This window comes from uncultured Eudoraea sp., assembly GCF_947260015.1.
Classification (GTDB): Bacteria; Bacteroidota; Bacteroidia; order Flavobacteriales; family Flavobacteriaceae; genus Eudoraea.
Genome location: NZ_CAMYOM010000004.1, coordinates 57,672 through 105,996 on the forward strand (window position 1 = coordinate 57,672; position 48,325 = coordinate 105,996).

The following is a 48,325-nucleotide window of genomic DNA, read 5'->3' on the forward strand; positions in this document are numbered from 1 at the left end:
GTAAGGATAAATTGGTAAATGTTGCAGACAATCCTCCTTATTGTGATTTTTATATGGGTGGTATTGTAACCAAAGGGAATGTCAAAATAGCTATTTCTACTAACGGTAAATCTCCTACAACCGCAAAGAGGTTGAGGCAATTTTTTGAAGATGTTATACCGGAAGATATTAGCAGGATGGTTCAGAATCTGAATGCATATCGAAAAACAATTAAAGGAAATTTTGAAGAGAAGGTTGATAAAATGAATGAAGTAACAGAGACCCTGGTTTCAAATAATGAAGAATAACTCAGTTTCCAATTTAATTTGCAGACCATCAGAATAAGGTTTCACTTGAAGTTCCAGATTGTAGCAATTATAAACAAGAATGTATTTCATTATGGTTTGGTAATGCATTCCAGTCAAGAGCACATGCGTGCCTAGCGAGGTAACAATAAACTGCTCAATAGGCCTTTAGGTATACGTGGATATAAGCCAAAAAAAGTACATTTTCCTTGTTTTTAAATGACACGTGGCGTTTCTTTGTGCCAGTTCATTAAAACATTGACATTGTTATCAAGAAAGGTGGAGGGACTAGACCCGTTGAAACCTTAGCAACCCTTTAACTATAAAGAAGGTGCTACATTCTACCACGAGGCTGCTTTTTTATGGCAACTTAGGCTAGATAACACAGAGGAAAGGCTTTATGTCTTTATCTATTTTTTCTTGATAATACTTTTGAATAGTCCGCCGAGTGCATGTAATATACAGATATTTATTGCGCTGTTTCTAGATGTCAATGGTTAGACGGGGCAAACATGCAAAATGAGGCGATGTAATTCCTAAAAAGGAAACATATGAAGAAGATACAGGATATACTAAAGCAACGGATTATGATACTGGATGGTGCAATGGGCACTATGCTTCAGCGGTATAAATTTACGGAGGAAGACTTTAGGGGAAACCGTTTTAAGGACTGGCCATTTCCACTACTGGGCAATAACGACTTATTGACTCTAACCCAGCCAGAAGCTATTGCCGAAGTTCATAGAAAATATTTTGAAGCTGGTGCAGATATTGTGGAAACTAATACATTCTCTGGCACTTCCATTGCAATGGCTGATTATCATATGGAAGATTTGGTCTATGAACTTAATTATGAGTCCGCCAAAATAGCAAAGCAGGTAGCCAAAGAGTTTACCAAAAGCGAGCCGAATAAACCGAGGTTTGTAGCAGGAAGTATAGGCCCAACCAATAAAACAGCAAGCATGTCCCCTGATGTAAATGACCCTGGTTTTAGGGCAGTTTCATTTGAGACACTACGATTGGCTTACAAACTGCAGGTGGAGGCCTTGTTGGATGGTGGAGTAGATATTCTGATGGTAGAAACAATTTTTGACACACTTAATGCAAAAGCAGCGCTTTTTGCCATTGAAGAGGTAAAACAGGCACGAAATATTCAAACACCGGTCATGGTTAGCGGCACCATTACAGATGCCTCAGGGCGAACTTTATCTGGCCAGACCGCTGAAGCATTTTTAATATCTATAGCTCATATTCCTCTATTGTCTGTTGGATTTAATTGCGCTTTGGGAGCAAAGCAGTTAGTACCGCATTTAGACGCCATTGCAGTTCGGACAGAAGCTGCTATTTCAGCACATCCTAATGCAGGTTTGCCCAATGCTTTTGGAACTTATGACCAAACACCTGATCAGATGGCTGAGCAAATCAAAGAATATTTTGATAAAGGTCTGGTTAATATAATTGGGGGATGCTGTGGATCTACACCTGAACATATTACGGCAATTGCTGAATTGGCAAAGGATTATAAACCTAGAAAATTTATTTTTTCTGAAACAGCAGGGGTTCAATTGTAAAAAATGAGTAATACAACCAACATACAATTGAATTCAGACAATGAACTGGAGGCTGGTATTGATTCCATATCACAACCAAGATTTCTTAAGCTGGCTGGTTTGGAACCACTGGTTATTACCCCGGACAGCAATTTTATTAATATAGGGGAAAGAACTAATGTAGCTGGTTCAAGAAGGTTTCTTCGATTAATTAAAGAAGAAAAATATGAGGAAGCCCTCGAAATAGCCAGGCACCAGGTGGAAGGTGGAGCCCAGATTATTGATATAAATATGGACGATGGCCTGATAGATGGAAAACAAGCCATGATCAGGTTTTTGAATTTGGTAATGGCCGAGCCAGACATTGCGCGCGTTCCTATAATGATAGATAGCTCCAAATGGGAGATTATTGAGGCCGGATTACAACTTGTTCAGGGAAAATGTATTGTCAATTCGATTAGTTTAAAGGAAGGAGAAAAAGAATTTATTAGGCAGGCAAAATTAATACGTCTTTATGGGGCTGCTGTAATAATCATGGCGTTTGACGAAAAAGGCCAGGCAGATAATTTTGAGAGACGGATTGAAATAGCGAAAAGATCTTATGATATATTAGTCAATAGTGTTCATTTCCCGCCGGAAGATATCATTTTTGATCTTAATATTTTTCCTGTAGCAACCGGAATGGATGAACACAAACAGAATTCGGTAGATTTTATTGAAGCTACGGCCTGGGTTCGAAAAAACCTACCTTATTGCAGTGTTAGCGGGGGGGTGAGTAACGTGTCTTTTTCATTTAGAGGCAATACACCCGTTCGTGAGGCAATGCATTCGGTTTTCTTGTACCATGCTATTCAGGCCGGAATGAATATGGGAATTGTTAATCCTGCCATACTTGAAGTCTACGACGATATTCCAAAAGATCTATTGGATAGGGTAGAAGATGTCATTTTAAACAGAAGGGATGACGCCACAGAACGTCTCCTCGATTTTGCTGAAACTGTGGTTGGTAAAGCAAGGGATAACAAAGCGGATGATTCATGGCGAAAAGATTCGCTTCAGGAAAGAATTACCCGGGCTTTGGTAAAGGGAATAGATCAATACATTGTATCAGATGTGGAAGAAGCAAGGTTGGCCGTCGTTAAGCCTATTGAGGTAATTGAAGGCCATTTAATGACAGGGATGAATGTGGTTGGGGATCTCTTCGGAAGTGGAAAAATGTTCCTGCCACAGGTAGTTAAGTCTGCAAGGGTAATGAAAAAGGCAGTTGCTTATTTATTGCCTTATATTGAAGAAGATAAAGACAATATATCACAGTTCGCAGGTAAAATCTTAATGGCTACAGTTAAGGGTGATGTACATGATATAGGCAAGAATATTGTAAGTGTGGTACTGGCTTGCAATAACTATGAAATTATTGATTTGGGCGTTATGGTTCCACCTGAAAAAATAATTCAAAAAGCTAAAGAAGAACAGGTAGATGTAATAGGATTAAGTGGACTTATTACCCCTTCTCTGGATGAAATGGTTCATCTGGCCCGCGAAATGGAACGTGAGGGTTTTAAAATACCGTTATTGATAGGAGGGGCAACAACCAGTAAGGCACATACTGCAGTAAAGATTGATCCGCAGTACAGCGCCTCTGTAGTCCATGTAAATGACGCCTCACGGGCCGTTACTGTTCTGGGTGACCTGTTAAAGAAAGATTCTGCAGATAATTATAAGGCATTGGTTAAAACTGACTATTCTTCCTTCAGGGAGAAATTTCTAAGTCGCGGAAAACAGAAGGAATACCTAAGTCTGGAAGATGCAAGAAACAATAAGTTTCATATAGACTGGGATGCTTCTGATATTGTAAAACCCAATAATTTAGGAATAGAAGTGATTAGGGATATGGACCTTCAGCTTTTAGAGGAATTTATAGATTGGACACCATTTTTCCGAAGTTGGGACTTACATGGAAAATACCCTGCAATATTGAGCGATGAAATTGTAGGTGAGCAGGCTTCTGAGTTATATGACGATGCTCGTTTAATGCTGAAAAAGATATTCGAGGAGAAGTTATTGACGGCAAAAGCGGTTTTCGGACTTTTTTGTGCTAATTCAATTAATGATGATGATATTGAGGTACTTGCTCATCCTGTAAATACAGATACGGCTGACAAAAAAGAGGCAAATACGCATCTTATTTTTAGGACTTTGCGCCAGCAATCCAAAAAAAGACGAGGTGTTCCGAATATAGCTCTGGCAGATTTCATTGCGCCCAAAGAAACTGCAATACAAGATTATATAGGCTGCTTTTGCGTTTCAGCTGGTTTTGGTACGAATGAACTTGCCGAAGAATATGAAAAAAACCTTGATGACTACAATGCTATTATGATCAAAGCATTGGCCGACAGACTAGCTGAGGCCTTTGCTGAGTATTTACATAAAGAAGTGCGAAAGAAAGCTTGGGGATATGCAGGAAAAGAACACCTCTCCAATGAAAATTTGATAAAAGAAGAATACAGGGGAATAAGGCCGGCACCGGGCTACCCGGCTTGTCCCGATCATACCGAAAAATTGACCATCTGGGAATTACTGGACGTAGACAATGCGATTGGAGTTAAATTGACAGATAATCTGGCTATGTTCCCTGCGGCCAGTGTAAGTGGATATTATTTTGCACATCCGGAGGCTCGATATTTTGGATTGGGTAAGATAACAGCAGACCAGATTGTTGATTATGCCGGGAGGAAAGAAATTGATTTGAGTAAAGCAAGGAAATGGCTTGCCCCAAATATGGCTGATGAATAAGTTAGAAATCCTGCAGGATTTAGTCAGCAACAATGAATTACCGGAATAAAATTAATATTCAAAAATATTTCGAACAAAAAATTTTGAAAAGCAGCAAGCATAAATGAAAGTCACCGAACATATTGAAAGTGCTAATGGGGATACATTATTCTCTTTTGAAATTATTCCTCCCGTTAAAGGCAGAAATATAAAAGAGTTATACGATAACATTGATCCTTTAATGGATTTCAACCCACCCTTTATAGATGTAACCACTTCAAGGGAAGAATATATATATATAGATAAAAATGGACTTTTAGATAAAAAGCTTACACGTATGAGGCCCGGTACGGTCGGGATATGTGCTTCAATAAAGCACAAATATGATGTAGATACAATTCCGCATGTACTATGTGGTGGATTTACAAAAGAAGAAACAGAATACTTACTTGTAGATTGTCATTACCTGGGGATAGACAATATTATGGCTCTTCGGGGAGATGCAATGAAAGAAGAAAAGTATTTTGAACCCTCTAAAGGGGGTCACCTCTACGCATCCGAACTGGTGGAGCAAATACATAATCTAAACTGTGGACAGTATTTGCATGAGGTTGTGGAGACCGATTATTGTGCAGATTTCTGTATTGGTATAGCGGGATATCCCGAAAAACACATGGAAGCACCTTCTTTACAAACCGATTTAAAATGGCTAAAGAAAAAAGTTGAGCTTGGAGCCAATTATGTAGTAACACAAATGTTTTTTGACAATAAAAAGTTTTTTGATTTTGTCAAAGCCGCAAGAGATTTAGGCATTACCGTACCCATAATTCCCGGATTAAAACCTATTGCAGTTAAAAGGCACCTACAATTATTACCTCAGGTATTTAGAATTGACCTTCCACAAGACTTGATTGATGCCGTGGAAAAGTGTAAAGACAATAAAGAAGTACGGCAGGTAGGGATTGAATGGGCCATTGAACAATCAAAAGAATTAAAGGAGGCAGGAGTACCTGTACTTCATTATTATTCCATGGGCAAATCAACTAATATTAAAGCTATTGCCAAAGCAGTATTTTAATTGAATGGGTCTTTTTATAATGCATTTTATTTTAAAAGAAGGGCTACTCTGCTAAGTTACCTCGGCAATAGCTATTACTTTGAGTATTAAGTACCTTCCAGAAATACCCTGATATGAACTCGAAACATACGGAGTAAACTACTCGTAATATTTGCTATTTTTACACCCAATGGACACCAAATTTTTTTACATCTGCCTACTTTCATGTATGTGGTGTTTTTCCCAAAAAGAAGAAACACCTACGTGGTTTACCATAGATGCTAACCCTTATTATGGTTCCGTAATCCTCCATAATCAAGATATATCACATTTAATTAATGCCCATCCTTCAGGAGTTATACTTGGTTTTAACAAGAAGAATTATGGATTAAAAGAATGGCATCAGGAATATAATTATCCCGATACAGGTATTTCCTTTGTTTATCAGGATATGAAGTACGAAACCCTTGGTTCAAATTATAGTTTGTACGCACATTATAATTTTTATTTCTTTAAACGGAACATGCAATTCAGAATTGGCCAGGGCCTAGCCTATAACACAAATCCCTACGATAAGAATCAAAATTTCAGAAATAACGCCTATGGGTCCCACATTATGAGCTCTACCTTATTAATGCTCAATTATCACAAGGAACAACTATTCAAAAACTTGGGAATTAAAGCAGGAATATCCATTATTCATTATTCTAATGCTAACGTGAAAGCACCCAATACTTCTACGAATACATTTGCTTTTAATGCGGGACTTGTTTACAATTTGAATGGAAATGAAGAGATTGTTTATATTAAGAATCCTAATAAAGAAAAAATTACCCAACCTGTTAAAGCTAATCTTGTATTTAGAGGCGGTATTAATGAGAGCGATGTGGTTAATTCGGGCCAGTTTCCGTTTTATATTTTATCAGCTTATGGGGACAAGCGCTTATCCCGAAAAAGTGGAATACAGTTGGGGGCAGAGGTGTTTTTTTCAAATTTTTTAAAAGAATTGATCCGTTATCAGTCCATATCCTTTCCTGAGATGGATGTTAATCCCGATACAGATTATAAACGAGTGGGTATGTTCCTGGGATATGAACTCTATATTTCTAAATTAAGCGCTATCGCTCAGCTGGGTTATTATATTTATTATCCTTTTGATTTTGAATCTAAAGTGTACAATAGAATTGGTTTAAAATATTATTTTGGAAAAAAGTTATTTGGTGCAGTTACTTTAAAATCACATGGTGCTGCAGCCGAGGCGGTAGAGTTTGGACTTGGAATACGTTTATAGAAGTTACCGGCAATAAATTTATTTAAGGCATGAAGCATTTAAAAAGTATATATTTAGTAACGGTCATGGTATATGGACTCATTTTTTTGATGAGTTGTAATGGAGATAGTGTACCCGATTGCTTCCAAAATGAAGGGGACATCATACGTGATGTTATCCCCGTAGAAAGCTTTACAAAAATAACGGTTAATGAAAATACCAAATTGGTCCTTAAAGAGGGGAGTACAACATTGGTAGAAGTTGAAACTGGGAAATTTTTACGTAACGAAGTGAAAGCTGAAGTTAAGGAGGGGAGACTCTTGCTAACGGACACTAATAATTGTAATTTATTCAGGCCATACGGTGTTACAACCTTTTATGTCACAGCGCCAAATATTACAGAAATCAGAAGCAATACAGGATTTTCTACAGTTAGTGATGGGGTATTAGCCTATCCTCAGATTGCTCTAATCTCTGAAAGCTTTAACGATCCCGACAACCTGACTACAGATGGTGAGTTTGACCTGGAATTGGCATCACAGAATGTAAATGTACTGGTTAACGGTATTGCATATTTTAAACTTAAGGGAAGTTCCGCTAATTTAAATGTTTTTATTGCGGCCGGAGATTCCAGAGTTGAAGCGGCATCACTATTAGTTCAAAATGCAACTTTTAATCATAGAGGAAGTAATGATATACTCATTAATCCACAGGAATCATTAAGAGGCACAATTCGGGGTACAGGGGATGTAAGGAGCTATAATCGTCCAGATATTGTAGAAGTGCAAGAAATCTACAAAGGGAAATTAATTTTTGATGACTAAAAGTGAGCCAATTTCTAAGGGCCATTAATGAATTATTTGTTTTGAGAAATAATTTGAAATATGATACTATGAATGTTGATTTGACTGTTGCAGATGAGTTATTAAATGCACTTGTAAGTCAACACAAGGTACCGGGCTTGTCTATTACTGTAATGAAAAACAGGAAGGTTCTATTGCAAAAAGGTTATGGTTATGCAAATATTGAAACCAAATCCCCTGTTGATCCTTTAAAAACGATATTTCGGATAGCGAGTGCATCAAAGCCAATTGCGGCTACTGCGCTTGCTCTTATGGTTGAAGAAAACACATTAGATTTAGACACCTCTTTTTATAGATATGTGCCGTATTATCCGCAAAAATCTTATGATTTTACTATAAGGCAGCTAGCCGGGCATACTGCAGGTATTCGGGGATACAAGGGTAAGGAATATGCGCTTAATAAGGCATTTGGTATAAAAGAAGGTATTGAGATTTTTAAGGATGATGATTTGTTGTTCATTCCCGGCTCAGATTATCTCTATACAAGCTATGATTGGGTTCTGGTATCTCTGGCCATGCAGGAAAAAAGTTCTATCCCATTTTCAGATTATGTTGAACAATCCGTATTAAAGCCTCTGGGCCTTTTTGATACCAATCCAGAGCTACCGGATGATAAAGATAAAAATAGGGCTACATTTTACACAAAAAAATTTTCAGGGTTTGTAAAGGCGGTACCTGTAAACAATCAATACAAACTTGCAGGCGGTGGCTATCTATCCACTACTGTAGATCTTGCCAAATTTGGTCAGGCGTATCTTGATAAAAAAATAGCTAAAGAAGCAGTTATTAATCAATTTATTACTACACAAAAAATAGGTGATATCCCTACTTATTATGGCCTCGGATGGCAGACAAGTCTTGATAATAAAGGGAGACCCTACTTCGGACATGTTGGAAATGGGGTTGGAGGGTATTCAAATTTTTTTATTTACCCTCAACAAAACATTGTAATCGCACTTTTAATAAATTGTACAGATCCCAAAGTGCAGTCCGAATTGGATTCTATCAATGAAGTTTTACTTTCCACTGAAATGATTAGCTGATTTAGTTACCGGTTAATTCTGTAAACAAACCCTCCAGATTTTTATTCTTTCGGCTAAGTTGTAGCGTTTTTAGTTCATTGTCATGAGCAAAATCAAAAACAACTGGCCGCATATCTTTAGAAGTGCCAAAGGTAATTTCATATACGAACCCGGCCGTGTTAACGACCTTAGTAGCGTTGGGCAATCTTTCCAGAAATGCCTCTTCCACGCGATAATCAAATTCAACTTCAATTATTTGTTCATTCTCCTCCCTCAGATCGGCAAGTTTTTTATCTGCCACCAGAATTCCCTCGTTAATAATAAGTACCCTGTCGCAAACGGCTTCTACTTCTTTCATAATATGAGTTGATAGAAGAATAGTCTTTTTTTTGCTGATCTGTTTAATAAGTTTTCTAATTTCAATAAGTTGATTAGGATCTAAGCCCGTCGTGGGTTCATCTAAAATTAGTACTTCAGGATCATGAAGAAGCGCAGAGGCAAGGCCTACTCGTTGTTGATATCCTTTAGATAAAGCACTAATTTTTTTATGGGCTTCCGGGCTCAATCCGGTTTGTTCTATTACTGTGTTTATTCTTTTTTTAGATATTTTATAAACTTCGGCATTAAAAGCGAGATATTCTTTTACATACATGTCTTTGTAGAGTGGGTTATGTTCCGGTAAATACCCTATACTTTTTTGCACTTCTCTTGGCTTATATAGCACGTCATACTCATTAACAAAAGCTTCGCCTTTGTCGGCTTTACTGTAAGTGGTCAGAATCTTCATCATGGTAGATTTCCCTGCTCCGTTTGGGCCTAAGAATCCTACAATCTCGCCTTTTTTTATCTCAAAAGACACGTTATTTAGTGCGTTTTGCGAACCAAAACTCTTAGAGATATTTATGACCTTTAAAGACATGTGCTAAATTTTTCGTAAAAATAAACATTAGAAGTTTAAGCCCGAATTTCGTTTAGATAATTTTGATTAATCAATTGAAATATTTAAGAATAAGAAGCATGACCTTACTTAAAGTAATGATAAATTCTCAAAAAAAAATTACATTCAAAAAATTATCCGCAAAGAAATCGAGGATACTGTGAATATTCAAAAAAATATATTTATAAACATCGATTTTTAAATTTAATATATACCTTAGCCACAGATTTGAGGAAAAATGACTCGTAATTATTTTTGGAATGGTTTCTATTTTTATTTCTTTTTTAAAGGAAGTATGGGACTGTTTTAGAATATTGTGAACAATATATCAGATAAAGTCCCGTAAAATACGGGATTTTTTTTTGAAAGTAATTTAACCATATGGGTTTTAAAATAGCCATACAGGGAATAAGAGGTTCTAATCATCATCAGGTGGCTTTGGATTATTTTGGTGATGAAATAGATTTGGTGGAATGCATGTCATTTCATACGTTGGTGGACCAATTGCTAAATAAGCAAGCGGATAAGGGAATAATGGCTATCGAAAATTCAATTGCAGGATCAATAATACCCAATTATGCCCTTGTATATCATAATAATTTGCACATTATTGGAGAATACTATCTGAATATCCATCACAATTTGATGGTTTTAGACGGGCAGCGATTGTCAGACATTAAGGAAGTCCGATCGCATCCAATGGCTCTATTACAATGTAGAGAGTATTTAAAGTCTCAATCCCATATAAAAATGGTTGAAGACTTTGATACTGCAGAAACAGCAAAACAAATTCAGGAAAAACAATTGAAAGGGATAGCCGCGATTGCTCCAGCAGTGGCTGCAGATCTATACGATTTAAAGATCATTGAGCCTGAAATACAGACCATAAAGAATAATTCTACAAGATTTATCATCGTAAAGACACAGAATAAGGAAATTCCAAAAGAAGAAATCAACAAAGCATCCATACGTTTTATTACAGATCATAAGAGAGGTAGTTTAGCTGCGGTTCTAAATGTTATGAGTGATTGCAATTTGAATTTGACCAAAATACAGTCGTTACCGATTATTGAAACGCCATGGAAATATGCATTTTTCGTGGATATAACTTTTGAGGATTACAATCATTTTACTAAAGCGAAATCATTATTGCAAATCATGTCGGAAGATTTCAAGGTTTTAGGTGAATATAAAAATGCTCGTTTATGATACAAACCGCTGATCGTTTACAGACCATAGAGGAGTATTATTTCTCTAAAAAATTGCGGGAAGTCAGGGGAATGGCAGCTGCGGGAAAACCAATAATAAATATTGGTATAGGTAGTCCGGATCTTCCACCATCTGAAGCTGTTATTGCTTCTTTTCAGGAATCTGTTAGACATGCGGGTGCGCATCAGTACCAAAGTTATCAGGGGCTGCCTGAGTTAAGAGAAACAATTGCGCAGTTTTACAAGGAAAAATTTAATGTAGATGCAGATCCTTCTAAAGAAATATTACCCCTTATGGGTTCCAAAGAAGGGATAATGCATATTAGTATGGCCTTTTTAAATGAAGGTGATGAGGTATTAATTCCCAATCCGGGTTACCCTACCTATACTGCGGTCACCAAATTGGTCGGAGCAGTTCCAAGGCAATATGACCTGCATGCTGACCATGGCTGGTTTCCAGATTTAGAAATCTTAAAGCAGGAAGATTTGTCCGGTGTAAAGCTAATGTGGGTAAGTTACCCGCATATGCCTACGGGGGCTACGGCAAATTATCTCCAATTTGAAACATTGGTAGCCTTTGCAAAAAAGCATAACATATTATTGGTAAATGACAACCCTTATAGTTTTGTTTTAAGTAAGAATCCATTGAGCATTTTAAGTGTGAAGGGAGCCAAGGATACAGCTTTAGAACTCAATTCTCTCAGCAAAACTTTTAATATGGCAGGTTGGAGAGTTGGAATGGTTTTGGGGAATGAAATGAATGTAAATGCGATTTTAAAAGTTAAAAGTAATATGGACTCCGGAATGTTCTATGGCATTCAAAAAGGAGCTATCGAGGCATTAAAAAGTGGTAAAGAATGGTTTGATCAATTAGATACCATATATAAAGCTCGCAGAAAGTTGATGTTTCAATTGGCAGATAAACTCGGGTGCACCTATGACCCTAATGCTGTAGGGATGTTTGTTTGGGCTAAACTGCCGGATGGATCACCGAAATCAGAAGATTTTATAGATCGAATATTACATGATAAAAACATTTTTATTGCACCTGGGACTATTTTTGGAAGCAATGGAGAGGGCTATATCAGATTTTCACTTTGTGTGAGAAAATCAAAAATAAAGGAGGCTATCGACAGGTTCTAAAACCTTATACAGAATTTAAACAAGAAATGGAATTTAATAAAGGAATATCCTGAGAATTGCAAAAGGCTAAAAGGTTAATAAGTAAAAAGATGAATGTAATAATAGTAGGTATCGGATTAATCGGGGGTTCAATGGCCAGGGACCTGAGATGCAAGTATCCGGAAGTGTCAATCTATGGGATGGATGCAAGTGCAGCCCATCTTGAAGAAGCTGTTAGGCTGCAACTTATTGACGGCATTGCCACCGCAAAAGAATTATCAGAGGCAGATATTGTTATAGTTAGTATCCCTGTGGATGCCATTGTACAAGAACTTCCAAAATTATTGGATGCTATTGGTGACGATTCGTTGGTGATAGATGCAGGGTCTACAAAGTCTGAAATTTGCAGGATAGTAGCTGATCATCCAAGAAGACGAAATTTTCTCGCTTGTCATCCAATTGCTGGAACCGAATTTTCGGGCCCCACTGCTGCTGTTTCGGAACTGTTTTCAGGTAAAACAAATATAATTTGTGATGTAGAAAAAACAGCTTTTAAACTCCAGGAAAGGGCTTTGAGTATTTTTAGCAGCCTGGGCATGCGAATAAGATACATGAATCCCGAAGCACATGACAAGCATATTGCCTATGTCTCCCACCTGTCACATATAAGTTCGTTTATGCTTGGTAAAACGGTAATTGAAAAGGAGAAAAATGAGCGTGACATTTTTGACATGGCGGGCAGTGGTTTTGAAAGTACGGTTAGATTAGCAAAAAGTTCACCTGCCATGTGGACCCCTATTTTCGAACAAAATAAAGAGAATGTCGTAGAGACTTTGGATGAATATATTCAGAATCTGGAAGCCTTTAAACAAAAACTAATTGATAATAATTTTGAAGGCATCTATAAAGAAATGGACAATACCAATAAGATAAAAGCAATATTAAAAGGAATACCACAAAATAATAAAGACAGATAATAATGGAGAATTCAAAAAATTTAAGATCATGGTTAGATGATATGAATTTATCACATCCTCTGGTAATTGCAGGACCATGCAGCGCAGAAACTGAAGATCAGGTATTGGGAATAGCCCATGAGCTTAAAGATACAGATGTAAACTACTATCGTGCTGGTATTTGGAAACCGAGAACCAGGCCCGGAAACTTTGAAGGAGTTGGAGCTATTGGTCTCAAATGGTTACAAAAAGTAAAAGAAGAAACCGGACTTAAGACAGCCACTGAAGTAGCTAACAAAAATCATGTAGATCTTGCATTGGAACATGATGTGGATTTGTTGTGGATAGGTGCGCGTTCTACCGTTAGCCCGTTTATTGTTCAGGAAATTGCTGATGCTTTGGAAGGAACGGACAAAATTGTCCTAGTTAAAAATCCTGTAAACCCTGACCTGGCTTTATGGTTAGGTGCTGTAGAACGATTATCGAAGGCTAATATCAAGAAGTTGGGGGTAATACATCGGGGATTTTCTACCTATGAAAAAACAAAATATCGAAATATCCCGGAATGGCAAATGGCTATTGAATTACAAACTAAATTTCCAGACCTGCCTTTGATTAATGATCCTTCACATATTAGTGGTAACAGGGAATTGATCTTTGATATTTCACAAACCGCCCTGGATCTGAATTTTGATGGATTAATGATTGAAACACATCATGATCCTGATAATGCCTGGAGCGATGCCGCACAACAGGTAACTCCTAAAAAATTGGTGCAAATCATGGAAGACTTAAAGATTAGAAAGGAAACCGATGAGGCAACAGAATACAACCAAAAAATTAGTAATCTCCGAGCCCAAATTGATATTATAGATAATCAACTAATTGACAGCCTGGGTAAAAGAATGAAAGTTTCTGACGGGATTGGTAAATTAAAAAGACAGCGTAATGTGGCCGTTCTTCAAACGAACCGTTGGAATGCAATATTAGGTAAAATGATACTGGAAGGTGAATCAAAAGGGTTGAGTGAAGAATTTGTGCTTCGAATGTTTAAAGCTATTCACCAGGAATCAATAAATCATCAGGAGAAAATTATAAATGCTACTGAGAGCGTAAAAAAGTAAAATTTAAATATTTTAGATTCTTATATAAAGTGTAACAAAAGGTAATTAGCGGTATCTTTAAGAAAACTAGTAACACAAATAATTATGAAAAAAGTAATGTCGCTTTGCGTGTTTCTAATTGCCTTTAATGGCTTTTCGCAAACCATGCTTGACAAAGAAGTTGGCGATTTCCACGAAATAAAAGTTTATGATCTAATTGAAGTGAACCTTATTAAGTCTGATAATAACAGGATAATTATAAAAGGTCATAACGTTTACGATATAAAATACGTAAATAAGAATGGAGTCTTAAAATTGAAGATGGAGTTGGATAAAAAGTTTCAGGGAGAAGATACTTTTGTAGAGGTTTATTATACAGATCTGCGAACTATAGACGGAAATGAAGGAGCTAAAATTGTCTGCAATGAACTTGTTGAAAAAGAGAAGATAGAGATAAGGGCCCAGGAAGGATCACATATAAAAATTGGAATGGATGTGAAGGATGTTGAAATGAAGGTGGTCACGGGAGGTAAAATTGAGGCGTCCGGATTGGCAAAAAATCAAATAATTGTTATAAATACCGGTGGAGTATTTGAAGGCAGGGAATTGTTAACAGAAGTGGCAAGTGTAAATATTTCAGCAGGCGGAGAGGCAGAACTTTACGCTACAGAAAAATTGGATATCAGTGTAAAAGCAGGAGGGGATGTATATGTTTATGGAAATCCAAAAGATGTAAATAAAAAAACTCTGGCCGGGGGTAGAATAATTTTTAAAGACTAATAGCTTAAGCTATTAAATAAAAAACCCGGTATTTTTACCGGGTTTTTTTATTGTATTAATTTTTTTTCATAAAACGTTGTGTAGATTACTCGTTTTTTGGCCTTTCCTGGTAAAATATACCGCCCCAAATTAAAGTATTATCGTTTCTTTGTATTGAAACACAAACATTTATGCTTGGAATTGTTTATAAGTCTACAGGTAGTTGGTATACAGTAAAAACTGGTGCTGGAGATTTTTATGAATGCCGTATTAAAGGTAAGTTCCGGATTAAGGGAATAAAAAGCACCAATCCAATTGCTGTTGGCGACCTGGTTGTATTTAAAGTTGAGCGAATTGGCGATGAGACTACTGGTGTTATCTATAAAATTGAAGATCGCAAGAATTATATAATTCGAAAATCAGTTAAACTTTCGAAACAAACGCATATTATAGCAGCTAATATTGATCAGGTTTTTTTATTGGTTACGCTTAAGAATCCGAGAACGTATACTATTTTTATTGATCGATTTCTAGCAACCTCCGAAGCATATGATATAAAAACGGTACTCCTTTTTAATAAAATAGACATGTATAATGAGAATGAGTTGGCAGAAGTAAAGTTCTTGGCTGCCTTATATCGGGAAATCGGCTATACATGTATTGGGATTTCTGCAAAAACAGGAAAGAATGTGGATAAGGTAAAAGACTTGATGAAGGAACGTACGAGTATGTTTGCCGGGCATTCAGGAGTTGGAAAATCCACACTTATTAATTTCATAGCACCTGAATTAAATATAAAGACTACCGAAATTTCTGATCAACACTTTCAGGGACAACATACTACGACTTTTGCGGAAATGTATGATTTGAACTTCGGTGCCAGGATTATCGATACTCCGGGGATTAAAGGTTTTGGTATGGTGGATATGGACAAATATGAGATAGGAGATTATTTTCCGGAATTTTTTAGACTGAAGATCAATTGTAAGTTTAATAACTGCCTGCACTTAGACGAACCAAAATGTGCGGTTAAAGCCGCATTAGATAAAGATGAGGTGTCATGGAGCAGGTATAGGAGTTATGTTCAGATTGCTACCGGGGATGAAGACACCTATAGAATGGACAATTACGAAGAATTATGAGAGCAGTAATACAAAGAGTATCCTCTGCAAGTGTTGTTGTAAATAACAAAACAATTTCTCAAATTGGATGGGGTTTTTTGGTATTGTTGGGAATTGAGGATTCTGATTCCCAGGATGATATTGCATGGCTCTCAAATAAAATAGTAAACTTGAGAATATTTAATGACGCGCATGGCGTGATGAACCAGTCGTTATTGGAAACCAAGGGAGATGCTATTGTGGTAAGTCAGTTTACCCTACATGCAGCAACCAAAAAAGGGAACCGCCCTTCTTACATCAGGGCAGCAAAACCCAATATAGCCATACCCCTTTATGAAGCTTTTGTACATCAGATGGAAACAGATTTGGGGAAACAGATAGGCACAGGAGTTTTTGGTGCCGATATGAAAGTGGCCTTGGCAAATGATGGTCCGGTTACTATAATAATTGACACTAAAAATAAAGACTTATGAATATTGAAGATGCACAATTAGCTGTTGACAATTGGATAAAAGATCATGGCGTCCGCTATTTTAATGAACTGACAAACATGGCCCAGCTCACAGAGGAGGTTGGGGAAGTGGCTCGTATAATTGCCAGGCGGTATGGGGAACAAAGTGAGAAGGAATCCGATAAAGAAAAGGATCTGGGAGAAGAATTAGCCGATGTTCTTTTCGTTGTTTTATGTCTGGCAAACCAGACCGGTATTGACCTGCAGCAAGCTTTTGACCGCAAATTGGAAATAAAGGCAAAACGCGACCATGACAGGCACCAAAACAATAAAAAACTGAAATAGTAGTATCTTTGGCTTCGGTTTAAAACAACACCAATTTGAAATTACACCTCTCAGGCCCGTCCAGTAATCTCCTGAACTCATATATCAAGATCACAGGTTCCAAGAGTGAATCTAACAGACTTTTATTGCTAAATGCGCTCTACCCTGGTATTACAATTAAAAATCTATCCAATTCCGATGATGCTGCTGTAATGCAAAAAGGCATTCTGGTTAAAGAAGGAAGGGTAGATATACATCACGCAGGCACAGCCATGCGTTTTTTAACAGCCTATTTTGCTTCTCAGGAAGGAGCAAATGTTACCCTTACCGGTTCACAGAGAATGCAGGAACGACCTATAAAAATATTGGTCGATACATTAAAAAATTTAGGTGCAGATATCGATTATTTGAAAAATGAGGACTACCCCCCATTGTTGATAAAAGGAAAAACCCTCAATAAACATAAGGTGAGCCTTCCCGCGGATATTAGTAGTCAGTACATCTCTGCTTTATTACTTATTGCTCCAAGCCTGGAGCATGGGCTGATATTGGAACTGGTTGGAAATATTACATCTGTTCCCTATATTAAAATGACGCTTGGCTTGTTAGAACAAATAGGTATAACAAGCTCTTTTGAAGGGAATACGGTAAGTGTACTTCCAAAAAAATATGTGAGTGAAAGTTGCATAACAGTGGAATCTGATTGGAGTTCGGCGTCATATTTTTACAGTATTACTGCTCTCTGTGAAGAAGGGACGGAAATTAGTTTGTCGTCCTATAGAAAAGATAGTTTGCAGGGTGATAGCGTTCTAAAGGAACTATATAAAGATTTTGGTGTTAAAACCATATTTAAAGAGGATAGCATTAGTCTGGTTAAGACTAAAACCAGTCAAATAGCTAATGTTGAATACGACCTTGCAAATACTCCTGATTTAGCACAGACTCTGGCTGTTACATGTTTTGGATTAGGAATTGGATGTCATCTTACCGGTTTACATACCTTAAAAATAAAGGAGACGGATAGGCTGCTGGCATTAAAAAATGAACTTTCCAAACTCGGGGCTAAGGTTTCAGTTACCAATAAGACACTTACTTTGGAATCTTCAAATAAAATAAATTCCGAGGTGGCAATTGATACTTATAACGATCACAGAATGGCCATGGCATTTGCCCCATTGGCTTTAAAAACCGCAATAACCATTAACGATGCTGAGGTAGTTTCCAAATCGTACCCGGATTTTTGGAAAGATCTGGAACAACTGGGATTTAAGATTAAAGACCTATAAAGTTATTTAATACCACTTTTACTTGACAAGCCCTGCTTCAGGATTGTATATTTGCAGCCGCCTAAAAGGCGAACTAAAATTCACATATGAAATTATCACACTTTAGTTTTGAATTGCCAAATGACCTGATGGCAGAATATCCGATGGAGCACAGAGACGAATCCAAATTAATGGTTGTTCATAAAGATACCGGTAAAATTGAACATAAAATGTTCAAGGATCTTATTAATTATTTTGATGAAGGAGATGTAATGGTTATTAATAATACCAAAGTATTTCCAGCCAGGTTATATGGTAATAAGGAAAAAACTGGGGCCAGGATTGAAGTGTTTTTGCTTCGTGAGTTGAATGAAGAACAAAGGTTGTGGGATGTTTTGGTCGATCCAGCCAGAAAAATCAGAATTGGCAATAAACTTTACTTTGGAGATGATGAGAATTTGGTGGCCGAAGTTATTGACAATACTACTTCAAGGGGAAGAACACTTCGCTTTCTTTACGATGGGTCTTATACCGACTTCAGAAGGAAATTACGGGAACTCGGAGAGACACCTCTGCCAAAGTATATTAAAAGAGAAGTGGAGCCTGAGGATGAGTCCCGGTATCAAACCATATATGCAAAGCATGAAGGTGCTGTAGCGGCACCAACAGCAGGATTGCATTTTTCCAGACATTTATTAAAACGACTCGAAATTAAAGGTATTCAATTTGCCGAGCTCACACTTCATGTAGGTCTGGGTACTTTTAACCCGGTGGAAGTTGAAGACCTTTCCAAACATAAAATGGATAGTGAAGAATTAGTGATTGATGAGAAAGCCACAGAGATTGTAAATTCAGCTAAAATTAGGAAGCAAAGAATTTGTGCTGTTGGAACAACGGCTATGAGGGGCCTGGAAAGTGCTGTTTCATCGCAACACACACTGAATACGTATGATGGCTGGACCAATAAATTTGTATTTCCACCTTATGACTTTAGCATTGCTAATGCCATGGTAACTAATTTTCATCTGCCAAAATCTACCCTTTTAATGATGGTTTCGGCATTTATGGGTCATGATCTTATGAAAAGGGCCTACAAAGAAGCAATAATTGAAGGATATAGATTTTACTCATATGGTGACGCCATGCTCATCATATAAAGTATGTATTATTTAAATAAAGAATCCTGCCATTACCTGTTTTCCGATAGGTACGGCAGGATTTTTTTTACTTAAACAATGGTTTCAAAGAAGAAAGATATTCGAGCCCTAACAAAGGAGCAACTTCGTGATTTTTTTGAAAGTCACGGGGAGAAGCCATTCCGCGGAAATCAGGTGTATGAATGGTTGTGGCAGAAATCTGCACATTCGTTCGATAAAATGACTAATCTATCCAAAGAAACCCGTAAAAAACTGGAAGAATATTTTGTAATTAATCACATAAAAGTAGATCAATTGCAGAAAAGTTCTGATGGAACAATAAAGAATGCCGTTCGATTGCACGATGGGTTGGTGGTAGAATCAGTTCTTATCCCGGCAAAAGAAAGAACCACGGCTTGTGTGTCCAGTCAGGTGGGCTGTAGTTTGGATTGCAAATTTTGCGCCACTGCAAGATTAAAAAAGATGCGCAACCTTAATCCGGACGAGATTTATGATCAGGTGGTTGTAATCAACAATGAAAGCGAGCTCTATTTTAATAGACCTTTGAGTAATATTGTCTTTATGGGAATGGGTGAACCGCTGATGAATTATAATAATGTTTTGAAGGCAATAGACAAGATAACATCTCCTGAAGGCCTTGGGATGTCTCCAAAAAGAATTACAGTTTCTACCTCGGGGGTTCCAAAAATGATCAGGAAACTTGCCGATGAGGAAGTCAAATTTAAACTTGCCGTTTCTCTTCATTCAGCAATAGAGGAAATACGTACTTCTATTATGCCCTTCAATGCGACCTTTAACCTTAAGGATCTGCGAGATTCTTTGATCTATTGGTATTCAAAAACAAAAAGCAGGATTACATACGAGTATGTAGTGTGGGAAGGTATTAATGATAAGGATAAGGATATAAGAGCTTTAATAGCTTTTTGCAGATTTGCACCTTCAAAGGTAAATCTGATAGAGTACAATCCTATAGATGATTCCGCCGACTTTAAACAGGCATCTAATGATGCCATTAATAAATATGTGGAGGCTCTGGAACAAAATGGAATAATAGTCACAGTTCGCCGCTCAAGAGGTAAAGATATTGATGCAGCTTGTGGACAATTGGCGAACAAATCTATATAATTAGAAACGCAATTTATTATTTCACTTAGGCGTCATTAAAGGCATACTAAAACTAAGACGAACTCAGGATCAGATTGAACTTCTTATTTCTTTATTCTCACTTCGTTACCCTTGTTATTTTCCCTAAATTTATCGTTCATCATCGAAAAATTCAATTCTATTGAAAATTGTCGCTCAAATAACGGAACCGATCAATAAAGAAATGGAACTCTTTGAAAAAAAGTTCCGCGATTCCATGTCCACCAAAGTGGCTCTTCTCAACAGAATCACCTATTATATAGTAAACCGGAAAGGAAAGCAAATGCGGCCAATGTTTGTATTTCTTACCGCAAAGCTTGTTAATAATGGGGAAGTTAATGAAAGGACATATCGTGGTGCATCGGTTATAGAATTAATACACACGGCTTCTTTAGTGCATGATGATGTAGTTGATGATAGTTACAAACGCAGAGGTTTCTTCTCCATAAATGCACTGTGGAAAAATAAAATTGCTGTCTTAGTTGGAGACTATCTGCTTTCAAAAGGAATGCTACTCTCGGTGGAGCATGAAGATTTTGATTTACTCAAAATAATTTCAATAGCCATACGTGAAATAAGTGAGGGGGAATTACTTCAGATAGAAAAAGCCAGAAGATTAGATATTACTGAGGATGTATATTACGAAATAATCAGACAAAAAACAGCAACCCTTATTGCTGCATGTTGTAGCCTGGGAGCATGTTCTGTAAAGCCCGATAGTTCAGATGTTGAAACCTTTCGAAAGTTTGGAGAGCTTTGTGGGATGGCATTTCAGATAAAGGATGATCTTTTTGATTATGGAGCGGAAAAAATTGGTAAACCCACAGGTATAGATATTAAGGAGCAAAAAATGACCCTGCCTTTAATATATGTACTCAATAACAGTAGCCCCAAAGAGAAAAGATGGCTTATTAATTCAGTAAAAAATTATAATAAGGATAAGTCGCGTGTTAAAGAAGTAATTGCCTTTGTAAAAGAAAAGGGAGGTCTTTCTTACGCAGAAACTAAAATGAATGAGTTTAAAAATAAGGCCTTGGAACTTTTAAATACCTACCCGGATTCTGAGTATAAAGATGCTCTTGGGCTTATGGTGAGTTATGTGGTAGATAGAAAAAAATAATAACTAACCATCACATCTACAAAGAGTTATAAATTAATTCTAAAAAATTTCAGATTTCGGGCAACGTTTTTGATTTCCAAAACGTCTATATCTATAGAAGACTAAAATGAAACGCTTGAAAATTATTTCTTTTTATAATAATGAAAAAGTGCTTATCAGGAAAGCAATTTTAGGTCATCCTAATGCACAACGGGCTATTTATGAGAAGTTTGCACCTAAGATGTTAGGCGTATGCAGACAGTATATAAAGGACCTGCATTATGCCGAAGATGTAATGATCAATGGTTTTGTGAAAGTATTTAAAAGTTTGAATTCATTTAGGCATGAAGGGAGCTTTGAAGGTTGGATCAGGCAAATCATGGTTAGAGAAGCCATCTCTTATCTCAGAAAAAAACAATTTGTAGTCTTTGATGATGAGGTTTATGAGTACAATACTCCAAATCAAATTGCCATCTCTTCTTCAATGGATATTGAATATATTCAACGGTTAATTGACAATTTGCCTGAAGGTTATAAAATGGTTTTTGTGCTCTATGCAATAGAAGGCTATAAGCATTCAGAAATAGCAGAAATGTTGGATATAACAGAAAGTACGTCAAAATCCCAGTTGTTTAAGGCCAGGAGATTGTTGCAGGATAAATTAAAAGAACAAAGTATACTCGGTTATGGAACCCACTAAATTTGAAAATCATATTAAGGAAACCTTAAAGGGAAGTGAAATTAAACCTTCAGAGGCTGCTTGGCATAAAATTAAAGGACAGATCAAGAATGATTATAAGCCAAAGAGAACCGGATATTTCAGGTATGGAATTGCCGCAGGTTTTATTGGAATATTGATACTATCTGTACTCTACTTTACAACTGATGATGTCACTTTAAATCAAGAGGTGCAAGTTGCTGCTAAACCTTTAATTCCTTTTGTTGACAAAGAAAAAGAAGAACTTTTAAAAGCAGCTATTTCTGAGGAAGAAAGTGTAATAGCCGCAGTTGAGGATCCCTATGAAGCTGACGAAGAAAAATCAGTCGCAGTGTCAAAAAAGAAATCAAAAAGAGAATTGGTTATATCGGAAGATGCTAAACTGGCGAATACTGAGGAACTCCAAAATATAACATCGGAAGATTCAAATGAGCTAATAGATACTAAAATAGCCGAGGTATTGGCCAGAGTAACTACACTTGAAGAAAACAACAAAGAGCTGACAGATTTAGAAGTAGATTCCCTCCTAAGACAGGCACAAAAGGAAATTTTGACGCAAAAGCTTCTAAATTCTGATAATACAGTTAACCCATCAGCTTTGCTTTCGCAAGTGGAAGAGGAGATGGATCAGTCATTCCGGGATCAGATTTTCGAGAAACTTAAGTCAGGTTATCACAAATTGAGAACTGCCGTTGCAGATCGTAATAATTAATCTTTAGTACACATTTTTATATAATTTCTTCAATTGATATTGAGGAAGCAGTCAGGAGTTTATTCATCAATCAAAAATCAAAAATCAAAATGAAAACAATTAGCACTTATTTTGCAGTAGTTATAATGTGTTTTATTGCCAATACAATGGTGGCACAAGATAATTATAAAGACAAGATTGAAGCACTTCAAGAACAGAAAGAAAAAATAACAGAAGAAGAAAAAGAGGCTTTAAAAAGGGAAGTAGAAGCCATTAATAAGCGCTCAGAAAATGGTGCAATCACCACTGAAGAGGCAAAAAAACTAAAAGAAGAAGCCGCCAGGAAAAGAGCTTTAAATATTGAGAACAGAATGGCAATAATTGATAACGAAATTGCATTGCTTGAGCGCAATAAAGGAGAAGTGTTGGTTCAGGAAGAGGATAATACATGGCATGATGATGATGACGGTTTTACCATAAGAATTGACGATGAAGAATGGGAAATATATGATAATAAATATGGCTGGTCAAAATATGGTAGGCGTACCTATTCAGACCTTATTGTTGCATTTGGTTTGAATAATGCAATTATTGAAGGTCAATCCTTAAATGATACTCCTTATAAGGTTGGTGGAAGCAGGTTTTTTGAAATTGGTTGGGCATGGCGAACAAGGGTATTTAATAAAACAAATTTTATGAGAATCCATTATGGTTTTTCTGTTCAGTTTAATGGATTAAAATCGAAGAATAACCTCTATTATGTGGTAAATGATGAAGGGGAAACAGTTCAGGAAGAATTTCCGTTCGATCTTAGAAAATCAAAACTTAAGTTGGACAACCTAGTTATACCCATTCATTTTGAATTTGGTCCGTCCAGAAAAAGAATCTCTGATCATTATGTCAAATATTCTTTAAAACATCAGTTTAGAATTGGTCTTGGCGGATATGGTGGTTTTAACATGGGTACGCGGCAAAAATTAAAATACAATGATAGCGGTTCTAGTAAAAAAACAAAGATAAAGGGTGGTTTAAATAGTAATCCCTTCATATATGGACTAAGTGGTTACATTGGAGTAGATTGGTTTCTGCTCTATGTAAAGTACGATCTAAATCCAATTTTCAAAAGTCCATCTGTTGAACAAAGGAATATATCAATGGGACTACGATTTGATATTTAAAAATTTAAAACCCGGAATACTGTCGCATTTGGATTTCATCTTAATTGAAATTATCATGTGACAGGTTTCATTTGGGGTAACTATGAACTAATTTTCAAATGCCGCTTGCATTTCTTTTGTAAATTCCTCCTTGTAATACCCTTTTTTACAATAATTGCAACCTATTACCTGAGTTGTTGACACGCGAAAAAGTGGAATCCAGAATATATGAAAAAAATTTGGTGTGCTTTCACCCGAAAGCGTATCAGGCTGATTACAATGAGAACATTTTATATGTCTGATGTTTATTGTAGTTGTCTTTCCGGGCCGAATTCCAAAAAATAAGATCATAATAAACTTAAATTAGTTTGACTGATTAAAATAATCGTTCACTATCAGATTGTATTCTAAAAATACTGTATTTTAAAGCATTCTATTTTCTTATTTTTACATCGCATAAATTCAGTCACATTGATTTCTAAATTCACCATAGATCAAGTTTATGAAACCGCCCGCCTTGAGGAGGTAATTGGGGATTTTGTACAATTAAAAAAATCTGGTTCCAATTTTAAAGGATTAAGCCCTTTTACGGATGAACGTACTCCAAGTTTTATGGTATCACCGGTAAAACAAATCTGGAAGGACTTTAGTAGTGGTAAGGGTGGAAATGTTGTGGCTTTCTTAATGGAACACGAGCATTTTACGTATCCTGAAGCCATTAAATATCTGGCAAGGAAATACAATATTGAAATTGAAGAAACAGAACGTACAGATGAACAAAAGGAACAGGCCGATGAACGTGAAAGTATGTATCTGGTTTCTGAATATGCTCAGCAATATTTTGAGAAGACACTTTGGGAGAAGGAAATGGGGAAAGCTATAGGGCTTAGTTATTTCAGAGAAAGGGGTTTTACAGATGACATCATTAAAAAGTTTGGACTGGGATATAGCCTGGACCAGTGGGACGCTTTTACCAATTCTGCCCTTGAAGGAGGATATCAACTAAAATTTTTGCAAAAGACCGGGCTGACAATTGTAAAAGAAGATGCTAACCAGGCCGGAGTCTCCAAAAAATTTGACAGATTTAAGGGAAGAGTCATGTTTCCTATCCATTCCATGAGCGGTCGAGTTCTGGGATTTGGAGGAAGGATACTTTCCAATGAAAAGAAAGCTGCTAAATATCTGAATTCCCCGGAAAGCGAAATATACCATAAAAGTAAGGTGCTATACGGTATATATTTTGCTAAACAGGCGATTGCTAAAGAGGATAACTGCTATTTAGTGGAAGGCTATACGGATGTTATTCAATTGTATCAAAGGGGAATACATAATGTGGTTTCCTCCAGTGGTACGGCCCTTACACCAGAGCAAATACGGTTAATAAACAGGCTTACTAAAAATATTACAGTTTTATTTGACGGGGATGCAGCAGGTTTACGGGCATCCTTGAGAGGGATTGACCTTATTCTTGAACAAGGAATGAATGTAAAAGTCTGCACCTTTCCAGAAGGAGAAGACCCGGATAGTTTTGCCAAGAATAATGAAATTGAGGAGATCACACTATACCTACAGGAGAATGCTAAGGATTTTATACAGTTTAAGACTTCCTTACTGGCCAAAGATGCGGCAAATGATCCAATAAAAAAGGCTGATACTATTCGCGAAATCGTTAACAGTATCTCTAAAATCCCAGATAGGATAAAACGTGAAATTTATATTCAGGAGTGCGCACATATAATGAATATTTCAGAAGATGTTTTATTTAATACTCTGGCGCAGATTGGAAGTAAAGAACGCACAAATGCTGCCGCAACCGCAAGACAGGAGCAAAAAGCGTTCGAGGTTGTTAAGCATAGCCAGAAAGAGGAAAAACTGGATGTTCAATATGAGTTAGAACGGAAAATAATAGAAATGCTTCTGCTTTATGGGAATGAGCTTCAGGAATTTGAGGACCTTATTTTAAAAGAAAATGAAGAGGGTGATCTCGTTCTAGAACCGGAAAATATGGAAGCAAAAGTTTATGAAAAGGTATACCTGGATCTTCAGGAGGATGAAATAGAACTCACACATGACAAGTTCAGAAATATCTATTACAAATTAATAGAAGGGCTTAATGAGAAAGAAGACTTTTCTATGACTACATTTATGAATGAACTCGATCAGGAAATGGTAACCCAAATTTCTTCGATATTAATGGAGGAAGAAAAATATGAGTTGCATCACTGGGAGCGAAAGGACATCTATCCAAAAAATAAAGAAAAAAGTATTTCCCAATTAGTAAGCGAAACAATTTTAACTTTAAGGTGCTTTCTAATAAAAAAACGAATTACATCTCTGCAGGAAAACACAGAAGATTTGAATGGTGATCACAAGGAAACCCTGGAAGAGATTATGAATTACCTTCAGTTAAACAAACTCTTGAATAAGAAGCTAAATAGGGTACTCTCATAAAACATTTGTCCGTGAAGCTCATTTAGTTGCGCCTAAGAGGTATAAAAAACCCCGACACTTTGGTCAGGGTTACAATTTATTATGAATTGAACTTAGTACAATTCTAAGGCCTTTGCCTGTTGAAGCAAATCCACAAGATTATCAACATTTAATTTTTTCATTAAACGGGCTTTATACGTACTAACTGTTTTTTCATTTAGATTTAAGCCTATGGCAACGTCTTTATTTCTCTTTCCACTGGCCAGGAGCTTAAGAACCTCAACTTCTCGGGTAGACAACTTTCTGAAAAACCTGCGGGGCTTTTGAGTTCCTTCATCGAAGGCCAGTCGCTGAGCCAATTCATTAGTGATAAACATATTACCCTCACTAACTTTTCTAACGGCAGTAATTATGTAATCCAAATCTGCAGTTTTTGAAAGATAGCCGAACGCTCCTGCTCTTATGGTACTAAGTGCGTATACATCTTCAGATTGGCCGCTATAGATCAATACCTTTATGTCAGGATATTCCTGTTTAAGCTTTCTCAAGCTAGCTATTCCATTAATTTCCGGAATGTCCATTTCAAGCATAACGACATCCGGATTCAACTTCTCTAATTTTGTAAAAAGTTCAGTGGTAGTGGCAGCATCATCAATAACTTCAAAACCAGAAGCCGAATTTAGTACATTTTTAATACCCATTCTGACTATTGGATGATTGTCCGCGATTAAAACTTTTATCATTTTGATTGGTTTTCTAGATATTAACGCCTATGTACGTCGAAAAATACTGACATGCAATGTAAGGTTAAATTATCTAATTTCTTAAACAAAAGTGTACTTTTTTTCCCAATTATTAAGAATAATGGAGTCATTATTCGTCTTAATTAACTGATTCTTAGTCAAGATGTTATTTTAGGCTACCAGGAATTTCGCAAACGGGTATAGGAAGCATCTTATGTTGATTCATGGAGTTGTACCTTTTAAAGATGAGAAAGACTTCTTTTTCTCTTCCACTGAATTCATCGGCCTCCTTCCCAGAGTTATTCATTTCCATGGCCCATTCCAATTCCGGATATGAAGCCCCTATCTGATCCTCATCTGTTCGTGAGTCACCCCACAAGCCATCTGTTGGGGGAGCAACAATAATTTCTTCATTGATGCCCAAATATTTGGCAATTTCATAGACCTCAGTCTTAAGTAGGTCTGCAATTGGACTAAGATCAACTCCGCCATCCCCATACTTGGTGTAGAAGCCAATTCCAAAATCCTCTACTTTATTACCTGTTCCTGCTACCAGATAGTTGTTTAAAGCAGCAAAATAGTATAATGTTGTCATGCGAAGCCTCGCACGGGTATTGGCTAAAGACATAAACCTGTCTTCTTCATTGTCAACCTCCGGTAATGATGTTACAAGATTATCAAATACCGAAGTGAGATTCACAGGATGTCTGGATACATGGTCAAAGTTTTGTTGTAACCAATCAATATGATTAGATGCCCGGGTTACCTGATTAGCACCTTGATGGATTGGCATTTCAATACATAATAGGTCTAATCCGGTTTTAGCACATAAGGCTGAAGTAACCGCGGAGTCTATCCCACCTGATACACCTATAACAAATCCATTGATTTTAGCCTTGGTGGCATATGACTTTAACCAGCTTACAATATGATCTATTACCTTTTTTGTTTGCATAGGGTACATTATTATTTGGAAATACTAACTTTGCTGCGATAAAAATAAAGCGAATACCCTTAATAATAAAACTGAAGTGTAATTACTTTATATGAAAACAAGATTTATTGCGATTTTAATTGTTCTTTTTAGTCTCCATTCTTGTAAAAATGAAACACAGGTATCCGAAGATATTTCAAGGATTCCGTTAAATCTGACTGTACTGCGTTTTGATCGGGAATTTGCGGAGGCAAAACCCGGAGACATACTCAAACTAAAACAGAAATACCCTTACCTTTTTCCAAAGCAGTATTCCGATAGTGTTTGGATTGCAAAACTGAATGATTCTTTGCAGAATGAAATATTTAGTGAAGTAATGAGAACTTTTCCGAATTTTGATAGGGAAACAACAGACCTCGAACTTTTGTTTAAACATGTTCTGTACTACTTTCCAAATTATCGGACACCGGAGGTAATAACAGTTATTTCGGACGTGGATTACTCGAATCGTATAATTTTGGCGGACACACTTTTACTAATCGGTTTGGATAATTATCTTGGTAAAGATCATAGGTTCTATAGGGGAATAGATCAATATATAGCTGCCGGACTTGACAAAACCTATTTAATAAGCGACGTTGCAAGCGCTTTTGGCAAAACCACGCTCAACTTCCCTTCTGACCGCACTTTTTTAGCGCAGATGATATATTATGGGAAAGAGTTATATCTCAAAGACAAATTGATACCTCTTGCTACTGATGCTCAAAAAATAGTATATACGCCTGAGGAATTAGAATGGGCCCAGGCCAATGAGGAGCAAATTTGGCGTTATTTTATTGAAAGGGAATTACTCTACAGCACCGACAATATGTTGGCTCCCCGGTTTTTAGATCCGGCTCCGTTTTCAAAATTCAGGTTAGAACTGGATAATGAATCTCCAGGTAGACTGGGCCGCTATATGGGATGGCAAATAGTAAGGTCGTTTATGAATAACAATGATGTTAAACTTAATCAATTACTTGAATTATCCGCGGATGAAATTTTTAAAAAATCAAATTACAAACCGAAAAAATAGATCATGGGAAAATTACATACTTCTCAAATAACGCTTAAAGTGGGCTTGGATGAAAATCGCGTTCCGGAAGAGCTTACCTGGTCCGCAGAAGATGGTGGCATTGTAAACCAGGAAGCAAAAGCCATGTTATTGTCGGTGTGGGACAGTAAGAACCAGGAATCCTTAAAAATAGATATGTGGACAAAAGATATGCCAGTGGATGAAATGAAAGTTTTCTTTCATCAAACCCTGTTGGCTATGTCCGATACTTTTATGAAGGCTACGCAGGACGAAAAAATGACAACAACCATGAAAGATTTCTGCGCCTATTTTGCAGAGAAGCTAGAATTAAAAAAGGAGTAGTCTATTGTTATGGTAATTGGCCATCCTTCCAATTGAGTTGTTTTACCGGTCGTAACATCAGTATTTCTGAGCCAGCATTTAAGCGTTGCCTTTTTCTTAATAAGATGAATTACCTTGCCCATGGGATTTCGTAACCAGTTATTGGTCAAGAGCATCATTATTTTTAAAAGGAGAGGGTAAATAGATTGATTTCAGTTGAGTAAAATTTATCTGCCAAAAAAAGCAAATAACAGTTTACATATTTATATATAAAGCACGGATTAAAGATATATTATGTAAGTATTGAGTATTTTTATTGACTAAAAAGTACAATATAGAGTATGGTTTCCGTACTTTTTAAATGAATAAATTTATTTATGGATAAGCACGAAGATACAAGGCTAATTTTTATTTATAACGCCAATTCAGGCTTGCGAAATTCCCTTTTGGATGGAGCTCATAAAGCATTAAGTCCGAGCACTTACCAATGTAATCTTTGTGATTTAACCTTTGGTGTAATTAATGAGAAAAAAGCCTGGAAGAGATTTCGTGAGGAAGAAGACCGTAGCATGGAATTTCTACATAAGGATGAATTTAATAAGCAGTATGCTTCAAAATTCGGATATAAGTTTGAGTTTCCGGTTGTTCTGTCAGCGGTTAATGAGGAGTTGCAGCTATTTATTTCTACAAAAGAACTCAATGAATTAGAAAATACGGAAGAATTAATTGATTTAATTGCGAAAAGGGAAAAGGAAATAAAAGTATGGGACAAATAGCTTTATTTTCCTTCGTAGAACCTTGTATTTATTTCTTGGATATAGTTTAAAACCTCTTCTTTTCCCAAGCTATTTGACGAAGAAGTAATAAAATGATTCGGGACTTCTTCCCATGCTCCTAAAAGCAGTTGATCTAAGTAATTCTTAACATTTCTTTCAATCGCTTTGGGTTTCAGCTTGTCTGCTTTGGTAAATAATATAGAAAATGGGATGCCGTTCTCACCCAGCCATTGCATGAATTCAAGATCTATTTTTTGGGCTTCATGGCGTATATCAATTAATAGAAAGGCACTTACTAACTGTTCTCTTTTAAGAAAGTAATCAGTAATATATTTCTGAAAAGTTTTCTTGTCCTTCTTGGATACGCGTGCATATCCATATCCGGGAAGATCAACCAGGAACCATTGATCATTTATTTTAAAATGATTGATAAGTTGCGTTTTTCCAGGTCTTCCTGATGTTTTTGCCAAACTCTTGCGAGAAGTGAGCATATTTATCAGTGAAGATTTTCCAACATTTGATCTTCCTATAAAAGCATATTCGGGTAAAGGCTGGTTGGGGCAATTCTCTACATTGGAGTTGCTCATCAAAAAGTCGGCAGACTTTATCTTCATGACAATAAATGTGTTAGAATTTACGCTTCTGTAACCATTCATCCAGAACGACATTGAAATCATCGGGATGTTCCATCATAGGTGCATGGCCACACTCTTTTATCCAGAAAAGCTCTGAATCCGGCAGTAATTCATGAAATTCCCGTGCGACATTTGGTGGTGTTACAGAGTCATTTTCACCCCAAATAATACAGGTTGGAGTCTTCATATTCGGTAAATCTTTAGACATATTATGCCTTATGGCACTTTTGGCTATGGCCAGTGTTTTTACCAGTTTCCTTCTGTCATTTACAGTGGCAAATACTTCATCCACAATTTCTTTGGTAGCCACTTTAGGATCATAAAAGACATCCTGCGCCTTCTTTTTAATAAATTCATAATCCCCTCGTTTAGGATAGCCATCTCCCATGGCGCTTTCGTAAAGCCCGGAACTTCCTGTAATTACTAAAGCTTTCACCATTTTAGGATAAAGCTTGGTGTGTAATAAACCTACATGACCTCCAAGGGAATTACCTAACAAAATAACATCTTTGAGTCCTTTAAATTCTATAAATCTTTCAAGGAACCTAGCAAAGCTCTTTACGTTGGTTTTCAACAATGGCAAAGAGTAGATTGGCAATTCAGGTACTAAAACTTTATAGCCCTTGTTTGGGAAATAGTTGGTTACCCCATGAAAATTACTAAGGCCCCCCATAAGACCGTGTAGAATAATCATTGGAGTTCCTTCTCCTACTTCAATAAATCTATATTTTCCTTCTTTTTTAATGTGTTCTTCCATTAAATAATGCTTCTGGCTTCAGTGGGCAAATATAGACATTTCCTCATAATACCAATGCTTTTGGAAAAAAGAGACTACCTTTACAATACCATATTTTTTATCAAAAATAAAGGCATCCCGCTATTTACAGCAACTGCTAAAATGGCTCGACATAGCACTATACTTCTCTCCTTTTTCAGAATTTTTTTTTCAACAAAGTGGTAATTTGTGGTAAATTGTGGTAATAATTTCTATATATTTGAGTTTATATTAGAAAACCAGCCAATTTAAGTGATAAGTTTTATAGGGACATATGATTGCAAAGCTGATGTTAAAGGGCGGATAATGATACCCGTCACGCTCAAAAATCAGATGGCCCCTGTTCTCAGCAAGGGCTTTGTCATAAAACGTTCGGTATTTCAACCCTGTCTAGAACTGTATCCAATGGACGAATGGAATCTGTTAATGGAAAAAATGAATAAAAAGAACAGATTCAAGAAGAAGAACAATGATTTTATCAGGCGGTTTTCAGCGGGTGTGAAACCCTTAGAAATAGATGGGACAGGTAGATTGCTTATACCTAAAAACCTCGTTTCTATTGCTGGAATTAGCAAAGAAGTGGTTTTAAGTTCGGCTATAAACATCATTGAAATTTGGGATAAGGATAGCTATGAAAAAGTAATTGATGAAACTGCAGAAAATTTTGCGGAATTAGCAGAAGAGGTAATGGGTGATGATGGAGACGAACTATCATAACCCTGTTTTGTTAAAGGAGTCCGTTGATGGGCTCAATATATTGGAAAATGGAATTTATGTAGATGTGACTTTTGGTGGAGGTGGACATTCCAAAGAGATTTTAAGAAGATTGGGTAGTGGAGGTGCTTTGTTTGCTTTTGATCAGGATGAGGAAGCTTTGAAAAACGCAATAGCAGATGATAGATTTACCCTGATCAATGAAAACTTTAGATATATAAAGCAGTTTTTAAAGTTCTATGGCATTCGGAAAGTAAATGGAATCTTAGCTGACTTCGGGGTTTCTTCTCATCAGTTTGACAAGGCTGAACGAGGTTTCTCTATACGTTTCGATGCCGATCTGGATATGAGAATGAGTTCAAAAAATAAGAAGAGTGCCTATGAAGTGGTTAATTCTTATGCCTATGATGATCTTAGAAATGTATTGTTTCGTTATGGTGATTTAAGACGTGCAGATGCAATGGCCAAAACCATTATAGAACACAGGGTAAATGAACCTATTAAAACAACGACAGACCTAAAAATGGTATTGAAGGAATATCTGCCAAAGTTTAGAGAAAACAAGATTTTAGCACAGGTATATCAGGCAATACGCATTGAAGTAAATCAGGAATTAGCGGCAATAGAAGAATTTTTATTGCAAACTCCGGAGATAATGGATAAAGGCGGACGGCTGAGTTTAATTAGTTACCATTCATTGGAAGATAGACTAGTTAAGAGATTCATTAGAGCAGGTAGTTTTTCGAGTGAACCCGAAAAGGATTTTTACGGAAATATTGATGTTCCGTTTAAAAAGGTAGGTGGATTAATTGTTCCCCCTGCCGATGAAATTTCGAAGAATAGCAGGGCTCGCAGTGCAAGACTGCGAATAGCAGAACGAATATAATTTGTGGATCTGGATAATTCATAACAATATATAAACTTATGAGAAAAGGGATCATAGATATTTTAAAAGGCAAATTCCTGGTGAGTGGAGATGCTCCAAAAAATTGGCTCTTTATAATTTTTGCCTCGGTTTTGGCAACTATAATGATTGCTAGTTCTCACAGTGCGGATAAAAAAGTACATCAGGTAGCCGCTTTGAATGAACAGGTCAAAGAGTTAAAAAACGAATTCGTAGATATGCGCTCAGACGTACAACGATTGAAATTAGAATCAACCATTACAGAGAATGTTTTGGATGAAGGTCTTTTTCCTTCTGAAGTACCACCAAGAAAAATAAAAGTAAAAACCAATAAAAAATAAGTGGCCATCACTGATAAAAAAATATTAACCAGACTTTATATAGTATCAGCATGTCTGTTCCTGTTTGCGGTTGCGGTGGTCGTAAAACTTGTGAGTATCCAGATAGTTCACGGCGATAAGTACAAGGAGATGGCTCATCAACGTACGGAAAGGCTTTTTACAATTGCCCCAAACAGGGGAAATCTCTATTCAGATGATGGAAGTTTGTTAGCTACATCGGTCTCCAGGTATACGATACGTTTTGATGCGGTCACAGTAAAAAGTTCAGATTTTGAAGAAGAAGTACAGCCTTTGTGCAATGCTCTGGCAAACCTGTTTGGAAAACCTTCCGCCTATTATGAACAAATTCTAAGAAAAGCTAAAGCAAATAAAAACAGATACGCCTTGGTGGCCAGGAATCTTGATTATTCTGACTATATGGAGGTTAAAGCTTTCCCACTCTTTAATAAGGGACCAAATAGGGGAGGTTTTATTATGGAGCAAAAAACAGTAAGGGAACATCCTTTAGGAAAAATAGCAGAAAGAAGCGTTGGGTATGAACGATTTGATGAAAATGGCTATGTGACCAGGGTAGGGCTTGAAGGCGCCTTTGGTAACTACTTAAGAGGAATAGAAGGAAAAAGACTAAAACAGAAAATTGCTAAAGGTCAGTGGAAACCTATTGGTTTAGACAATCTTGTTGAACCTAAGGATGGCTATGATGTAGTGTCGACCATAGATATCAATATTCAAGATATTGCCCATCATGGGCTCTTAACACAATTAGAAAAGTATAAAGCCGATCATGGATGTGTTATTGTAATGGAAACTAAAACAGGGGAGATAAAGGCAATTTCTAATCTAGGAAGAACAGAGGATGGTAAATATTACGAAAGATTAAATTATGCGATAGGCGAATCTCATGAACCTGGATCAACCTTTAAATTAATGTCGTTGGTTGCTGCCCTGGAAGATCAAAAAATAGACACAAGCACAGTTATTGATACTGAAAAAGGACGTTGGAGAATATACGATAGAATAGTAAAGGATTCCAAACACGGAGGTTATGGCAAAATTTCAATGGCAAAAGCTTTTGTAGTTTCTTCAAATACAGCTTTCGCCAAAATGATTCATAACAGTTATAAAGAAGAACCATCAGTTTATGTAGATCGCCTGATGTCCATGGGGCTTCATCAGGAATTGGAAATGCCAATAAAAGGAGAAGGTAAGCCTGTAATTAGATATCCCGGAGATAAGGGATGGTCTGGGATTTCCCTGGCGTGGATGTCTCATGGCTATGAAGTATCCCTAACGCCTTTACAGACTCTTGCTTTTTACAATGCTATAGCTAATGATGGTCAATTATTGCGTCCCAGACTAATAAAGGAGGTTAAGGAATGGAATAAAACCATTTATACGTTTGATAAGGAGATTATTAACGAGGCTATTTGCTCTAAGGAGACCGCAAAACAGGTCCGTGACTTATTGAAAAATGTAGTGGAAAAAGAACACGGAACGGGGCATCGACTTTATTCTCCAAACTTTTCTATGGCTGGTAAAACGGGAACAGCACAAAAAAACTATGTAACCCGTGACCCGGACAAACTGAGATATATATCAACTTTTGCCGGGTACTTCCCTGCAGATGACCCAAAGTACTCCTGCATAGTGGTGATCCACGAACCAGATAAAAGTGTCGGCTACTATGGTGCAGACGTATCCGGGCCGGTATTTAAATCAATAGCCAGAAAGATTTATGCCAACAACCCCTTAATAGACGAAATAGAAACCCTGGAACCTTTAAATGCTGATTTAGAGGCAAGTTTTCAAAGCTACTACGCGGAGGCACAAAAGAACCACAATCAGATGCCAGATGTAAAAGGAATGAGTGGAATGGATGCAATTTCTATCCTCGAAAACATGGGTTTGGAGGTAGAGGTCAAAGGAAATGGCAAGGTTCAAAAGCAATCAATTTCTAAGGGAACAAATTTGGAAAAAGTAAAGAAAATAATTTTAGAACTTTCATGAAGCCGCTAAAGGATATACTATTTGGAGTAAGTCTTACCGCCGTGAGCGGATCTACCGGTGTCTTGGTGAATACGATATGTTTTGATTCCAGAAAAGTAGCTAAGGGTTGTGTTTTTGTGGCAATTAAGGGCACTTTAACCGATGGGCATAAATATATCGATAAAGCTATATCCGCAGGAGCTAATTCGATAGTATGCGAAGAACTTCCGGGAGATTTGATCAATGATATAACTTATGTGGAAGTTCTTGATGCCAACCAGGCCCTTGCTATAATGGCATCAAATTTCTATGATAATCCATCCAAAAATTTAAAACTTGTAGGTGTTACCGGTACAAACGGCAAGACTACAGTAAGCAGTTTGTTATACCAATTGTTTAAAAAAGCAGGATACAAAGTTGGCCTGCTATCTACAATTCGAATAATGGTGGATAATAGAGAATTTTCTACTAGCCATACGACTCCTGATGCCATGACTATTAACCAATATCTATCTCTGATGAATGAGGCAGGTGTTGAATTTTGTTTTATGGAAGTAAGTTCCCATGGCATTCATCAAAAAAGAACTGAAGGGTTGGTGTTTGAAGGTGCAATATTCACCAATTTATCGCATGACCATCTGGATTATCACAAAACATTTGCCGAGTACAGGGATACAAAAAAGAAATTATTTGATGATTTACCTAAAAGAGCTTTTGCCTTAACAAATATTGACGATAAAAATGGGCTTGTGATGCTGCAAAATACCACAGCTAAAAAATACACCTATGCTCTAAAAAGTTATGCCGACTACAGGGCTCAGATTTTGGAAAATCAATTTAACGGACAGTTGTTAAAAATTGATGATAATGAGCTATGGACCCGATTAATAGGTCATTTTAATGCTTACAACATCCTGGCCATATATGCTACAGCTGACCTGTTGGGATTAGAAAAACTTGAAACCCTAAGGTTATTGAGTGAATTGGAAAATGTTGACGGAAGGTTTCAATACTTCATATCTAAAGAAAGAATAACGGCTATTGTTGATTATGCCCATACGCCGGACGCCTTAAAAAATGTACTTGAGACAATCAATGCATTGAGGACTGGAAATGAAAACGTCATCACCGTAGTGGGGTGTGGTGGTGATCGTGACAGGTCTAAGCGTCCGGTAATGGGTCATATCGCTTCAGCTATGAGTGGTAAAGCAATTTTTACATCAGATAATCCACGATCCGAACCGCCTCTTATTATCATTGAAGAGATGGAATCTGGCGTAGAACCACAGAATATCAGTAAAGTTTTATCAATTGAAAATCGAAACCAGGCAATAAAGACCGCCTGTCAGCTAGCCGTACCCAATGATATAATCCTGGTTGCTGGTAAGGGTCATGAAACCTATCAGGAAACTAACGGTGAGCGTGTGGATTTTGATGATTTTAAAATTATAAAGGAAGTGCTAACCAGTTTAAAAAAGTAACAAGAAATAGATAACGTAATATGCTGTATTATCTGTTCGATTATTTAGAAAAACAATATCAATTGCCAGGAGCAAGTCTGTTCCAGTTTCAGACATTCAGGGCAGCTATGGCTGTGCTACTCTCTTTGTTATTGGCAACAGTTTATGGCAAACGTATTATTCTTTTTCTCAAGCGCAAACAAATAGGGGAGACCATTCGGGATCTCGGACTTGAGGGGCAAAAGCAAAAGACAGGTACTCCAACTATGGGTGGTTTGATAATAATAATGTCCACCTTAATTCCTGTGCTATTGTTCGCGGATTTAAAGAATATTTATATCATTCTATTGATAGTTACAATTCTATGGATGGGTATTATCGGATTTGTGGATGACTACATTAAAATATTCAAAAAAAATAAAAAAGGTCTCAAAGGCAGGTTTAAAGTGATAGGTCAGGTTGTACTAGGACTCATTGTGGGTGTAACCCTATATTTCCATCCGGAAGTCACCATGCGAGAAAGGACCAATACTATAATTACGGAGCAATATAAGGTTGAACAGATTAAAGGTGGAGATATTAAATCTACAATGACTACCGTTCCGTTTTTTAAGAATAATGAATTGGATTATAGTAATCTGATTTCCTGGGCCGGTGAGAAGGCAGTGTCGAATGCATGGTTAATTTTTATTCCAATTGTCATCTTAATAGTTACAGCGGTTTCCAATGGTGCAAATCTTACAGATGGCATCGATGGTTTGGCGGCCGGCACATCCGCGATAATAGTTCTCACCCTGGGAATTTTTGCATGGGTGTCGGGAAATATAATTTTTTCCGAATACCTGGACATCATGTACATACCCAAGGCTGGTGAGCTTTTAGTGTTCATAGCTGCATTCGTAGGAGCATTGGTAGGTTTTTTATGGTACAACGCATTTCCTGCCCAGGTATTTATGGGTGACACTGGAAGTCTAACAATAGGTGGCGTTATAGCAGTAATTGCATTAATTGTAAGAAAAGAATTGTTAATTCCAATTATATGCGGAATATTCTTTGCCGAGTCCATATCTGTGATGTTGCAGGTTGGTTATTTCAAATACACTAAGAACACATCAGGTGAAGGGAAACGTATTTTTTTGATGGCACCCTTACATCACCATTATCAGAAAAAGGGATATCACGAAAGTAAAATAGTCACACGATTTTGGATTATAGGAATACTATTAGCCATAATTACAATTGTGACACTCAAAGTGAGATAATGAAATTAATGGTTGTACTCGGCGCTGGTGAAAGTGGAGTTGGAACGGCCATTCTGGCAAAAAAAAAGAATTACCTGGTATTTGTTTCAGATAAGGGTAAGATCAAAGATAAATATAAAAACGTTCTTGAACATTTTGAGATTGATTGGGAGGAAGAACATCATTCGGAAGATAAAATTCTCAATGCTGATGTCGTAATGAAAAGTCCGGGTATTCCGGACACAACACCTCTGGTAAAAAGGCTTGTGGATAAAGGTGTTCCGGTAATTTCTGAGATTGAGTTTGCCGCAAAACATACAAATGCCACAATAATAGGAATTACGGGAAGTAATGGCAAGACCACTACTACTATGCTTACCTATAATATTTTAAAAAAGGGAGGTTTAAACGTGGGAATGGCAGGTAATATTGGAGACAGTTTTGCTAAAATGGTAGCGGAACATAACTATGATTTCTACGTGCTAGAAATAAGCAGTTTTCAGTTAGATGGAATTGTAGATTTTAAACCAAACATAGCGGTAATAACAAATATTACCCCGGACCATTTAGACAGGTATGATCATTCTTTTGAAAACTATGTGTCTTCAAAATTCCGGATTGTTCAAAACCAGAATGCCGAAGACAGTTTGATTTATGATTGTGATGATAATGTAATTGTAAGTTGGCTGGAGAATAACCCAATTAGATCAAAATTAATGCCTTTTTCAATTAATGAGAAACTAAAAGAAGGGGCATGGTTAGAGAATGACAGAATATTAATTAGGACAGAAAATAAAACAATTGAAATGGAAGCAGATTCTTTGGCATTAGAAGGTTTACACAACCTTAAAAATACAATGGCGGCATCAACGGTTGCAAAATTGGTTGGTATTCGAAAGGATACTATCCGCGAAAGTATTCAGAATTTTCAGGGAGCTGCACATCGTTTGGAAAAGGTTTTAAAAATTCATCATGTACAATATATAAATGATTCAAAGGCTACCAATGTAAATGCCACTTATTATGCTTTGGAAAGCATAAAAACTCCCATCGTGTGGATAGTAGGTGGTGAAGATAAAGGGAATGACTATAAAGTACTGATGCCCTTAGTAAGGGAAAAGGTAAAAGCTATCATTTGCCTTGGTATGGATAACTCAAAAATTAAATACGCTTTTGGTAACGTGGTAGATTTAATTGTTGAGACCTACGCAATGAGTGAAGCGGTAAAAGTAGCCTATAAAATTGCTGAAAGAGGAGATACTGTTTTGTTGTCTCCGGCATGTGCTAGTTTTGATCTTTTTAAAAATTATGAAGACAGAGGAAATCAATTTAAAGAAGCAATAAAAAACTTGTAAAAATGTCCGGGTTATTAGGAAATATAAAAGGAGATAAAGCCATTTGGGGAGTAGTTGCTCTCCTGGCACTTTTTTCTTTTTTACCTGTTTACAGTGCCAGTAGTAATCTGGTTTATGTAGTGGGAAATGGCACAACTATTGGCCATTTGGTTAAACATGGGATGTTGCTGTTTTTGGGATTTGGAATAATCTATGGCGTTCATAAAATACCTACCCATTTTTTTAAGGGGTTGTCTATTATTGCTCTGCCCATAGTGCTGGTTCTACTGGCATATACTTTGGCTCAGGGCACTACAATAGACGGGGCAAATGCTAGTAGATGGATACGCCTTCCGTTGGTTGGAATTACTTTTCAAACTTCAAATCTGGCAGCAGTAGTTCTAATGGTCTACGTGGCGAGATACCTGACCAGAATTAAGGATAAAACAATCACTTTTAGTGAAAGCCTGGTACCCCTGTGGCTTCCCGTTTTTATTGTCACCATTTTGATTTTGCCTGCCAATTTCTCTACAGCGGCCATTCTATTCTTTATGGTACTGATACTTTGTTTTTTAGGGGGCTATCCACTAAAATATCTTTCAGGGATAATAGGTACAGGGTTATTAATACTTGCCATTTTTATTCTTACGATAAAAGCTTATCCTGATCTTTTTCCAAACAGGGTGGACACCTGGATTAATAGAGTTGAAAGTTTTTGGGATCCCGCAGATACAGAATCGGACTATCAGATAGAAAAAGCAAAAATTGCCATTGCAAGTGGTGGTATTGTTGGAAATGGAGCAGGTAAAAGTGTAATGAAAAATTTCCTTCCTCAGAGTTCCTCAGATTTTATTTATGCCATTATTATTGAGGAGTACGGCTTGGTAGGAGGGTTTGTACTAATGTTCTTTTATATGCTTTTGTTATTCAGAATTGTGGTAGTGGCAAATTCAAATGAGACTGTATTTGGCAAATTATTAGTAGTTGGTGTTGGGTTGCCTATCGTTTTTCAGGCACTTATTAATATGGCAGTTGCAGTAGAATTATTTCCTGTAACCGGGCAAACTTTACCACTTATTAGTAGTGGAGGAACATCTATTTGGATGACTTGTCTGGCCATTGGAATTGTGTTAAGTGCGAGCAGAAAATTTAAACTGGTTGATGTTAAAAAATCCGATGTGGATGATACTAACCCCTTAGAAGTGCTAAGTGGACAATTATAGATTTATATTATCTGGGGGTGGAACAGGAGGGCATATTTATCCGGCAATAGCCATAGCGGATGAATTAAAGTTAAGACATCCTGATGCAGCATTTTTATTTGTAGGTGCAAAAGACAGGATGGAGATGGAAAAAGTGCCAAAGGCAGGATACAAGATAAAGGGTTTGTGGATTAGTGGAATACAAAGAAAGTTGACATTAAAAAATTTAATATTCCCATTTAAACTAATAAGTAGTTTGATTAGTGCAGGAAAAATAGTGACGAAGTTTAAACCCCATGTGGTAATAGGCACAGGAGGATTTGCCAGTGGACCTATGTTAAAAATGGCTTCCAGAAAAGGAATCCCTTGCGTGTTACAGGAACAGAATTCATATGCAGGAATCACTAATAAATTACTGGCTAAACACGTAGCAAAAATTTGTGTTGCCTATGATGAAATGGAAAGGTTTTTCCCAGTAAATAAAATTGTAAAAACGGGGAATCCTGTTAGAGCAGATTTGATAGATCCTCTACAGCATACTAATGCAGCTTATGAATTCTTTGGTTTGGACCCGGAAGGAATAACGCTGCTTGTCCTGGGAGGAAGTCTGGGTGCACGGAGAATTAATCAACTTATAGAAAAAGAACTTGATTTCTTTTCAAAATTAGGGATTCAACTTATTTGGCAGTGTGGTATGGGATACTATGAAGAATATAAGAAATTTCACGCTAATGATGTGAAAGTCCACGACTTTTTGAATAAAATGGATTTAGCATATTCGGCTGCAGATATAATAATTTCAAGGGCTGGAGCGAGTTCAGTTTCGGAATTATGCATAGTTGGTAAGCCGGTGATATTTATTCCCTCGCCAAATGTAGCAGAGGACCATCAATCCAAAAATGCGAGAAGTCTTGTTTTAAAACAAGCGGCATTAATGGTGGAGGAAAAGGATTTGGCAGGCAAATTTGAAAATGTTTTTTCAGATCTGAATAAATCCGAGGATAGTAAGAAATTATTGAGTAAAAATATCAAAGCTCTGGCACAGCCTGATGCCACTAAAAACATTGTAGATGAAATAGAACATTTGCTGAAAATATAATATGAAGCTAAAGGACATACATAACATTTATTTCATCGGTATTGGCGGAATCGGTATGTCTGCTCTTGCGCAATACTTTAAGCTGTTAAAAAAGAATGTAGCAGGTTATGACAAAACAGAGACACCGTTGACTCGCGAGATTTCTGATTTAGGAATTGAGATACATTATGCGGATGACATCTCTGAAATTCCGGTGGAGTATAAAAATACCGGAGATACCCTGGTTGTCTATACACCGGCAATTCCAGAAGACCATAAAGAATTCAATTATTTTACCTCAAAAGGTTTTGAAATAAAAAAAAGATCGGAAGTGTTGGGAATTATTACAAAGGATACTTTTTGTTTGGCAGTGGCAGGTACCCATGGTAAAACAACAACAAGTAGTATTCTAGCGCATTTATTAAAAGAAACGGGGACACCTGTTACCGCATTTCTTGGTGGTATTTCGGAAGACTTTAATAGTAATTTTTGGTTCGGTGGTAGTGAATATTCTGTTGTGGAAGCCGATGAATACGATCGTTCATTTTTACAGATATCACCTGATATTGCTTGCATAACTTCTATGGATGCTGATCATTTGGATATTTATGGTGACAGCAATGAACTAAGAAAATCTTTTATGGACTTTGTTGATAAGCTAAAGCCCGGCGGGAAATTGTTTATTAGAAATGGCCTGCCTTTAGAAGGAATAACCTATGGAATAGAAGACGATTCGGATTATTGTATAAGAAATTTAAGAATAGAACATGGCGCCTACGTTTTTGATTTGGAAACTCCAGACACTACCCTTAAAGGGGTTAAGTTTAACAAACCGGGAAAGCATAACTTACTTAACGGTTTAGTTGCTTTTGCCATGGCAATACAGGTTGGTCCCCCAGCTAATCGACTTGCCATAGCATTGGAAACCTTTAAGGGGGTGCAACGGAGATTTTCATATCGAATAAAGAATTCCGACTTTATCTTTATTGATGATTATGCGCACCATCCAACGGAAATAAATGCCGTATATGATGCCATTTCCGAGATGCATGAGAGCAAAAAAATACTCGCAGTTTTTCAACCCCATTTATTTTCCAGAACAAGAGATTTTGCTGATGATTTCGCCCTTAGTCTTGCGCAATTTGATAGTGTCTTATTATTGGATATATATCCGGCAAGAGAAGAACCTATTGATGGAGTCAATTCGGAATGGCTGATGGGTAAAATAAAGATTCAGAATAAGAAATTAATCCAAAAAGCGGATCTGATTAAGGAAATAAAAAGGCAAGAACCGGAGGTATTGGTCACCATGGGTGCCGGGGATATTGGGCTGGAAATATCTAAAATAGAAAAAGAACTTGAGTATGAAAATTAATTGGAATTACATCAAATTTATAGGGTTAATAATTTGTATTACAGGTCTTTATGCATTTTCGAGTCATAGAAGTGATTCGAAAACTGTAGAAGGGATGAACCTAAAATTTACGGGGGAGAACAATCTCTACATTACACAGGCTATGGTTAATAAATTGTTAATACAAAATTATGGGATCATTAAAAACATGCCCAAAGAAAAATTAGATTTGAATACTATAGAAAAGGTCATTGCGGCCAATGAAATGGTAAAAAGTGCCCAAGTTTATCTTACTATAACCGGTGAGCTTACATCAAACATTGTACAAAGGCAACCAATCGGACGTGTAGAGGGAAAGACAAAATTCTACCTGGATGAGGAAGGTAAAAAAATGCCATTATCCAGTAATCACTCTGCAAGAGTGCCAATCATTACGGGCAATATTACTGGTAAAAGTTTAGAGGATGTTTATGTGATTTTAAAATACATAAACAGGGACGACTTTTTAAGAAAAAATGTAATCGGGATTCACATTGAGGATGAAGAAAATTATAAATTGAAATTCCGATTAGAACACTTTGTTGTGAATTTAGGTAATGTTGACGATTTGGAAGAGAAGTTCAATAATTTCAAGGCTTTTTATACCAAAGCAGCCAAGGATAAAACATTGGGTAACTATAATATAGTAAGCTTAGAATTTAATAATCAAGTTGTGTGCACCAAAATTTAAATTAATATGGAACAAAGTAATTATTCAGTTGGATTAGATATAGGTACAACGAAAATTGTTGCCATTATCGGAAAAGAAAACGAGTATGGCAAAATTGAGGTCTTAGGCATTGGCAGGTCAAAAAGCCTTGGTGTCCATCGGGGTGTGGTGAATAATATAACACAAACCATAAAGTCTATTCAACAGGCTGTTGAACAGGCTGAAGCCGATTCAGGTTTGAAGATAGGTTCCGTAGTTGTTGGGATTGCCGGACAACATATCAGGAGCCTGCAGCATAGCGATTATATTACAAGAGCCAATTCTGAAGAAGTAATCAATGAGGACGATCTGGATAAACTTTGTAACCAGGTATATAAATTGGTCATGCTTCCTGGAGAGGAGATCATTCATGTTTTACCTCAGGAATATAAGGTAGACGGTCAGGCCGAAATAAAGCAACCGATAGGTATGTACGGAGGAAGGCTTGAAGCTTATTTCCATGTAGTTGTTGGCCAGGTTTCATCTATTAAAAACATTGGCAGATGTATAAAAAGTGCCGGCCTGGACCTGGGTAATATTACCCTTGAACCCCTGGCATCTTCAGATGCCGTACTTAGCCAGGAGGAAAAGGAAGCAGGAGTTGCCCTAATAGATATAGGAGGGGGTACAACAGACCTTGCTATTTTTAAAGATGGCATCATAAGGCACACAGCCGTAATTCCTTTTGGCGGGAATGTTATTACCGAAGATATTAAAGAGGGTTGTTCAATTATCGAGAAACAGGCGGAGCTACTCAAAATGAAATTTGGATCTGCATGGCCAGGCGAAAATAAGGATAATGAAATAGTTTCTATCCCCGGATTACGTGGAAGAGAACCAAAGGAAATTACACTTAAGAATCTTTCTAAGATTATTCATGCACGAGTAGTTGAGATTGTTGAACAGGTATATGTTGAAATCAAAAATTATGGTCATGAGGATCAAAAAAAGAAGCTAATTGCGGGGATTGTATTAACAGGAGGAGGAAGCCAGTTGAAGCATCTAAAGCAGTTAGTAGAATATATTACAGGTATGGATACCAGAATAGGTTATCCCAATGAGCATTTGGCAGGAGATTCCGATCAGGAAATTGCGAGTCCTTTATATGCCACCGCCGTAGGACTACTGATGAATGCAATTGAAAATAAAGGAAGAAATCCTATTTATCAGGAGGAAACCAAGAATGAGAAAGAATTGGTTTTGGAAGGTCATCCTGAAAGAAGAGCAACAGATAGGAAAAAGAGTGAAAGAAAAACTGTATTTGACATTTGGTCAGAAAAACTTAAAGATTTTTTAGATAACGCAGAGTAAACCTAAATGATAGTACGTAATAACCAGTAACACATAAAACATGAGCAAAAGTACCGAATTTGAAAATATAGCCTTTGATTTACCAAAAAATCAAAGTAATGTAATTAAAGTAATTGGCGTTGGAGGGGGTGGAAGTAATGCGATTAATCACATGTTCCAGGCCGGAATTAACGGAGTGGATTTTGTGATTTGTAATACAGATTCACAGGCTTTGCAGAATAGCCCTGTTCCCAATAAAATACAATTAGGTGTTACTCTTACAGAAGGACTCGGAGCTGGTGCCAATCCTGAAGTAGGAGAACAAGCTGCCCTGGAGAGTATGGAAGAAATTAAGCAAATGCTTGATAACACCACCAAAATGATTTTCATTACCGCTGGTATGGGAGGAGGAACAGGCACTGGAGCAGCCCCTGTTATAGCTAAGCAAGCAAAAGAAATGAATGTCCTTACTGTGGGGATTGTAACTATGCCTTTTCTGTTTGAAGGTAAGATGAGGTGTCAACAGGCTCAAATAGGGATTGAAAAATTACGTTCTAATGTAGACTCCTTAATAGTAATTAATAACAATAAATTAAGGGAAGTTTATGGAAATTTGGGCTTCAAAGCAGGTTTTTCAAAGGCAGATGAAGTACTTGCAACCGCGGCCAGAGGTATTGCCGAGGTAATTACCCACCATTATACTCAGAATATTGATCTGCGTGATGCCAAAACAGTTCTTTCTAATAGTGGTACGGCTATTATGGGTTCTTCAATGTCATCTGGATCAGCAAGAGCTCAGGAAGCTATAATGAAAGCGCTGGATTCTCCATTATTGAATGATAATAAGATTACAGGGGCCAAAAATGTGTTATTGCTTATTGTTTCGGGTTCTCAGGAGATCACTATTGATGAAATAGGAGAAATTAATGATCATATTCAAATTGAGGCCGGTCATGGAGCTAATATTATTATGGGTGTGGGCGAAGACGAAAGTCTGGGTGAAGCTATAGCCGTAACCGTAATTGCCACCGGTTTTAACATTGATCAACAGAATGAAATTGTTAACACTGAAACCAAAAAAATTATACACACTCTTGAAGATGAGCAAAAAGCCGTGCAGGATTTGAGTGATGAAAATGTCGTTTACAAACTGGAGGAGAAAGAAGAAGTTTTTGAACCGATAATAAAACATTCTTTAGAGGAGGAAGAAACTATAGATCTTATTCCGACAACCAATTATATCAGGAATTTTAATGTTTTCTATGAAGAGGTGATCGCAGAAGATATTGCGGAGGACGATTTTATCATAATTGATTCTAAAAAGGCCCTGAAGGATATTGAAGTAATAGATCCAGAAGAATTAGACGGCAAAGTAGATGAAAAGGAACAGATTGCACTAAGTTTTGATATGCCTTTGACAGAATTGGATAAAGAAGAGAATGAAAATGTTATTACATTTAGTCTGGATGAAAACATAAATGATTTAGATGTAAGTGAACATATAGAGGTAATCCCTGTTTTGGAATACAACAAGGAAGGCGAGACCCGCTATAGCCTTGATGATTATATGGAATTGGAAAATAAGTTAACTGGCGCCAAATCCAAAGCGGAAGAATTTGAACCTAAACTTATAGAGGATGAGTTGATTTTCGAGAAAAAGACTGTGGCTGCGAAGGAAGAAGTTGAAACAAACGACGGGGACCCAATGAATACCCCAATTGAAGAAATACTCAGAGAAAGGGCCGATGAGCGCAGGAGAAAACTAAAAGATTTCAATTACAAATTTCAGAATAGCGTTAATAATATTGATGAAATAGAAAAAGAACCGGCTTATAAACGTCAGGGCATCGATTTAAATGAAGGACCCAAAGAGGGTAAAGTGTCCAGAACCACGTTAAGTGAAGACAGTAATGATGAAATTCAGTTACGTTCTAACAACTCATTTTTACATGATAATGTAGACTAGTCAGAATCCGGGATGATGTGCCCAAACTTAGTATAGACCCGAAAATACATTACATTTTCGGGTTTATTTTTTTATCTTGTGTGCTACTAAAATTCGCAAAATATGAGCTTACAGAATCAAGTGATGGAAGAAATAAAAGTGGCAATGAAAGCCAAGGACAGCATAACTTTGGAGTCTTTAAGGGCAATAAAATCTGCTTTACTATTGGCACAAACTGAAAAGGGAGCCGGAGACGAAATGTCTGATACCGATGAAATAAAATTAATACAAAAGCTGGTAAAACAGCGAAAAGACAGTGCAGCGATTTTTAAAGAACAGGGGAGAAAAGATCTTGCTGAACCTGAATTGGCCCAAGTAGCAGTAATTGAAAAATTTCTACCAGCGCAGTTAAGTGTAGATGAAATAGAAAAAGTTGTAATCCAGATTATAGAAAGTACTGGAGCCACTGATATGAAAGACATGGGTAAAGTTATGGGAATGGTATCCAAGCAATTGGGCGGGCAAGCTGACGGAAAAACAATTTCTGGCATTGTTCGTGCTAAACTTACTTAATTTTAAAATGAATCTTCAAGATATTCGTAAGCTCTTTGAATCTGATATTGTCAGGACTGAAAAGAAGATAAAGCAATATGTAGAACTGTCGCAACCTATCGCTCCCGATAATGCTATAGGGCGAGTATCGCGAATGGATGCGATAAACAATAAAGGAGTTATGGATGCAGCTCTTGTTAAAGCCAAAGAACGTCTTGAAGGTCTGAAGCGTAACCTGGACAAACTGGGAACCAATGATTTTGGTGTCTGTCCAAAATGTAAAAAGAATATACCAATTGAGCGTATTTTATTAGCTCCTAATAGCTCTTTTTGCGTAAATTGCGCTCGCTAAAACTAATGGCCCCGTGGCGCAATCCGCCAAAGGCGGACAGGCTGAATACGAGCCCGACTTAGTCGGGGCGCATCTGAAACATATGGAATATTATGTTTACGTTCTT

The 48,325-nt window shown here is 36.9% G+C and carries 47 protein-coding genes and 1 riboswitch (1 of these 48 running past the window's edge); of the genes, 41 read left to right on the top strand and 6 right to left on the bottom strand.

Going from position 1 to position 48,325, the window contains the following annotated elements; translation table 11 throughout:
* The 7 genes from Q0X66_RS03530 to Q0X66_RS03560 all read left to right on the top strand — a co-directional run.
* Positions 1–287 carry the 3' portion of a bifunctional precorrin-2 dehydrogenase/sirohydrochlorin ferrochelatase gene (locus Q0X66_RS03530; protein WP_297703234.1) on the top strand. The gene continues 298 nt to the left of window position 1, outside the view, so 287 of the gene's 585 nt are visible here — the last part of the coding sequence; its start codon lies off the left edge, out of view; its stop codon occupies positions 285–287.
* A 261-nt stretch (positions 288–548) separates the two neighbouring features.
* A riboswitch (SAM riboswitch) is annotated at positions 549–670 on the top strand.
* 165 nt (positions 671–835) lie between these two features.
* Positions 836–1,855, top strand: coding sequence for a homocysteine S-methyltransferase family protein (locus Q0X66_RS03535; protein ID WP_297703236.1), 1,020 nt, complete (start codon positions 836–838; stop codon positions 1,853–1,855).
* 3 nt (positions 1,856–1,858) lie between these two features.
* A complete protein-coding gene (gene metH, locus Q0X66_RS03540) occupies positions 1,859–4,627 on the top strand; it encodes a methionine synthase (protein ID WP_297703238.1) in 2,769 nt (922 codons plus the stop codon).
* Positions 4,628–4,730: 103 nt separating this feature from the next.
* Positions 4,731–5,684 carry a methylenetetrahydrofolate reductase [NAD(P)H] gene (gene metF / locus Q0X66_RS03545; RefSeq protein WP_297703241.1) on the top strand — a complete coding sequence of 318 codons (954 nt, stop codon included), beginning with the start codon at positions 4,731–4,733 and terminating at the stop codon, positions 5,682–5,684.
* 208 nt (positions 5,685–5,892) lie between these two features.
* Positions 5,893–6,954 carry an acyloxyacyl hydrolase gene (locus Q0X66_RS03550; RefSeq protein ID WP_297703243.1) on the top strand — a complete coding sequence of 354 codons (1,062 nt, stop codon included), beginning with the start codon at positions 5,893–5,895 and terminating at the stop codon, positions 6,952–6,954.
* A gap of 29 nt (positions 6,955–6,983) precedes the next feature.
* On the top strand, positions 6,984–7,757 hold the full coding sequence (locus tag Q0X66_RS03555; protein WP_297703245.1) for a head GIN domain-containing protein: 774 nt from the start codon (positions 6,984–6,986) through the stop codon (positions 7,755–7,757).
* Between the two features lie 2 nt (positions 7,758–7,759).
* Positions 7,760–8,839 (top strand): serine hydrolase, encoded by a 1,080-nt coding sequence (locus tag Q0X66_RS03560; RefSeq protein WP_297703247.1) that lies wholly within the window; start codon positions 7,760–7,762, stop codon positions 8,837–8,839.
* A 1-nt stretch (position 8,840) separates the two neighbouring features.
* On the opposite strand, the gene gldA is transcribed toward Q0X66_RS03560, so the two are convergent.
* Positions 8,841–9,737 carry a gliding motility-associated ABC transporter ATP-binding subunit GldA gene (gldA, locus tag Q0X66_RS03565; protein ID WP_297703249.1) on the bottom strand — a complete coding sequence of 299 codons (897 nt, stop codon included), beginning with the start codon at positions 9,735–9,737 and terminating at the stop codon, positions 8,841–8,843.
* Between the two features lie 399 nt (positions 9,738–10,136).
* On the opposite strand from gldA, the gene Q0X66_RS03570 reads away from it, so the two are divergent.
* The 15 genes from Q0X66_RS03570 to Q0X66_RS03640 all read left to right on the top strand — a co-directional run bounded on the left by Q0X66_RS03570 (position 10,137) and on the right by Q0X66_RS03640 (position 24,050).
* Positions 10,137–10,964 carry a prephenate dehydratase gene (locus tag Q0X66_RS03570; RefSeq protein WP_297703251.1) on the top strand — a complete coding sequence of 276 codons (828 nt, stop codon included), beginning with the start codon at positions 10,137–10,139 and terminating at the stop codon, positions 10,962–10,964.
* Positions 10,961–12,106 carry an aminotransferase class I/II-fold pyridoxal phosphate-dependent enzyme gene (locus Q0X66_RS03575; RefSeq protein ID WP_297703253.1) on the top strand — a complete coding sequence of 382 codons (1,146 nt, stop codon included), beginning with the start codon at positions 10,961–10,963 and terminating at the stop codon, positions 12,104–12,106. Before Q0X66_RS03570 ends, Q0X66_RS03575 begins: the two co-directional genes overlap by 4 nt.
* An 89-nt stretch (positions 12,107–12,195) precedes the next feature.
* The gene (locus tag Q0X66_RS03580) at positions 12,196–13,062 is read left to right on the top strand and encodes a prephenate dehydrogenase (protein WP_297703255.1); all 867 of its coding nucleotides are present in this window, start codon (positions 12,196–12,198) and stop codon (positions 13,060–13,062) included.
* Positions 13,063–13,064: 2 nt separating this feature from the next.
* On the top strand, positions 13,065–14,165 hold the full coding sequence (locus Q0X66_RS03585; protein ID WP_297703257.1) for a bifunctional 3-deoxy-7-phosphoheptulonate synthase/chorismate mutase type II: 1,101 nt from the start codon (positions 13,065–13,067) through the stop codon (positions 14,163–14,165).
* Positions 14,166–14,249: 84 nt separating this feature from the next.
* Entirely contained in the window at positions 14,250–14,924 is a 675-nt protein-coding gene (locus tag Q0X66_RS03590; RefSeq protein ID WP_297703259.1) for a head GIN domain-containing protein, read from the top strand.
* Positions 14,925–15,094: 170 nt separating this feature from the next.
* A complete protein-coding gene (gene rsgA, locus Q0X66_RS03595) occupies positions 15,095–16,045 on the top strand; it encodes a ribosome small subunit-dependent GTPase A (protein WP_297703261.1) in 951 nt (316 codons plus the stop codon).
* A complete protein-coding gene (dtd, locus tag Q0X66_RS03600) occupies positions 16,042–16,497 on the top strand; it encodes a D-aminoacyl-tRNA deacylase (protein WP_297703262.1) in 456 nt (151 codons plus the stop codon). The genes rsgA and dtd overlap by 4 nt, the downstream gene beginning before the upstream one ends.
* Positions 16,494–16,820 carry a nucleotide pyrophosphohydrolase gene (locus Q0X66_RS03605; protein WP_297703264.1) on the top strand — a complete coding sequence of 109 codons (327 nt, stop codon included), beginning with the start codon at positions 16,494–16,496 and terminating at the stop codon, positions 16,818–16,820. Before dtd ends, Q0X66_RS03605 begins: the two co-directional genes overlap by 4 nt.
* 35 nt (positions 16,821–16,855) lie before the next feature.
* Positions 16,856–18,085, top strand: coding sequence for a 3-phosphoshikimate 1-carboxyvinyltransferase (locus Q0X66_RS03610; protein WP_297703266.1), 1,230 nt, complete (start codon positions 16,856–16,858; stop codon positions 18,083–18,085).
* Positions 18,086–18,171: 86 nt separating this feature from the next.
* The gene (queA, locus tag Q0X66_RS03615) at positions 18,172–19,221 is read left to right on the top strand and encodes a tRNA preQ1(34) S-adenosylmethionine ribosyltransferase-isomerase QueA (RefSeq protein WP_297703268.1); all 1,050 of its coding nucleotides are present in this window, start codon (positions 18,172–18,174) and stop codon (positions 19,219–19,221) included.
* Between the two features lie 78 nt (positions 19,222–19,299).
* Complete coding sequence (gene rlmN / locus Q0X66_RS03620; RefSeq protein WP_297703271.1) at positions 19,300–20,346, top strand: 23S rRNA (adenine(2503)-C(2))-methyltransferase RlmN; 1,047 nt, start codon at positions 19,300–19,302, stop codon at positions 20,344–20,346.
* A 160-nt stretch (positions 20,347–20,506) separates the two neighbouring features.
* Entirely contained in the window at positions 20,507–21,484 is a 978-nt protein-coding gene (locus Q0X66_RS03625; protein WP_297703274.1) for a polyprenyl synthetase family protein, read from the top strand.
* A gap of 115 nt (positions 21,485–21,599) precedes the next feature.
* A complete protein-coding gene (locus Q0X66_RS03630; protein WP_297703334.1) occupies positions 21,600–22,163 on the top strand; it encodes an RNA polymerase sigma factor in 564 nt (187 codons plus the stop codon).
* Positions 22,150–22,893 (top strand): hypothetical protein, encoded by a 744-nt coding sequence (locus Q0X66_RS03635; RefSeq protein ID WP_297703276.1) that lies wholly within the window; start codon positions 22,150–22,152, stop codon positions 22,891–22,893. Before Q0X66_RS03630 ends, Q0X66_RS03635 begins: the two co-directional genes overlap by 14 nt.
* Positions 22,894–22,982: 89 nt before the next feature.
* On the top strand, positions 22,983–24,050 hold the full coding sequence (locus Q0X66_RS03640) for a hypothetical protein (protein ID WP_297703278.1): 1,068 nt from the start codon (positions 22,983–22,985) through the stop codon (positions 24,048–24,050).
* An 87-nt stretch (positions 24,051–24,137) separates the two neighbouring features.
* On the opposite strand, the gene Q0X66_RS03645 is transcribed toward Q0X66_RS03640, so the two are convergent.
* Entirely contained in the window at positions 24,138–24,380 is a 243-nt protein-coding gene (locus tag Q0X66_RS03645) for a zinc-ribbon domain-containing protein (RefSeq protein WP_297703280.1), read from the bottom strand.
* Between the two features lie 120 nt (positions 24,381–24,500).
* Between Q0X66_RS03645 and dnaG the strand changes: the two genes are divergently transcribed.
* The gene (dnaG, locus tag Q0X66_RS03650) at positions 24,501–26,480 is read left to right on the top strand and encodes a DNA primase (protein ID WP_297703282.1); all 1,980 of its coding nucleotides are present in this window, start codon (positions 24,501–24,503) and stop codon (positions 26,478–26,480) included.
* 92 nt (positions 26,481–26,572) lie between these two features.
* Here the strand turns inward: dnaG and Q0X66_RS03655 are convergent, their stop codons facing one another.
* Both Q0X66_RS03655 and nadE read right to left on the bottom strand, forming a co-directional pair.
* On the bottom strand, positions 26,573–27,202 hold the full coding sequence (locus Q0X66_RS03655; protein WP_297703284.1) for a response regulator transcription factor: 630 nt from the start codon (positions 27,200–27,202) through the stop codon (positions 26,573–26,575).
* Positions 27,203–27,368: 166 nt separating this feature from the next.
* Positions 27,369–28,157 (bottom strand): NAD(+) synthase, encoded by a 789-nt coding sequence (gene nadE / locus Q0X66_RS03660; protein ID WP_297703286.1) that lies wholly within the window; start codon positions 28,155–28,157, stop codon positions 27,369–27,371.
* Between the two features lie 91 nt (positions 28,158–28,248).
* Here nadE and gldB point away from each other — a divergent pair, with 91 nt between their 5' ends.
* The 3 genes from gldB to Q0X66_RS03675 all read left to right on the top strand — a co-directional run bounded on the left by gldB (position 28,249) and on the right by Q0X66_RS03675 (position 30,308).
* A complete protein-coding gene (gene gldB, locus Q0X66_RS03665) occupies positions 28,249–29,211 on the top strand; it encodes a gliding motility lipoprotein GldB (RefSeq protein WP_297703288.1) in 963 nt (320 codons plus the stop codon).
* 3 nt (positions 29,212–29,214) lie between these two features.
* Positions 29,215–29,553: a gliding motility protein GldC gene (gene gldC, locus Q0X66_RS03670; protein ID WP_297703290.1), complete on the top strand. Its 339-nt coding sequence runs from the start codon at positions 29,215–29,217 to the stop codon at positions 29,551–29,553.
* A 356-nt stretch (positions 29,554–29,909) separates the two neighbouring features.
* Positions 29,910–30,308, top strand: coding sequence for a GTPase (locus Q0X66_RS03675; protein WP_297703292.1), 399 nt, complete (start codon positions 29,910–29,912; stop codon positions 30,306–30,308).
* A gap of 2 nt (positions 30,309–30,310) precedes the next feature.
* On the opposite strand, the gene yihA is transcribed toward Q0X66_RS03675, so the two are convergent.
* Positions 30,311–30,922 carry a ribosome biogenesis GTP-binding protein YihA/YsxC gene (gene yihA / locus Q0X66_RS03680; RefSeq protein WP_297703294.1) on the bottom strand — a complete coding sequence of 204 codons (612 nt, stop codon included), beginning with the start codon at positions 30,920–30,922 and terminating at the stop codon, positions 30,311–30,313.
* Between the two features lie 13 nt (positions 30,923–30,935).
* Entirely contained in the window at positions 30,936–31,700 is a 765-nt protein-coding gene (locus Q0X66_RS03685) for an alpha/beta hydrolase (RefSeq protein ID WP_297703296.1), read from the bottom strand.
* A gap of 270 nt (positions 31,701–31,970) precedes the next feature.
* Between Q0X66_RS03685 and mraZ the strand changes: the two genes are divergently transcribed.
* The 15 genes from mraZ to Q0X66_RS03760 all read left to right on the top strand — a co-directional run bounded on the left by mraZ (position 31,971) and on the right by Q0X66_RS03760 (position 48,219).
* A complete protein-coding gene (gene mraZ / locus Q0X66_RS03690) occupies positions 31,971–32,435 on the top strand; it encodes a division/cell wall cluster transcriptional repressor MraZ (RefSeq protein ID WP_297703298.1) in 465 nt (154 codons plus the stop codon).
* On the top strand, positions 32,416–33,318 hold the full coding sequence (gene rsmH, locus Q0X66_RS03695) for a 16S rRNA (cytosine(1402)-N(4))-methyltransferase RsmH (protein ID WP_297703300.1): 903 nt from the start codon (positions 32,416–32,418) through the stop codon (positions 33,316–33,318). Before mraZ ends, rsmH begins: the two co-directional genes overlap by 20 nt.
* A gap of 38 nt (positions 33,319–33,356) precedes the next feature.
* A complete protein-coding gene (locus Q0X66_RS03700) occupies positions 33,357–33,677 on the top strand; it encodes an FtsL-like putative cell division protein (RefSeq protein WP_297703302.1) in 321 nt (106 codons plus the stop codon).
* Positions 33,678–35,684 (top strand): penicillin-binding protein, encoded by a 2,007-nt coding sequence (locus Q0X66_RS03705; protein WP_297703304.1) that lies wholly within the window; start codon positions 33,678–33,680, stop codon positions 35,682–35,684.
* Entirely contained in the window at positions 35,681–37,144 is a 1,464-nt protein-coding gene (locus Q0X66_RS03710; protein WP_297703306.1) for a UDP-N-acetylmuramoyl-L-alanyl-D-glutamate--2,6-diaminopimelate ligase, read from the top strand. Before Q0X66_RS03705 ends, Q0X66_RS03710 begins: the two co-directional genes overlap by 4 nt.
* Positions 37,145–37,164: 20 nt before the next feature.
* Positions 37,165–38,385, top strand: coding sequence for a phospho-N-acetylmuramoyl-pentapeptide-transferase (gene mraY, locus Q0X66_RS03715; protein WP_297703308.1), 1,221 nt, complete (start codon positions 37,165–37,167; stop codon positions 38,383–38,385).
* The gene (murD, locus tag Q0X66_RS03720) at positions 38,385–39,719 is read left to right on the top strand and encodes a UDP-N-acetylmuramoyl-L-alanine--D-glutamate ligase (RefSeq protein ID WP_297703311.1); all 1,335 of its coding nucleotides are present in this window, start codon (positions 38,385–38,387) and stop codon (positions 39,717–39,719) included. Before mraY ends, murD begins: the two co-directional genes overlap by 1 nt.
* A gap of 2 nt (positions 39,720–39,721) precedes the next feature.
* Positions 39,722–40,921 (top strand): FtsW/RodA/SpoVE family cell cycle protein, encoded by a 1,200-nt coding sequence (locus tag Q0X66_RS03725; protein WP_297703313.1) that lies wholly within the window; start codon positions 39,722–39,724, stop codon positions 40,919–40,921.
* Positions 40,908–41,999, top strand: coding sequence for an undecaprenyldiphospho-muramoylpentapeptide beta-N-acetylglucosaminyltransferase (gene murG, locus Q0X66_RS03730; RefSeq protein WP_297703316.1), 1,092 nt, complete (start codon positions 40,908–40,910; stop codon positions 41,997–41,999). The genes Q0X66_RS03725 and murG overlap by 14 nt, the downstream gene beginning before the upstream one ends.
* Before the next feature lies 1 nt (position 42,000).
* Positions 42,001–43,353, top strand: a complete 1,353-nt coding sequence (gene murC, locus Q0X66_RS03735; protein ID WP_297703318.1) for a UDP-N-acetylmuramate--L-alanine ligase — start codon at positions 42,001–42,003, stop codon at positions 43,351–43,353.
* Positions 43,343–44,062 (top strand): cell division protein FtsQ/DivIB, encoded by a 720-nt coding sequence (locus Q0X66_RS03740; protein WP_297703320.1) that lies wholly within the window; start codon positions 43,343–43,345, stop codon positions 44,060–44,062. The genes murC and Q0X66_RS03740 overlap by 11 nt, the downstream gene beginning before the upstream one ends.
* 6 nt (positions 44,063–44,068) lie before the next feature.
* Positions 44,069–45,391 carry a cell division protein FtsA gene (gene ftsA, locus Q0X66_RS03745; RefSeq protein WP_297703322.1) on the top strand — a complete coding sequence of 441 codons (1,323 nt, stop codon included), beginning with the start codon at positions 44,069–44,071 and terminating at the stop codon, positions 45,389–45,391.
* A gap of 40 nt (positions 45,392–45,431) precedes the next feature.
* Complete coding sequence (gene ftsZ / locus Q0X66_RS03750; RefSeq protein WP_297703324.1) at positions 45,432–47,336, top strand: cell division protein FtsZ; 1,905 nt, start codon at positions 45,432–45,434, stop codon at positions 47,334–47,336.
* Positions 47,337–47,438: 102 nt separating this feature from the next.
* Positions 47,439–47,888, top strand: coding sequence for a GatB/YqeY domain-containing protein (locus Q0X66_RS03755; protein WP_297703326.1), 450 nt, complete (start codon positions 47,439–47,441; stop codon positions 47,886–47,888).
* A 7-nt stretch (positions 47,889–47,895) separates the two neighbouring features.
* Positions 47,896–48,219: a TraR/DksA C4-type zinc finger protein gene (locus tag Q0X66_RS03760; protein ID WP_297703328.1), complete on the top strand. Its 324-nt coding sequence runs from the start codon at positions 47,896–47,898 to the stop codon at positions 48,217–48,219.
* Positions 48,220–48,325: the final 106 nt, after the last annotated feature.

Bases quoted from the DNA above. Each gene is read 5' to 3' on its own strand.
- Q0X66_RS03535 (WP_297703236.1), top strand. From the start codon at position 836: ATGAAGAAGATACAGGATATACTAAAGCAACGGATTATGATACTGGAT.
- metH (WP_297703238.1), top strand. From the start codon at position 1,859: ATGAGTAATACAACCAACATACAATTGAATTCAGACAATGAACTGGAG.
- metF (WP_297703241.1), top strand. From the start codon at position 4,731: ATGAAAGTCACCGAACATATTGAAAGTGCTAATGGGGATACATTATTC.
- Q0X66_RS03550 (WP_297703243.1), top strand. From the start codon at position 5,893: ATGTGGTGTTTTTCCCAAAAAGAAGAAACACCTACGTGGTTTACCATA.
- Q0X66_RS03555 (WP_297703245.1), top strand. From the start codon at position 6,984: ATGAAGCATTTAAAAAGTATATATTTAGTAACGGTCATGGTATATGGA.
- gldA (WP_297703249.1), bottom strand. From the start codon at position 9,737: ATGTCTTTAAAGGTCATAAATATCTCTAAGAGTTTTGGTTCGCAAAAC.
- Q0X66_RS03570 (WP_297703251.1), top strand. From the start codon at position 10,137: ATGGGTTTTAAAATAGCCATACAGGGAATAAGAGGTTCTAATCATCAT.
- Q0X66_RS03575 (WP_297703253.1), top strand. From the start codon at position 10,961: ATGATACAAACCGCTGATCGTTTACAGACCATAGAGGAGTATTATTTC.
- Q0X66_RS03580 (WP_297703255.1), top strand. From the start codon at position 12,196: ATGAATGTAATAATAGTAGGTATCGGATTAATCGGGGGTTCAATGGCC.
- Q0X66_RS03585 (WP_297703257.1), top strand. From the start codon at position 13,065: ATGGAGAATTCAAAAAATTTAAGATCATGGTTAGATGATATGAATTTA.
- Q0X66_RS03590 (WP_297703259.1), top strand. From the start codon at position 14,250: ATGAAAAAAGTAATGTCGCTTTGCGTGTTTCTAATTGCCTTTAATGGC.
- rsgA (WP_297703261.1), top strand. From the start codon at position 15,095: ATGCTTGGAATTGTTTATAAGTCTACAGGTAGTTGGTATACAGTAAAA.
- dtd (WP_297703262.1), top strand. From the start codon at position 16,042: ATGAGAGCAGTAATACAAAGAGTATCCTCTGCAAGTGTTGTTGTAAAT.
- Q0X66_RS03605 (WP_297703264.1), top strand. From the start codon at position 16,494: ATGAATATTGAAGATGCACAATTAGCTGTTGACAATTGGATAAAAGAT.
- queA (WP_297703268.1), top strand. From the start codon at position 18,172: ATGAAATTATCACACTTTAGTTTTGAATTGCCAAATGACCTGATGGCA.
- rlmN (WP_297703271.1), top strand. From the start codon at position 19,300: ATGGTTTCAAAGAAGAAAGATATTCGAGCCCTAACAAAGGAGCAACTT.
- Q0X66_RS03635 (WP_297703276.1), top strand. From the start codon at position 22,150: ATGGAACCCACTAAATTTGAAAATCATATTAAGGAAACCTTAAAGGGA.
- Q0X66_RS03640 (WP_297703278.1), top strand. From the start codon at position 22,983: ATGAAAACAATTAGCACTTATTTTGCAGTAGTTATAATGTGTTTTATT.
- Q0X66_RS03645 (WP_297703280.1), bottom strand. From the start codon at position 24,380: ATGATCTTATTTTTTGGAATTCGGCCCGGAAAGACAACTACAATAAAC.
- Q0X66_RS03655 (WP_297703284.1), bottom strand. From the start codon at position 27,202: ATGATAAAAGTTTTAATCGCGGACAATCATCCAATAGTCAGAATGGGT.
- nadE (WP_297703286.1), bottom strand. From the start codon at position 28,157: ATGCAAACAAAAAAGGTAATAGATCATATTGTAAGCTGGTTAAAGTCA.
- gldB (WP_297703288.1), top strand. From the start codon at position 28,249: ATGAAAACAAGATTTATTGCGATTTTAATTGTTCTTTTTAGTCTCCAT.
- gldC (WP_297703290.1), top strand. From the start codon at position 29,215: ATGGGAAAATTACATACTTCTCAAATAACGCTTAAAGTGGGCTTGGAT.
- Q0X66_RS03675 (WP_297703292.1), top strand. From the start codon at position 29,910: ATGGATAAGCACGAAGATACAAGGCTAATTTTTATTTATAACGCCAAT.
- yihA (WP_297703294.1), bottom strand. From the start codon at position 30,922: ATGAAGATAAAGTCTGCCGACTTTTTGATGAGCAACTCCAATGTAGAG.
- Q0X66_RS03685 (WP_297703296.1), bottom strand. From the start codon at position 31,700: ATGGAAGAACACATTAAAAAAGAAGGAAAATATAGATTTATTGAAGTA.
- rsmH (WP_297703300.1), top strand. From the start codon at position 32,416: ATGGAGACGAACTATCATAACCCTGTTTTGTTAAAGGAGTCCGTTGAT.
- Q0X66_RS03700 (WP_297703302.1), top strand. From the start codon at position 33,357: ATGAGAAAAGGGATCATAGATATTTTAAAAGGCAAATTCCTGGTGAGT.
- Q0X66_RS03710 (WP_297703306.1), top strand. From the start codon at position 35,681: ATGAAGCCGCTAAAGGATATACTATTTGGAGTAAGTCTTACCGCCGTG.
- mraY (WP_297703308.1), top strand. From the start codon at position 37,165: ATGCTGTATTATCTGTTCGATTATTTAGAAAAACAATATCAATTGCCA.
- murD (WP_297703311.1), top strand. From the start codon at position 38,385: ATGAAATTAATGGTTGTACTCGGCGCTGGTGAAAGTGGAGTTGGAACG.
- Q0X66_RS03725 (WP_297703313.1), top strand. From the start codon at position 39,722: ATGTCCGGGTTATTAGGAAATATAAAAGGAGATAAAGCCATTTGGGGA.
- murC (WP_297703318.1), top strand. From the start codon at position 42,001: ATGAAGCTAAAGGACATACATAACATTTATTTCATCGGTATTGGCGGA.
- Q0X66_RS03740 (WP_297703320.1), top strand. From the start codon at position 43,343: ATGAAAATTAATTGGAATTACATCAAATTTATAGGGTTAATAATTTGT.
- ftsA (WP_297703322.1), top strand. From the start codon at position 44,069: ATGGAACAAAGTAATTATTCAGTTGGATTAGATATAGGTACAACGAAA.
- ftsZ (WP_297703324.1), top strand. From the start codon at position 45,432: ATGAGCAAAAGTACCGAATTTGAAAATATAGCCTTTGATTTACCAAAA.
- Q0X66_RS03755 (WP_297703326.1), top strand. From the start codon at position 47,439: ATGAGCTTACAGAATCAAGTGATGGAAGAAATAAAAGTGGCAATGAAA.
- Q0X66_RS03760 (WP_297703328.1), top strand. From the start codon at position 47,896: ATGAATCTTCAAGATATTCGTAAGCTCTTTGAATCTGATATTGTCAGG.